Annotated in this window: 60 protein-coding genes and 1 other RNA gene (2 of these 61 running past the window's edge); 38 read left to right on the top strand and 23 right to left on the bottom strand. The window is 69.2% G+C overall.

The window, feature by feature from the left end; all coding sequences use genetic code 11:
* Positions 1-949: the 5' portion of a M48 family metalloprotease gene (locus AB0M48_RS08390; RefSeq protein ID WP_363837227.1), read on the bottom strand. 557 nt of this gene lie to the left of the window's left edge; the window shows 949 of its 1506 coding nt (coding positions 1-949); its start codon is at positions 947-949; its stop codon lies beyond the left edge, outside the window.
* Between the two features lie 122 nt (positions 950-1071).
* Positions 1072-1239, bottom strand: coding sequence for a hypothetical protein (locus tag AB0M48_RS08385; RefSeq protein WP_363837224.1), 168 nt, complete (start codon positions 1237-1239; stop codon positions 1072-1074).
* Here AB0M48_RS08385 and AB0M48_RS08380 point away from each other — a divergent pair.
* The gene (locus AB0M48_RS08380; RefSeq protein ID WP_363837220.1) at positions 1223-1453 is read left to right on the top strand and encodes a hypothetical protein; all 231 of its coding nucleotides are present in this window, start codon (positions 1223-1225) and stop codon (positions 1451-1453) included. The genes AB0M48_RS08385 and AB0M48_RS08380 overlap by 17 nt on opposite strands.
* Positions 1454-1647: 194 nt before the next feature.
* On the opposite strand, the gene AB0M48_RS08375 is transcribed toward AB0M48_RS08380, so the two are convergent.
* Both AB0M48_RS08375 and AB0M48_RS08370 read right to left on the bottom strand, forming a co-directional pair.
* A complete protein-coding gene (locus AB0M48_RS08375; RefSeq protein WP_363837216.1) occupies positions 1648-3186 on the bottom strand; it encodes an alkaline phosphatase D family protein in 1539 nt (512 codons plus the stop codon).
* On the bottom strand, positions 3186-3692 hold the full coding sequence (locus tag AB0M48_RS08370) for a hypothetical protein (protein WP_363837213.1): 507 nt from the start codon (positions 3690-3692) through the stop codon (positions 3186-3188). The genes AB0M48_RS08375 and AB0M48_RS08370 overlap by 1 nt, the downstream gene beginning before the upstream one ends.
* 282 nt (positions 3693-3974) lie before the next feature.
* Here AB0M48_RS08370 and AB0M48_RS08365 point away from each other — a divergent pair, with 282 nt between their 5' ends.
* The gene (locus AB0M48_RS08365; RefSeq protein WP_090073948.1) at positions 3975-4370 is read left to right on the top strand and encodes a DUF3040 domain-containing protein; all 396 of its coding nucleotides are present in this window, start codon (positions 3975-3977) and stop codon (positions 4368-4370) included.
* Between the two features lie 69 nt (positions 4371-4439).
* Here AB0M48_RS08365 and AB0M48_RS08360 read toward each other — a convergent pair whose 3' ends face one another.
* From AB0M48_RS08360 to AB0M48_RS08350, 3 genes are read right to left on the bottom strand one after another with little or no spacing between them, the layout of a single operon-like run.
* Entirely contained in the window at positions 4440-6914 is a 2475-nt protein-coding gene (locus AB0M48_RS08360) for a DUF3488 and transglutaminase-like domain-containing protein (protein ID WP_363837209.1), read from the bottom strand.
* On the bottom strand, positions 6914-8188 hold the full coding sequence (locus AB0M48_RS08355) for a DUF58 domain-containing protein (RefSeq protein WP_363837205.1): 1275 nt from the start codon (positions 8186-8188) through the stop codon (positions 6914-6916). The genes AB0M48_RS08360 and AB0M48_RS08355 overlap by 1 nt, the downstream gene beginning before the upstream one ends.
* 2 nt (positions 8189-8190) lie before the next feature.
* On the bottom strand, positions 8191-9192 hold the full coding sequence (locus tag AB0M48_RS08350) for a MoxR family ATPase (RefSeq protein WP_319982546.1): 1002 nt from the start codon (positions 9190-9192) through the stop codon (positions 8191-8193).
* 456 nt (positions 9193-9648) lie between these two features.
* Here AB0M48_RS08350 and mraZ point away from each other — a divergent pair, with 456 nt between their 5' ends.
* From mraZ to AB0M48_RS08325, 5 genes are all read left to right on the top strand, one after another.
* Entirely contained in the window at positions 9649-10080 is a 432-nt protein-coding gene (mraZ, locus tag AB0M48_RS08345; RefSeq protein WP_030479478.1) for a division/cell wall cluster transcriptional repressor MraZ, read from the top strand.
* A 167-nt stretch (positions 10081-10247) separates the two neighbouring features.
* A complete protein-coding gene (gene rsmH, locus AB0M48_RS08340; protein WP_363837201.1) occupies positions 10248-11201 on the top strand; it encodes a 16S rRNA (cytosine(1402)-N(4))-methyltransferase RsmH in 954 nt (317 codons plus the stop codon).
* Positions 11198-11761, top strand: a complete 564-nt coding sequence (locus tag AB0M48_RS08335) for a hypothetical protein (RefSeq protein WP_363837198.1) — start codon at positions 11198-11200, stop codon at positions 11759-11761. Before rsmH ends, AB0M48_RS08335 begins: the two co-directional genes overlap by 4 nt.
* Positions 11761-13671 carry a penicillin-binding protein 2 gene (locus AB0M48_RS08330; RefSeq protein WP_363837195.1) on the top strand — a complete coding sequence of 637 codons (1911 nt, stop codon included), beginning with the start codon at positions 11761-11763 and terminating at the stop codon, positions 13669-13671. The genes AB0M48_RS08335 and AB0M48_RS08330 overlap by 1 nt, the downstream gene beginning before the upstream one ends.
* Positions 13672-13985: 314 nt before the next feature.
* Positions 13986-15038 carry a putative glycoside hydrolase gene (locus tag AB0M48_RS08325; protein ID WP_363837191.1) on the top strand — a complete coding sequence of 351 codons (1053 nt, stop codon included), beginning with the start codon at positions 13986-13988 and terminating at the stop codon, positions 15036-15038.
* On the opposite strand, the gene AB0M48_RS08320 is transcribed toward AB0M48_RS08325, so the two are convergent.
* Positions 15035-15784, bottom strand: coding sequence for a universal stress protein (locus AB0M48_RS08320; RefSeq protein ID WP_363837188.1), 750 nt, complete (start codon positions 15782-15784; stop codon positions 15035-15037). The two genes, AB0M48_RS08325 and AB0M48_RS08320, sit on opposite strands and share 4 nt — an antisense overlap.
* Before the next feature lie 276 nt (positions 15785-16060).
* Here AB0M48_RS08320 and AB0M48_RS08315 point away from each other — a divergent pair, with 276 nt between their 5' ends.
* The 8 genes from AB0M48_RS08315 (at position 16061) to AB0M48_RS08280 (ending at position 26309) form a co-directional block, all read left to right on the top strand.
* Positions 16061-17587 carry a UDP-N-acetylmuramoyl-L-alanyl-D-glutamate--2,6-diaminopimelate ligase gene (locus tag AB0M48_RS08315; RefSeq protein WP_363837184.1) on the top strand — a complete coding sequence of 509 codons (1527 nt, stop codon included), beginning with the start codon at positions 16061-16063 and terminating at the stop codon, positions 17585-17587.
* Entirely contained in the window at positions 17584-19044 is a 1461-nt protein-coding gene (gene murF, locus AB0M48_RS08310; protein WP_363837182.1) for a UDP-N-acetylmuramoyl-tripeptide--D-alanyl-D-alanine ligase, read from the top strand. Before AB0M48_RS08315 ends, murF begins: the two co-directional genes overlap by 4 nt.
* Positions 19041-20126, top strand: coding sequence for a phospho-N-acetylmuramoyl-pentapeptide-transferase (gene mraY, locus AB0M48_RS08305; protein ID WP_266043350.1), 1086 nt, complete (start codon positions 19041-19043; stop codon positions 20124-20126). Before murF ends, mraY begins: the two co-directional genes overlap by 4 nt.
* 4 nt (positions 20127-20130) lie before the next feature.
* A complete protein-coding gene (gene murD, locus AB0M48_RS08300) occupies positions 20131-21504 on the top strand; it encodes a UDP-N-acetylmuramoyl-L-alanine--D-glutamate ligase (RefSeq protein WP_363837177.1) in 1374 nt (457 codons plus the stop codon).
* A gap of 166 nt (positions 21505-21670) precedes the next feature.
* Positions 21671-23059 (top strand): putative lipid II flippase FtsW, encoded by a 1389-nt coding sequence (gene ftsW / locus AB0M48_RS08295; protein WP_363838315.1) that lies wholly within the window; start codon positions 21671-21673, stop codon positions 23057-23059.
* Between the two features lie 36 nt (positions 23060-23095).
* Positions 23096-24199 (top strand): undecaprenyldiphospho-muramoylpentapeptide beta-N-acetylglucosaminyltransferase, encoded by a 1104-nt coding sequence (murG, locus tag AB0M48_RS08290; RefSeq protein ID WP_363837174.1) that lies wholly within the window; start codon positions 23096-23098, stop codon positions 24197-24199.
* On the top strand, positions 24196-25563 hold the full coding sequence (gene murC, locus AB0M48_RS08285) for a UDP-N-acetylmuramate--L-alanine ligase (protein ID WP_363837172.1): 1368 nt from the start codon (positions 24196-24198) through the stop codon (positions 25561-25563). The genes murG and murC overlap by 4 nt, the downstream gene beginning before the upstream one ends.
* Positions 25560-26309 (top strand): FtsQ-type POTRA domain-containing protein, encoded by a 750-nt coding sequence (locus AB0M48_RS08280; RefSeq protein WP_363837168.1) that lies wholly within the window; start codon positions 25560-25562, stop codon positions 26307-26309. Before murC ends, AB0M48_RS08280 begins: the two co-directional genes overlap by 4 nt.
* 30 nt (positions 26310-26339) lie before the next feature.
* Here AB0M48_RS08280 and AB0M48_RS08275 read toward each other — a convergent pair whose 3' ends face one another.
* From AB0M48_RS08275 to AB0M48_RS08265, 3 genes are all read right to left on the bottom strand, one after another.
* Positions 26340-26828: a hypothetical protein gene (locus AB0M48_RS08275; RefSeq protein WP_363837165.1), complete on the bottom strand. Its 489-nt coding sequence runs from the start codon at positions 26826-26828 to the stop codon at positions 26340-26342.
* A 138-nt stretch (positions 26829-26966) separates the two neighbouring features.
* Positions 26967-27092 carry a hypothetical protein gene (locus AB0M48_RS08270; RefSeq protein ID WP_363837162.1) on the bottom strand — a complete coding sequence of 42 codons (126 nt, stop codon included), beginning with the start codon at positions 27090-27092 and terminating at the stop codon, positions 26967-26969.
* Between the two features lie 154 nt (positions 27093-27246).
* Positions 27247-27438: a hypothetical protein gene (locus AB0M48_RS08265; protein WP_363837159.1), complete on the bottom strand. Its 192-nt coding sequence runs from the start codon at positions 27436-27438 to the stop codon at positions 27247-27249.
* 347 nt (positions 27439-27785) lie between these two features.
* On the opposite strand from AB0M48_RS08265, the gene ftsZ reads away from it, so the two are divergent.
* Positions 27786-29123, top strand: a complete 1338-nt coding sequence (gene ftsZ, locus AB0M48_RS08260) for a cell division protein FtsZ (protein ID WP_363837156.1) — start codon at positions 27786-27788, stop codon at positions 29121-29123.
* 651 nt (positions 29124-29774) lie between these two features.
* On the opposite strand, the gene AB0M48_RS08255 is transcribed toward ftsZ, so the two are convergent.
* The 5 genes from AB0M48_RS08255 to AB0M48_RS08235 all read right to left on the bottom strand — a co-directional run bounded on the left by AB0M48_RS08255 (position 29775) and on the right by AB0M48_RS08235 (position 34064).
* The gene (locus AB0M48_RS08255; protein WP_363837153.1) at positions 29775-31823 is read right to left on the bottom strand and encodes a DNA polymerase III subunit gamma and tau; all 2049 of its coding nucleotides are present in this window, start codon (positions 31821-31823) and stop codon (positions 29775-29777) included.
* Between the two features lie 30 nt (positions 31824-31853).
* Positions 31854-31950, bottom strand: an RNA gene (ffs, locus tag AB0M48_RS08250) — signal recognition particle sRNA small type.
* A 17-nt stretch (positions 31951-31967) separates the two neighbouring features.
* Complete coding sequence (locus AB0M48_RS08245) at positions 31968-32540, bottom strand: maleylpyruvate isomerase family mycothiol-dependent enzyme (RefSeq protein ID WP_363837150.1); 573 nt, start codon at positions 32538-32540, stop codon at positions 31968-31970.
* A complete protein-coding gene (locus AB0M48_RS08240; RefSeq protein WP_363837147.1) occupies positions 32537-33715 on the bottom strand; it encodes a DUF6596 domain-containing protein in 1179 nt (392 codons plus the stop codon). Before AB0M48_RS08240 ends, AB0M48_RS08245 begins: the two co-directional genes overlap by 4 nt.
* 10 nt (positions 33716-33725) lie before the next feature.
* Positions 33726-34064 carry a YciI family protein gene (locus AB0M48_RS08235; protein WP_363837144.1) on the bottom strand — a complete coding sequence of 113 codons (339 nt, stop codon included), beginning with the start codon at positions 34062-34064 and terminating at the stop codon, positions 33726-33728.
* A gap of 1109 nt (positions 34065-35173) precedes the next feature.
* On the opposite strand from AB0M48_RS08235, the gene AB0M48_RS08230 reads away from it, so the two are divergent.
* From AB0M48_RS08230 to AB0M48_RS08200, 7 genes are all read left to right on the top strand, one after another.
* Positions 35174-35413 (top strand): helix-turn-helix domain-containing protein, encoded by a 240-nt coding sequence (locus tag AB0M48_RS08230; protein WP_363837141.1) that lies wholly within the window; start codon positions 35174-35176, stop codon positions 35411-35413.
* Positions 35410-36300, top strand: a complete 891-nt coding sequence (locus AB0M48_RS08225; protein WP_363837138.1) for a lambda-exonuclease family protein — start codon at positions 35410-35412, stop codon at positions 36298-36300. The genes AB0M48_RS08230 and AB0M48_RS08225 overlap by 4 nt, the downstream gene beginning before the upstream one ends.
* 22 nt (positions 36301-36322) lie before the next feature.
* The gene (locus AB0M48_RS08220; protein WP_363837135.1) at positions 36323-36547 is read left to right on the top strand and encodes a hypothetical protein; all 225 of its coding nucleotides are present in this window, start codon (positions 36323-36325) and stop codon (positions 36545-36547) included.
* Entirely contained in the window at positions 36540-36878 is a 339-nt protein-coding gene (locus AB0M48_RS08215; RefSeq protein WP_363837132.1) for a hypothetical protein, read from the top strand. Before AB0M48_RS08220 ends, AB0M48_RS08215 begins: the two co-directional genes overlap by 8 nt.
* Before the next feature lie 93 nt (positions 36879-36971).
* Positions 36972-37196 carry a hypothetical protein gene (locus tag AB0M48_RS08210; protein ID WP_363837129.1) on the top strand — a complete coding sequence of 75 codons (225 nt, stop codon included), beginning with the start codon at positions 36972-36974 and terminating at the stop codon, positions 37194-37196.
* Positions 37193-38239: a hypothetical protein gene (locus tag AB0M48_RS08205; protein ID WP_363837126.1), complete on the top strand. Its 1047-nt coding sequence runs from the start codon at positions 37193-37195 to the stop codon at positions 38237-38239. Before AB0M48_RS08210 ends, AB0M48_RS08205 begins: the two co-directional genes overlap by 4 nt.
* Entirely contained in the window at positions 38236-38763 is a 528-nt protein-coding gene (locus AB0M48_RS08200; RefSeq protein ID WP_363837123.1) for a hypothetical protein, read from the top strand. Before AB0M48_RS08205 ends, AB0M48_RS08200 begins: the two co-directional genes overlap by 4 nt.
* Before the next feature lie 285 nt (positions 38764-39048).
* Here the strand turns inward: AB0M48_RS08200 and AB0M48_RS08195 are convergent, their stop codons facing one another.
* Complete coding sequence (locus AB0M48_RS08195) at positions 39049-39432, bottom strand: hypothetical protein (protein WP_363837120.1); 384 nt, start codon at positions 39430-39432, stop codon at positions 39049-39051.
* Positions 39433-39483: 51 nt separating this feature from the next.
* Between AB0M48_RS08195 and dcm the strand changes: the two genes are divergently transcribed.
* From dcm to AB0M48_RS08180, 3 genes are read left to right on the top strand one after another with little or no spacing between them, the layout of a single operon-like run.
* Positions 39484-40485 (top strand): DNA (cytosine-5-)-methyltransferase, encoded by a 1002-nt coding sequence (gene dcm, locus AB0M48_RS08190; RefSeq protein WP_363837117.1) that lies wholly within the window; start codon positions 39484-39486, stop codon positions 40483-40485.
* On the top strand, positions 40485-40682 hold the full coding sequence (locus AB0M48_RS08185) for a hypothetical protein (protein ID WP_363837114.1): 198 nt from the start codon (positions 40485-40487) through the stop codon (positions 40680-40682). Before dcm ends, AB0M48_RS08185 begins: the two co-directional genes overlap by 1 nt.
* Positions 40663-41097: a WhiB family transcriptional regulator gene (locus tag AB0M48_RS08180; protein WP_363837110.1), complete on the top strand. Its 435-nt coding sequence runs from the start codon at positions 40663-40665 to the stop codon at positions 41095-41097. Before AB0M48_RS08185 ends, AB0M48_RS08180 begins: the two co-directional genes overlap by 20 nt.
* Here AB0M48_RS08180 and AB0M48_RS08175 read toward each other — a convergent pair.
* The 3 genes from AB0M48_RS08175 to AB0M48_RS08165 all read right to left on the bottom strand — a co-directional run bounded on the left by AB0M48_RS08175 (position 41094) and on the right by AB0M48_RS08165 (position 43993).
* Positions 41094-41501, bottom strand: a complete 408-nt coding sequence (locus AB0M48_RS08175; RefSeq protein ID WP_363838311.1) for a very short patch repair endonuclease — start codon at positions 41499-41501, stop codon at positions 41094-41096. The two genes, AB0M48_RS08180 and AB0M48_RS08175, sit on opposite strands and share 4 nt — an antisense overlap.
* A 394-nt stretch (positions 41502-41895) precedes the next feature.
* Positions 41896-43158, bottom strand: a complete 1263-nt coding sequence (locus tag AB0M48_RS08170; RefSeq protein WP_363837107.1) for a DNA cytosine methyltransferase — start codon at positions 43156-43158, stop codon at positions 41896-41898.
* A gap of 82 nt (positions 43159-43240) precedes the next feature.
* A complete protein-coding gene (locus AB0M48_RS08165) occupies positions 43241-43993 on the bottom strand; it encodes an Eco29kI family restriction endonuclease (protein ID WP_363837104.1) in 753 nt (250 codons plus the stop codon).
* A gap of 96 nt (positions 43994-44089) precedes the next feature.
* Here AB0M48_RS08165 and AB0M48_RS08160 point away from each other — a divergent pair, with 96 nt between their 5' ends.
* The 6 genes from AB0M48_RS08160 to AB0M48_RS08135 all read left to right on the top strand — a co-directional run bounded on the left by AB0M48_RS08160 (position 44090) and on the right by AB0M48_RS08135 (position 50467).
* Complete coding sequence (locus AB0M48_RS08160; protein ID WP_363837101.1) at positions 44090-44935, top strand: hypothetical protein; 846 nt, start codon at positions 44090-44092, stop codon at positions 44933-44935.
* Positions 44936-45044: 109 nt separating this feature from the next.
* Positions 45045-45539, top strand: a complete 495-nt coding sequence (locus AB0M48_RS08155) for a hypothetical protein (RefSeq protein ID WP_363837098.1) — start codon at positions 45045-45047, stop codon at positions 45537-45539.
* Positions 45532-46788, top strand: a complete 1257-nt coding sequence (locus tag AB0M48_RS08150) for a PBSX family phage terminase large subunit (protein WP_363837095.1) — start codon at positions 45532-45534, stop codon at positions 46786-46788. Before AB0M48_RS08155 ends, AB0M48_RS08150 begins: the two co-directional genes overlap by 8 nt.
* Before the next feature lie 22 nt (positions 46789-46810).
* Positions 46811-48361, top strand: a complete 1551-nt coding sequence (locus tag AB0M48_RS08145) for a phage portal protein (RefSeq protein ID WP_363837093.1) — start codon at positions 46811-46813, stop codon at positions 48359-48361.
* Entirely contained in the window at positions 48339-50279 is a 1941-nt protein-coding gene (locus AB0M48_RS08140) for a phage minor capsid protein (RefSeq protein WP_363837090.1), read from the top strand. Before AB0M48_RS08145 ends, AB0M48_RS08140 begins: the two co-directional genes overlap by 23 nt.
* Positions 50276-50467, top strand: a complete 192-nt coding sequence (locus tag AB0M48_RS08135) for a hypothetical protein (RefSeq protein WP_363837087.1) — start codon at positions 50276-50278, stop codon at positions 50465-50467. The genes AB0M48_RS08140 and AB0M48_RS08135 overlap by 4 nt, the downstream gene beginning before the upstream one ends.
* Here AB0M48_RS08135 and AB0M48_RS08130 read toward each other — a convergent pair.
* Positions 50455-50724, bottom strand: coding sequence for a hypothetical protein (locus AB0M48_RS08130; protein ID WP_363837084.1), 270 nt, complete (start codon positions 50722-50724; stop codon positions 50455-50457). The two genes, AB0M48_RS08135 and AB0M48_RS08130, sit on opposite strands and share 13 nt — an antisense overlap.
* A gap of 10 nt (positions 50725-50734) precedes the next feature.
* On the bottom strand, positions 50735-51190 hold the full coding sequence (locus AB0M48_RS08125) for a hypothetical protein (protein WP_363837082.1): 456 nt from the start codon (positions 51188-51190) through the stop codon (positions 50735-50737).
* 144 nt (positions 51191-51334) lie between these two features.
* Between AB0M48_RS08125 and AB0M48_RS08120 the strand changes: the two genes are divergently transcribed.
* Genes AB0M48_RS08120 through AB0M48_RS08100 form a run of 5 tightly spaced genes read left to right on the top strand, consistent with a single transcriptional unit; the run spans position 51335 to position 53889 of the window.
* A complete protein-coding gene (locus tag AB0M48_RS08120) occupies positions 51335-51973 on the top strand; it encodes a hypothetical protein (RefSeq protein ID WP_363837079.1) in 639 nt (212 codons plus the stop codon).
* Between the two features lie 23 nt (positions 51974-51996).
* Positions 51997-52854, top strand: a complete 858-nt coding sequence (locus tag AB0M48_RS08115; RefSeq protein ID WP_363837076.1) for a P22 phage major capsid protein family protein — start codon at positions 51997-51999, stop codon at positions 52852-52854.
* On the top strand, positions 52854-53123 hold the full coding sequence (locus AB0M48_RS08110; protein WP_363837074.1) for a hypothetical protein: 270 nt from the start codon (positions 52854-52856) through the stop codon (positions 53121-53123). Before AB0M48_RS08115 ends, AB0M48_RS08110 begins: the two co-directional genes overlap by 1 nt.
* Positions 53124-53134: 11 nt before the next feature.
* A complete protein-coding gene (locus tag AB0M48_RS08105) occupies positions 53135-53542 on the top strand; it encodes a hypothetical protein (RefSeq protein ID WP_363837071.1) in 408 nt (135 codons plus the stop codon).
* A 29-nt stretch (positions 53543-53571) separates the two neighbouring features.
* Entirely contained in the window at positions 53572-53889 is a 318-nt protein-coding gene (locus tag AB0M48_RS08100) for a hypothetical protein (RefSeq protein ID WP_363837068.1), read from the top strand.
* Between the two features lie 16 nt (positions 53890-53905).
* On the opposite strand, the gene AB0M48_RS08095 is transcribed toward AB0M48_RS08100, so the two are convergent.
* Positions 53906-54820, bottom strand: coding sequence for a hypothetical protein (locus AB0M48_RS08095; RefSeq protein WP_363837066.1), 915 nt, complete (start codon positions 54818-54820; stop codon positions 53906-53908).
* A 62-nt stretch (positions 54821-54882) separates the two neighbouring features.
* On the opposite strand from AB0M48_RS08095, the gene AB0M48_RS08090 reads away from it, so the two are divergent.
* Positions 54883-55015, top strand: the start of a protein-coding gene (locus AB0M48_RS08090; protein ID WP_363837064.1) for a hypothetical protein. 236 nt of this gene lie beyond the right edge of the window; only the first 133 of its 369 coding nucleotides appear in the window; the start codon lies at positions 54883-54885; its stop codon lies off the right edge, out of view.

Raw genomic sequence — 55015 nt, 5'->3', positions numbered from 1 at the left:
GTTCGAGGGCTAAGGCCTCGATCGCAGCGATCCGATCCTGCAGCGGCGGGTGGGAGTCGTACGGGCCGCGGTCCGGGTCGTGCGGGTTCTGGCGGATCTCCTCCAGCTCCCCGTGGAGCTCGGGGGAGGTGCGCAGGCGGGCGAAGCCGTCGAAGAACGTCGTGGGGAGGTAGCCGAGTTCCCACGCGACGGTCAGGTGACGGTTGGTGAAGAGGTCCCACGCGGCGTCGATCACCGGCAGTTCGCGCCAGGCGGACGCGGCGGCGGACGAGCCGGCCAGCGTGGCGGCGACGCGGTCGGCGGCGAACTCCTGCCGGCGGCTGATCGCCTGGGAGACACGGAGGTACAGCTTCGCGTAGCCGCGGAACAGCTTGGCGATCATGCGCTGGAACCAGTGCTCGGCGTTCATGTGCGAACCGGCGCGCAGCATGGCCTCACGGCCGGAGACCACGACGCCGGCGAGGCGCGTGTCCTTGTTGGCGTAGTGCCCGAGTTCGTGGGCGAGCACGGCGATGAGTTGCTTCTCGGTCAAGGAGGTGAGCAGAGGTGCACCGATGAACATCCTGCGCTTGAGGACGCGCAGCCCCAGCAAGCGGGTGTCCTCGGCGACTCCGGCGTTCACCGCGGCGAGGATCCGGACCTCGTCCGGCGGGCGGGTGCCGACGTCGGCGGCCAGGCGGCGGACGAGGTCCCAGAGCGCGGGCTGCTGCTCGGGCGTGACGAGGGTGCCCGGCACCTCGTCCCGCGCGCGGCGTTCCAGCGAGATCAGGCCCTTGACCAGCGCGTACACCACCGGCACGACGAACAGTGCCAGCTTCACGCCGACGAACGGGCGCTCGATCAGGGCGTAGGTCTCCAGCGCGAGGAGGCAGCCGATCAACCCGAAGGCGAGGACGTAGAAGCCGACGAGCATCGACACCGAAATGGCAGCACGCAACGAAACACGCATGAGTAGAGCGACCTTCCCCCAAAGCCCCCAGCGCCGCCCCCAGATGACGACAGCACGAAGTGTGCACGAGAACCCGGTCTCGACTCAATCCCGAAAGACGGCTGGCCCGAAGGGCGCAAGAATCACTCGCAGACGTTCGGCGCCGCGATCCCCGGCCCGTCCGTTCCGCTCTTCACCGACAGCAACGGCGGCGAGGGCAGGATCAACGCCGGAACGGCGAAGACCTCGTTGTCCCACAACGGCACCAATCTCGGCGAGTCGGACTGCCCCAGCGTGATCTTCGACGTCACGGCCGACGAAGGCACCTACCGGGCTGAGATGGAACACAGCCGCGGCGCGGAGCTCTCGAAGAAGGTGAGCGGCGCCTGGACTTTCAAGGCCAAGCACACCCACCGAGATCACGCACTTCCCGCTCACGGTGGTCCGCTTCGCGCCAAGACGACGGACGCGGCGGGCAACACCGGCGAGGTGACGATCATCAGCGCCTACAAGATCGCAAGCTGACCGGCTGCAAGTGACGGCCAGCCCTGCCGGTCAGAACTGACTGCCGAAGCTGAGCGGTCCGGACCGACGGCCGAAACCGACCGGCCAGAAACTGTCAGACCGGCTGAGTAGCATCGGATTCGGGGGCTCCACCCTCCGCCCAGCAGAGGCCCGGGACCCCCCGAATCCGAGCGTACTCAGCGGGTCTGACAAGTTCAGGGCCTCCGGTACTGCGCAGGCGACCCGGCCGTGACCGGATCCTCGTAACTCCCCGCCTTCCCCCGATCAACGTGGAAAGTGGTCAGCGTCGACACCGGCGACGAGGCGTCCCGCCGGTCCCCGATCACCCTCATGTGCGTGGTGAACCGCTGGGGCGTCACCTCGTACACGTCATACCCGTACCTGTTGCCCTCGAAGTACTTCAGGTGCGGGTTCGCCGCTCCCATCACCGGCCCGTTCGCCGCGTTCCACTCCGGCGAGTACGCGCCCGACGTGACCGAGTGCGCGGTGAACTCCGTGCCGATGACCGGGGACGAGACGTCGTCGAAGTCCGGCCGGATGTCGTCCACGAACGCCGAGTGCCAGTCGCCGGTCAGCACGACGAGGTCTTTCATGCCCTCGGCGGCGACGTGGCCGAGCACCTCGCGGCGTTCGGCCAGGAAACCGTCCCACTGGTCGGTGAAGTAGTAGCCGCCGCCGGTGCGGGCGAGTTGCGACAGCATGATCGAGTTGATCCACACCTGCCACGCCTCGCGGGCGCCGGAGATGCCGTCCAGGAGCCATTTCTTCTGTTCTGCGCCCAGGATCGTGCCGCCGGGCAGGTTCTGGGCGGACCGGTACTGGCGCAGGTCCAGCACGGTCAGGTCTACGAGGGAACCCCACTGGCGGCGTCGGTAGATCTGGGGTTCGAGAGCGCTCCCAGAGCGGATCGGCAGGTGCTCGTACCAGGCCTGGTAGGCGGCGGCCCGGCGCTTCACGAACGGTGCCGCGCCCTCGGTGCCGCTGTAGTCGTTGACGACCTCGTGGTCGTCCCAGGTGAGGTAGAAGGGGTGAGCGGCGTGGGCGTCGCGCAGTGACGGGTCGCCCTTGTACAAGGCGTGGCGGCGCCGGTAGTCCGCAAGGGACAGCACGGCGGGGCCTTCGTGATCACGCACGTGTGCGCCCCCGACCTGGCCGTGTTCGTAGATGTAGTCGCCCAGGTGCACGACGAAGTCCAGGTTCTCGGCGGCGATGCCGCGGTGGGCGGCGTAGAAGCCGTCGTGGAACGCCTGGCAGTTCGCCGTCGCGAACCTGACACGAGACACCGGGCCGACGGGGGCCGTGCGCGTGCGGCCGACACGGGAACGCTTGCCCAAAGCCGAGAACTGGTAGTAGTAGGTGCGACCGGGGCGGAGACCGTGCACGGGCACGTGCACGCTGTGCCCCAACAGGTTCGAGGCAGAAACGCTTCCGCCCGCGACCCGCGAACGCATGGTGCGGTCCAGTGCGATCGTCCACTCGACCTCGACGATCTCGGGCAGCGGTTGCTCGAACGCGAGCGGCTCGGGGGCCAGGCGCGTCCACAGGATCACGCTGTCCGGCAACGGATCCCCGGATCCGACGCCCAGCGTGAACGGCGCGGGCTCCCACGACGCGCCGAGGTCGAGGGCGGCCGCGTGGGCCTCGGCGGGGGACAGGCCTGCCGACAGCGGCCACACGGTGCCGAGAGCGCCGGCGGCGGCCGCGGCGCGCAGGAGATCACGTCGGTTCAGCATCAGCGGCCTCCGACCGTGAACGAGATGTTGTCGGCGTAGCCGTCGTTCGACGTGCCACCACCGGATCGGGTCATCTGAAGCGTCACCACGGCGGTGCGGCTGCCCGGCGGCACGGTGCCGCGAGCGGACCGTTCGAGCAGACCGGTGCGGCCGGAGCGCTCCTCCGCCGTCACCGGGCCGAGCACCACCAGGCCGCGCGGGGTGCCGCCGGCGTCGAGGAACTCCACCGACAGCCGGGCGCCGTCCTGCTGCGAGGCGTAGCCGCCGAGCCACGCCGACACCGCGAACTGAGACGGCCGGCGGGGCAGTGTCACGCTCTGTCGCAGCGTGCTCAGTGGCGTGTCGCCGCCGCCGAAGAACGACGCGCCGCGCTGCGCCGGACCTGGATCACCGGGCCCCGGATACCCCTGGCCCGTGTCGTACCGCAGCACGACGGGGGCGCCCGCGACGACGAGCCAGCCGGTCAGGCCCTGCTCGGCGGCGCCGTTGACGATGAGTTCGGTCATGCGACTGATCCGAGCAAGCGGGGCTGTCGCGGACGGAGCGCACGGCCGAACCAGGTGTGAACGGAAGGCCACAAGGGGCTGGATCGAGCCTCACGAAGGCCTCACCACTGCCCCAGGAGGATGATGGTGACAGAACAGACCGTATGAGAAGGCTGACTGGCTAGTCGCCGGGGCGCGCGGATCGTATCCTGGAAGGTGACGTCCCCAGGGTGGGTCGTCCGCCGGGTTCGGCGGAAACCGAAAACACCCGGCGCCCGCGACCGCTGTGCCGGAGGAGGAACGATGCCACTCTCCGAGCACGAGCAGCGACTGCTCGACCAGATCGAGCGCGCGCTCTACGCCGAGGACCCGAAGTTCGCATCTACCGTACGGGGCGCCAAGTTGCGGCGGCCGTCCAAGCGACGCCGCGTGCAGGGCATCGTGTTGTTCGTGGTCGGCGTGGCCGCGCTCATCACCGGCGTGATGCTCCCGCAGCTCTCGATCGCCAGCATCCCCGTGGTGAGTGTCTTCGGCTTCCTGCTCATGTTCTTCGGTGCTCTCATCACCCTGACGACGCTGCGTCGCGGTGACCAGGTCGCCGAAGGAGCGCAGGAGGACGGCAAGCCAGCGCGCAGCCGCAGCTCGTTCTCCGAACGGATGGAAGAGCGCTTCCGCCGTCGCTTCGACGAAGAGCAGTAACCCGATCAGAGCCTTGAAGCGAAAGGGCCCGCCACCCGATGGGAGCGGGCCCTTCGCCTTGTCCGGGACCTACACCCCGACCGGCTCCCGTTCCGGCGTGCCGGCCACCGGCGCGGGCGACGGCTTGAGCACCGACTTCGGGAACAGCTTCGCCTTCACCGACAGCGGCGCGTTCTGTCGCAACGACTGTCGCACCGCGGCCACCGCGCCGGGCAACGACGGGTCGGCGGCCGGGTTCGGGCTGTACCAGGACCGCTCGATCGCCCCGATCACCGCCCGCAGGCCGTCCCTGCCCGCGTCGTCCAGGTCGTGCTCGCGCGCCAACCGGCGGGCGGCGATCCGGATCGTCTCGGCGGCCGGTACGGGCGCACCGCGGTCGATCGACTCCGCCATGAGTTCCTTCCAGGCGGCCGAGGCCGCGCCGGGACCGAGTGCCGTCACCGCGTGCAGGTTGTTGCGCCGTCGCACGGCACGCACCAGCATCGGCGTGAGCACCACCCCGGCGATCACCAGCAGCGCCGCGAGCCACCACGACAGCAACGCCGCCGCGAGCCCCACGCCCATGAGCCACAGCCCGGCCGCGGCCGGTATCAGCAGCTTGCGCGCCCACGACACGCCCAGCAGGCCCGCACCGATCACCCCGAGCAACGCCAGCACGAGCAGGATCGACAGCAACGCGGCGAGCAGCAGCACGATGCCCAACGCCCACAGGTGCCACGACGGAGGCCCCTGAGAACTCGCCGCCGGCAACCCCTGGTCGCCGTCCGTGCCGTCGGCCGACGTGGAGGCCTGGGCCGACCCGGTCGTGGAGGGCGAGGTCGACTCGGTCTGCGTGTTCGCGGTCGGCACCTCCTCCTGGCCCGGCGCGGTCTCGCGCAGGTACGGCGGCACGATGCCGCGGCCGTCGTTGACCGGGGTCGGGTCGAACGTCATCCAGCCGTAGTTCGGGAAGAAGATCTCGACCCACGCGTGGGCGTCCTCGGTGCTGATCACGCGGTAGGAGCCGTCCCCGGACGGAACGCCGGCGGTGAAGCCGATCGCCACGCGCGACGGCAGGCCGACCACGCGGGCCATCACGGCCATCGCGGACGCGAACTGCTCGCAGTAGCCGACCTTGCCCCGCAGCACGAAGTCGGTCAGCGCGTCCGTGGTGACGTCGCCGCCGGTCTTGAGGTCGTAGGTGAACCCGCTGGTGGGGCCGTTGAAGAAGGCCGTGAGCGCGGCCGCCTTGTCGAAGTCGTTGGTGGCGCCCTCGACGGCCTTCCTGGCGAGGTCCACGATCGGCTGCTCGACCCCGTCGAACTTGTAGTACTCGCGATCGACCGCGTTCGCCTGGGTGGGTGCCAGCCGCAGCGCCTGCTTCGACGGCGTCGCCATCACCGTGTCGATCTCGTAGGCCTCCGGCTCGCGCTCCCGCTGGGTGTAGATCACACCCTTCTTCGGGTCGAACTGGTAGTCCTGGTCCGGGGTGTCGATGCGGCGGACGGCGCCGTAGGTCGGCAGCCAGAAGCTCCGCCAGTCGCGCGGCTCGATGTTGATCCGGGTGGTCTTGCCCTCGCCGCGGTCGCCCGGCTGGGGCGGAAGCTCACCGCGCGCCGGCTGGCCGCCGGGAGGGGTGCCGCGTTCCCAGCCCTTGTTCGGCACGTACTGCGCGAGCGTGGACGCCCGCATGTACGTCGGATCGGTCATGCCGCGCACGTAGAACACCTCGGCGCTGCGGCCGCGGTTGAGCATGCCGCGCAACGACGTCATCTCGCTCAGGCCGATGCCGCCCTTGCCGCCACCACCGCCGCCGCTGCCGGGCAGCCTGCCGACCGTGCCGACGAGCGTGAAGCCCGCGCCGACGACCAGCGCGATCACCATCGCGATCGCCGCCACCGAGGTCGCGGACCCGCCGGACCCGCTGGCCGACCCGGAACCGAGCCGGCCGCGCCACGCCTCGTGCCGGTGCTGGCCGTCAACCGCGAGCAGCATCGCGAACGCCGCCGCGCCCAGGACGAACGTCCAGAACGGCAGCATCTCGTCGGCCAGCGACGCGGGCACCGCGAACACGCACAGCAGCACCAGGCCGGACGCCGCCGGAGCCGCCGCGGCCACGGCCAGCGTGTCCACCAGCACCGCGACGAGGCCGATCGCCAGCACCACGAGCGCCTGGATCGCCGGTGACGCGTGCACCGGCGGTACCCCGGTCTGCACCTGCGTCACGGAGTCCGCGAGCACGTCGCCGAGTTCGCTCAGCGCGTCGGGACCGGGGAGGAACAGGAAGATGCCCGACCGCGTGTGCAGGGCCGTGAGCAGGCACAACAGCACGAAGACCTGGGCGATCGCGACCAGCGGCGGGGTCAGCCGGGTCGCCCGCAGGAACGCGCCGGTCACGGTGATCGCGACGATCACCACGCCGATCCGCACCAGCCACAGGTCGCCCTCGATCACGCCGGACAGCGCAGTGGACGCGCAGAGCACGGCCAGCGCGGCGATCCACGGCGTCGCCGAGGTGAACCACTCGGGCTCGGTGCCCTTAGAAGCAGCGGAACGGGATCCCATCAGCCCACCTCCGAGCGAAACGACGGGCCCCGGGTTCCGGCCGAGGCGCACAGCTCCTGCCACACCTGCTGCATCGAGGCGGACGGCTTCGCGATCGCCACGCCCCAGCCCGCGCCGCTCAGCAACCGCCGGGCGTCCTCGGGTTCCGGAGCGGAGGCGGCTGAGTTGCTGCTGCCACCGTCCCAGGCGTTCACGTCCAGCAACACGGCCAGGCTGCGGGTGCCGCGCGGCCGGTACCGGACCAGTTCCTCCGCCGACGCCGGCGAGAGACCGCCGAGCACCGCGATGACCTCCTGACCCGCACCGGGGTCCATGCCGCCGCTGAGCTCACGGCGGTGCGAGCCCTGCAGGGCCGCGAGCGAGTCCAGCACCACGTGGTCGCTGTGCCCGCCGTCGGACGACCCGCCCGCGAGCACCCGCCCGTCCTCGGAGACCAGGCGCACCTGGTGGCCGAAGTGGTGCAGGTGCAGGCAGATGGACGCCGCGAACGAGATCGCCCACTCCAGTGACGCCGTGGGCCCGCTGCCGCGGTGCGCGTGCACCCGGTGGTCCAGCAGGATCGTCGTGCCACCGCGCCACGGACGCTCCTCGACGCGCACCATCAGCTCGTCACGCCGGGCCGTCGACCGCCAGTGGACCTTCCGCAGGTCGTCGCCCTGGCGGTACGGCCGCACCACCGCGTCGTCCTCGCCCTGACCGGCCCGCAGCCGCACCGAGCCGTCGTCGCCCGCGCCCATGCCGGACCCGCCGGGCAGACCGGACAGCCGCACCACCCGAGGCACCACGACCAGCCGGGAACGGCCCGCGAGCTCGCGGTCGAACTCGGCGAGGCCGAACGGGTCGGTGATCCGCGCCATCAGCGGGCCGACCTGCTGGATGCCGCGCATCACCGGCTTGAGCGGGTAGCGCAACGACGTCGGCGTGTTGCGGGGCAACCGCTCCACGAGGAACCGCGGCCGCGCGCCCAGGGCGTACGGCACGGTGTCCTCCAGCATCAGCCCGCCCGTGGGCAGCCGGCCGGTGCTGCGCAGGTCGAGCTTCACCTCGGACGCCGCACCCACCGGCACCCGGCTCGGGGCGAGGAACCGGGCGGCGTGCAACCCCACCCGGGCCCTCGTCGCGAGCCACGCGGCCAGCAGGGGCAGCGCGATCACGAAGGCGGCGACCCTCAGCAGGTCGCGTTCGTTCAGCACCGCGGCGCACACTCCGGCGGCGAACCCCGCGGCCAGCAAGCATCTTCCGCGTGTGGTCAGACCGGAGAGTGCGGTGCGCATCGTTAGCGTGGCGTCCCTGCGTTGTTGTTGTTCATGCTGCGGACGAACGCCGCGCTCGGGTCGAGTGCCGCCGTCGGCACCGGCACCCGCTGCAGCAGCGCCCTGATCAGCTCGGCGGGGGACCGGCGAGCGGCCTGCGCCTCGGCGGTCATCACCAGCCGGTGCGCCAGCACCGGGATCGCCACCGCGTGGATGTCGTCCGGCACCACGAAGTCACGGCCGGCCAGCGCGGCCTGCGCGCGTGCGGCGCGGACGAGGTGCAGCGTGGAACGCGGCGAGGCACCGAGCCGCAGCTCCGGCAGGCGGCGCGTCGCCGAGACCAGCTCGACGGCGTACCTGCGGACCTCGGGCGACAGGTGCACCCGGCGCACGGCCTCGACCAGTCGCAGGATCTGCGCGGCGTCCGAGACGGGCCGCAGGTCGTCGAGCGGGTTGTGGCCCGCGTGCTCGTCGACCATCGCCAGCTCGGCCTGCGGGTCCGGGTACCCGATCGACACGCGCGCGGTGAACCTGTCGCGCTGTGCCTCCGGAAGGGCGTAGGTGCCCTCCATCTCGATCGGGTTCTGCGTCGCGATCACCATGAACGGCGAACCCAGCGGGTACGTGTTCCCGTCGACCGTGACCTGGTGCTCCTCCATGCACTCCAGCAGCGCGGACTGCGTCTTGGGGGAGGCGCGGTTGATCTCGTCGCCGACGACGATGTTCGCGAAGATCGGTCCTGGCCGGAACTCGAAGTCGTTCTCCTGCCGGTTGTAGATCGACGAGCCGGTGATGTCGCTGGGCAACAGGTCCGGCGTGAACTGCACGCGGCTCACGGTGCAGTCGATCGAGCGGGCAAGCGCTTTCGCCAGCGAGGTCTTGCCGACACCCGGCACGTCCTCGACCAGCAGGTGCCCTTCGGCGAGCAGCGTCACGAGGGCAAGGCGGACCACGTCGGGTTTGCCGACGAGCACGCGCTCGACGTTCGCGGCGATCCGCTGGACGGCGCCGTGCAACTCACCCAGAACCTGATCGACCGGCGCGTGACTGTTCGCGCTTGGGCTTCCCGGCGTCACTAAACCTCCAGCAGCCGTGTCCGGAACACGGACGTGTGAGCGTTTCACGCAGTGTGTCAAACCACGGCTAAGTGCCCTACACCTGCGGGCTACATCGGGTTCGCTCCACCAGTTTCCACCTTCCCCCACCATCTCGCCGCCACGCGCTGTTTTCGCCGAATTTTCTAGGCCGTTCGAGTGCTTATTCGGGCCTGAACTCTCACCCGCGAAGGTGGTGACGCACCAGCTCCCCCACCGTCCCCCCACGCTGTCACACGGCGTCTACCTGGGCAAACAGATCACGACATGCTGCGCGGACACCTGTTTCAACGTTGACTGTGGTGAAAAGTGGGGTACTGTGGCGGCCGGTGGGGCAGACGGGGGCTCCACTGCCGGTCGCGTCGTCCGGCAAGGGAGGTGGTTGCCGTGTTCCTGGGCACTCACTACCCGCGCCTCGACGACAAAGGCCGGCTGACACTGCCTGCGAAGTTCCGGGACGAACTGGCGGGAGGTCTCATGGTCACCAAGGGCCAGGACCACTGCCTGTACGTGTTTCCCCGGGCGGAGTTCGAGCAGATGGCGAAGAAGGTCGCCGAGGCGCCGTTCACCAACGACGCCGTACGCGCCTATCAGCGTTATCTGTTCGCAGGAACGGACGAGCAGCGTCCGGACGGTCAGGGCCGCGTCCTGATCGCACCGGAACTGCGCCGGTATGCCGGGCTGACCAAGGAGTGCGTGGTCGTCGGCGCGTTCACCAGGATGGAGATCTGGGACGCGGCGGCCTGGCAGACCTATCTCGACGAGCACGAGGACGGCTACGCCACCGCTCGCGAGGAGGTCATTCCGGGCGTCTTCTGATGGCGGTCAGCCGAGCAACAGGCCGGATGTTCCACACGCGATTCGGGTGCCGTGAGGCCTCGGTCCGCTCGACTATCGGCCCTGGCGCACCTTCCCCGGCGCCAGGTTCGACGGGCGGGCGGGGACCTGACGTCACCCGAAACGCGCATCAGGGGAGTAGAGGGACGATGGATCAGCCGCGGCACGTTCCGGTGCTGCTGGACCGCGTCCTGGAACTCTTCGCTCCAGCGCTCTCCGGCAAGCCCGCCGTCGTCGTCGACACGACGCTCGGCATGGGCGGCCATTCCGACGCGCTGTTGAGCGCCCACCCCGAGCTCACGCTCATCGGGCTCGACCGCGACCCGCAGGCCATCGAGATGGCCGGCAAGCGGCTCGCGCGCCACGGCGACCGCGTTCATCTCGTCAACGTCACCTACGACCACATCGACGAAGCCGTGGAAGACCTCGGCTACTCGCACGTGGACGGTGTGCTGATGGACCTCGGCGTGTCCTCGTTGCAGCTCGACGAGGCGGAGCGCGGGTTCGCGTACTCGAAGGACGCGCCGCTCGACATGCGGATGTCCAAGGGCACCGGCATGACGGCGGCGGACGTGCTGAACACGTACTCGCACGGCGACCTCGCGCGGGTCCTCTCCACCTACGGCGAGGAGCGGTTCGCGGGCAAGATCGCCTCCGCGGTGCTGCGGGAGCGCGAGAAGGAGCCGTTCACCAACAGCGGCCGTCTCGTCGAGCTGCTCTACGCCGTCGTGCCCGCGGCTTCGCGGCGCACCGGCGGACATCCGGCGAAGCGCACGTTCCAGGCGTTGCGGATCGAGGTCAACGGAGAGCTGGAGTCGTTGCGTCTCGCGCTGCCGGCCGCCCTGGGCGTGCTGGCCGTCGGCGGGCGGATCGTCGTGGAGTCGTACCAGTCCCTGGAGGACCGGATGGTGAAGCAGGCGCTCGCGGAGCTGGCGAAGTCCAAGACGCCGCCGGGCCTGCCGGTCGAGCTGCCGGGCCACGGGCCTGAGATCAAGTTGCTCACGAGGGGCGCGGAAGTAGCGAACGAGCAGGAGATCGAGGAAAACCCGCGTGCGGCGCCGGTGCGCCTGCGCGCGGCGGAGCGGATCGGAGCACCGAGATGACCGCACCCGCACGGGTCGGCGGGCCGTCGCCCCGCGATCCCTCGAAGGACAAGGCAGCGCAGAAGGACAAGGCCCGGCGGCGGACCGCCGGTGCCGAGCGTGCCTACGCGCGGCGGGCCCAGCGCGCCTCGAACCTGCGGGGCGGCACCGCCAACCCGCAGCAGAAGGCCGCCTCCAAGGCGCCGTTCGTCGTGCTCGTGATGCTCGTGCTGGGCGCGGGCGTCGCCGCGATCATGTACTTCTCCACCCAGGCCGCCGCCGACACCTACCGGCTGCAGGAGGCGCGGGCGGAGGCCGAGAAGCTGACGTTGCAGATGGAGCAGCTGCGCCGTGAGGTGGCGCTGCTCGAGTCGCCGACCGACCTCGCGCGCCGCGCCACCGAGATGGGCCTGGTCCAGCCGTCGAACCCGGCACGGCTGCGGCAGAACCCGGACGGCTCGATCGAGGAGTTCGGCAAGCCGAGCGCACCGACCAAGTCGACGTCACCGCCTCCTCCGTCGTCCGAGCCGCCCGCGTCCGGTCAGCCTCCCGCCGGCACCACTCCTCCGGCGGGTGGCTGATGCCCGGTCCGCAGCAGAGGGGGTCGCGACGCCCGCTGTCGGTCCGCGGCTCCCGCCCGGCCGCGCGTCTGGGCGGCAACAGCAGGCTGCGGATCGGAGTCGGCCGCGTCCTGCTGATCGGCGCCCTGGTGATCGCGGGCGTCAAGCTCGTGCAGGTGCAGGGACTGCAGGCGCAGGAGCTCTCGCTGCAGGCGCAGAAGCAGCGCACTACGCCCATCGACATCCCCGCCGAGCGCGGTTCGATCCTCGACCGCAACGGCAACCAGCTCGCGTTCTCGATCGAGGTGCGCGCGCTCTACATTCTTCCGCAGCGCGCGCGGAAGAACTGGGACGACGCCCACAAGAAGGACGAGAAGAAGTACCCAGGCACATATGAGGACCGTGCGCGCGAGATGGCGAAGTTCATCTCGTCGACGCTGGGACCCCAGGTCAACGGGGAGAAGACCGACGAGGAGACCGTCTACCAGCAGCTGGTGAAGGACATCTCCTACGAGGTCCTGGTCAGCGAGGCCGAACCGGCCAAGGCCGCGAAGATCGTCGCCAAGTACCCGGCGGAGATCGGTTCGGAGTACCGCTCCAAGCGCATCTACCCCAACGGCGACCTGGCGTCGAACATCATCGGCGCGGCGAACTGGCGCCAGGAGGAGAAGCCCCCGACCGTCCAGGGCATCCTCGGCCTGGAGAACGCCCAGGACAACGTGCTCGCGGGCCGGATGGGCCGCCGCGTGGTCGACACGATGTCGGGCGACGACACCCTCGTCATCCCGAACACCGAGCGCGAGCTCGTGAAGCCGCAGCCCGGCAAGAGCCTCGAGCTGACGATCGACATCGACACGCAGTACGCGGTCCAGCAGATGGTCAGCGACTACACCAAGAAGTCCGGCGCCAAGAACGGCTCCGCCGTCGTGCTGGACAGCCGCACCGGCGAGATCGTCGCGATGGCCAACGACAAGACGTACGACCCGACGGACTTCGGCCAGGCCTCCGAGGACCAGAAGCGCAACACCGCGGTCGCCTACAGCTTCGAGCCCGGCTCCGTGAACAAGATCGTCACGGCCGCCTCGGCCGTCGAGTACGGCCTGTTCAAACCGGACGACGTCCTGTCTGTGCCGGGGTCGATCAAGGTCGCCGACCGGACGATCAAGGACGCGTGGAACCACGGGACCGTGCCGATGTCGTTCACCGGCGTCTTCGCGAAGTCCTCCAACGTCGGCACGCTGATCGCCGCCCAGGAGGTCGGCAAGGAGCGCTACGCCGAGATGCTCCAGAAGTTCGGTCTCGGCCGCCGCACCAACTCCGGCGTCCCCGCCGAGGAGGCGGGTCAGGTCCCGCCGCTGGGCCAGTGGTCCGGCTCGACGTTCGGCAACCTGCCGATCGGCCAGGGCCTCTCCATGACGCTGCTGCAGATGACCGGCATGTACCAGGCCATCGCCAACGACGGTGTGCGCATCCCGCCGCGGCTGATCCGCGCCGAGATCGGTGAGGAGGGCGCGCGGTCGGAGAAGCAGCGTCCCGAAGGCGTGCGCGTGGTGTCGCCGGAGACCGCGAAGACCGTCCGCGACATGTTCCGCTCGGTCACGCAGTCCGACCCGCGCGACGCGAACCAGAACGGCACCGGCAAGCAGGCCGCTCTGCCCGGCTACCAGATCGCCGGCAAGACCGGCACGGCGCAGCAGATCGACCAGAACTGCAAGTGCTACTCCCAGTCCCAGTACTGGATCACGTTCGCGGGCATCCTCCCCGCCGACAACCCGCGCTACGTCGTCGGCATCATGCTCGACGCGCCGACGGGCACCCCGTTCAGCGGGTCGGCCGCGCCGCTGTTCCACGACATCGCGACCTATCTCACCCAGCGGTTCCAGGTGCCGATGTCGGCCGAGCAGACACCGTTCGTCCAGCTGCAGATGTAGCTCGTCGCGGCGGGCGCGCATTCTTATTCGGACGCGCCCGTCGTGCAAGTGATCTGAACCACGCCCAGGCGTGACGACAGAACAATTCTTTTTGACAGTGAAAAACTTTTCGCAATGAGACGCAATCCATCACGTCTAATACTCCGAAACCGGAGTGGCAAGGCGAGATGGGGTTCGGCGTGCGTTCATTCAGTATTTCGATCTTGGCGGGCGTCCTGGCGGTGACCATGGTTCCCGCAGGTCAAGCAGGTGAGGACGAATCGACGACCGAGTCGTTCTGGCTTCACATGAACAGCACCCCCATCAATGATCAAATGATCGAGACCGAGGCGCAGCGCCGTTCGCACGTGGTGCTCAACGCCTGGGAAAGCGATCTTGCCGCGAAGTTCAAGAGGGCCAATCCGAAGATCCAGACCTTCGTCTACAAGGACCTCTCGTCGACGCGCAGCTATGCGTGCTCGAACGGTGTCGACGATTCCGATCTGCCGACCGGCGTCGGGTACTGCGCGGCCGACCCGTCGTGGTTCCTGCGCGACTCCGCCGGCCACCGCCTCGAGTACGGCGGCTACGAGGGCCACTGGCAGATGGACGTCGGCAACACCGCGTACCAGAACGCCTGGGCGGACAACGTGATCGCGTCCTCGGCCCAGGTCTTCGACGGCGTCTTCATGGACAACGCGCTGTTCGCCTGCGACACCTACCACGAAGGCGTCTGCCCGGTCGCCTACCCGACCGACGAGTCGATGCGCGAGGCCTACGTCTCGATGCTCGCCGGCACCAGGCAGAAGTTCGTGGACGCGGGGCTCAAGACCGTCGCGAACATGTCCAACGCCCGCCTGCGCGACGGCGCCTGGGACTCCTACGTCGAGCACCTCGACGGCGGCTTCGACGAGTGGTGGCTGACCTTCGGCGACAAGGACCTGCTGTCCGAGTACCCGCAGGGCTGGAGCCGGCAGATCGCCGAGATCACCGCCAACGAGGCCAAGGGCAAGATCACCTGGGTCCAGCCGCACCACAGCGGCGCCGAGCAGCCGTTCCGCTACGCCTTCGCGAGCTACCTGCTGGCCAAGGGCGAGCACGCGGCGATCTCGGAGATCGAGCAGACCGACCGCTACGACAACCCCTCGCAGTGGCGCGCGGAGTACGACTGGGACCTCGGCACCCCGCTCGGCGCCCACCGCGAGGTCGCGAAGAACGTGCACCAGCGCGACTTCGAGTGCGGCACCGTGATCGTCAACGCGAACAGGACCGGTAGCGCGCCCGTCACGGTCAGGCTCGACGAGACCCAGATCGACGAGACGGGCGCCCCGGTCACCTTCGTGGCCCTGCCCGGCACGACGGGAACCGTGCTGCGCAAGGCTTGTTAAAGCGCCGCGCGGTCGTTCTGCAACGGTTCCGGCCGGGCCACCAGCACGGGACAGGACGAGTGGTAGAGCGCGGCCCGGGTGATCAGCCCGACGCCGTCGTTCTGCCCGCCGCGTCCCACGACCACCAGGTCGGAGTCCAGCTCCGCCAAGGCCTCGTGCGGATGCCGTGACTCCACCAGCACCTCGGGCGTCAGCTCGGGAGCGGTGGTGCGCAAGAACAGCACCGCCCGGCGGACCGCTGCCTCGTCACGAGGCACGGTCGCGCCGTGCTGAGCCGGCGGGTGGATGTGCAGCAGACGCAACCGTGCTCGGCGGGTGCGACAGAGCTCGACCGCGCGCCGCAGCACGACCGGGTCCTCGCACCCGCCGACGGCAGCGGTGATCCAGCCGTGTTCGCCGCGGATCGCCTTGGGACGGCCGCGCACCACCACGACTCCGCACCGCGCGCGGCGCAACACCGGGAGGACGAGGGAGCCCAGCCCCAGGCTGCGGTGCTGTTCGCCTTTGCACCCCAAGACCAAGGTCGCGCTGGAGTCCGACGCCCTCACCAGTGCGGCCACCGGGTCGTCTCCGCTCGGGCGGAAGTGGGCGGTGAGCATGGGGAGCCGTTCCAGGACTCGCTGGACCGTCGTGTCGCCGGGGTCCGCGAGGAACACCTGCAGATCCGTCCTGAGCGACCACGCGTGTCGCGCGGCCCACTCGAACGCGTGATAAGCGGTTTCGGAAGTGTCCACTCCCACCGTCACGGAACGACTGAAATCCGGTGCCCAGAACGAGAATCTCCTGGCTTCCACCGCCGAGCTGGTTCTCATCGCCGCCTCCTGCCGCTCCCTACCTCACCGCAGCCGCACCAGTGCTCACAGGGCACTAAGTCACGAAGCGGGCAGGAACTTGTTCCGCCGGACGGGCTCGCCCGCCAAGACCAGCGCGGCGGGCCACCCGAACGGCCCAGATCCTCCGATCATCACCCGAACGCCAACGCGCCGCTCGGCCACTCTGTGTACGCCGGTAGCCTCTTGCCCGTGCCTGCCAAGCTCGAGGGCAAGGTCGCGACCGCCCCGCCCCGCCCCAACGCCATTCGCCCTGCTTCCGTGGCTGCTCTCGCCGCGGTCGCCGACGTGCACCTGACCAGGCCAGCACATGCCGACGTCCAGGTGACGGGGGTGACTCTGCGTGCACAGCACGTGGTCCCCGGAGACCTGTACGCCGCGCTGCCGGGTGCCCGCGTCCACGGTGCCGACTTCGCCGAGACGGCGATCGCGAACGGTGCCGTCGCCGTGCTGACGGACGAGGCCGGAGCCGCGCGCGACTCCCTCAAAGACGTGCCCGTGCTGATCCACCCGCGCCCCCGTGAGGTCGTGGGCCTGCTCGCCGCGCACGTCTACGGACGGCCGTCGACGAAGATCAAGCTGTGGGGGGTCACCGGCACGTCCGGCAAGACCACCACCACGTACATGATCGAGTCGGTGCTGCGCGCCGCCGGGAAGAACACCGGCCTGATCGGCACGGTCGGCACCCGCATCGGCACCGAGCAGCTCGGCAGCTCGCACACCACGCCCGAGGCGCCGGACCTGCAGGCGTTGTTCGCGGTCATGGCCGAGCGCGGTGTCACCGACGTGGCGATGGAGGTGTCGAGCCACGCGCTGCACATGGGCCGCGTCGCCGCCACCGAGTTCGAGATCGGCGCGTTCACGAACCTGAGCCAGGACCACCTCGACTTCCACGCCGACATGGAGGAGTACTTCCAGGTCAAGGCGCAGCTGTTCGACGGCCGCGCGCGCAAGGAGGTCGTCTGCGTCGACGGCGACTGGGGCGAGCGGCTGGTCAAGCCCGGCACCACCACCGTCGCCACGACCAGGCCCGCCACCTGGACCGCGAGCGACGTCGAGGTGAGCCCGACCGGTGAGCAGACGTTCACCGCGCACGGCCCCGACGGCGACATCCGCATCCACCTCCCGCTCGCGGGCAGCTTCAACATCGCGAACGCCCTGCTGGCCATCGCCTGCCTGCACCTGGAGGGCATCGGCCCGGAGGCGATCGCCGAGGGCCTGAGGACCGTGCAGGTGCCCGGCCGCATGCAGCGCGTAGACGAGGGCCAGGCCTTCACGGCCGTCGTGGACTACTCGCACAAGCCCGCCGCCGTCGCGCTCGCGCTCGACGCCGTGCGCGCCAAGACCGACGGCCGGGTGATCGTCGTGCTCGGCTGCGGTGGTGACCGCGACCGGGCCAAGCGCCCGCTGATGGGCGAGGCCGCCGCCGAACGGGCCGAGGTGTTGATCATCACCGATGACAACCCCAGGACCGAAGACGCGTCCTCCATTCGGGCCGCCATGCTCGAAGGGGCCCTCGCCACCGCGAACCGGGGCGAGGTGCTCGAGATCGGCGACCGGAAGCTCGCGATCTTCAAGGCCGTGGAGCTGGCCCGTCCGGGTGACGTCGTCGTCGTGGCGGGCAAGGGACACGAGACGGGACAAGAGATCGCCGGCGTGATCCATCCGTTCTCGGACGTCGAGACGCTGACCGCCGCGATCAGAGAGGCGCACCGTTGATCGCACTCACGCTCGCCGAGATCGCTGAGATCGTCGGCGGACGCCTGCACGCGACCGATGGCAGTCCGGTGGTCACCGGCACCATCGAGTTCGACACCCGCAAGGTCACCGAGGGGGGTCTCTTCCTGGCACTGCCCGGCGAACGCGTGGACGGCCACGACTTCGCCGCGCAGGCCGTGGCGTCGGGCGCGGCCGGTGTGCTGGCGGGCCGCGAGGTCGACGCCCCGTCGGTCGTCGCGCCGCCCGTGGAGACCAAGCACGCCAACGCCTACGTGCTCGCGGGAGACCGCGGCGGCGAGGGCGCGGCGGTGCTCGCGGCGCTGGCCAAGCTCGCCCGCCACGTCACGGACCGCCTGAAGGACCTGACGATCATCGGCATCACCGGCTCGGCGGGCAAGACGTCCACCAAGGACCTGATCGCCCAGGTGCTGGCACCGGCCGGCGAGACCATCGCGCCACCCGGCTCGTTCAACAACGAGCTGGGCCACCCGTGGACCGCGCTCCGGGCCACCGAGGACACGAAGTTCCTGGTGCTGGAACTGTCCGCACGCGGCGTCGGCCACATCGCGCACCTCTGCGAGATCGCGCCGCCGCGCTTCGGTGCCGTGCTGAACGTCGGCACCGCGCACCTCAGCGAGTTCGGTTCGCGCGAGGGCATCGCACAGGGCAAGGGCGAGCTCGTCGAGTCGCTGCCGGAAGACGGCGTCGCGATCCTCAACGCCGACGACCCGCTGGTCGCGGGCATGGCGAGCCGCACGAAGGCCAAGGTCGTCCTGGTCGGCGAGAACCCGAAGGCCGACGTCCGCGCCGAGAACATCGAGCTGGACGAGCAGGCCCGTGCGAGCTTCACGCTGAAGACCGCGCAGGGCGACGCACACGTCAAGCTCGCGCTCAACGGCACGCACCAGGTGGGCAACGCACTGGTCGCCGCCGCGATCGCCCTCGAACTGGGCGCCACGCCCGCCGAGGTCGCGCAGCGACTCGGTGCGGCGGAACGGGTCTCCGCACACCGCATGGTCATCACCGACCGCGCGGACGGCGTGACCGTCATCGACGACGCCTACAACGCGAACCCCGACTCGGTGCGGGCGGCACTGAAGGCACTCGCGTCGATCTCGCGCGCCACCACGCCCGCGCGCCGCAGCTGGGCCGTCCTCGGCCCGATGGCGGAACTGGGCGACGACGCGGTGCGCGAGCACGACGAGATCGGCCGCCTGGTGGTGCGCCTCGACATCAGCAAGCTGGTCGTCGTGGGTGAGGCGGCCCGCGCGATGCACCAGGGCGCGCACCTGGAAGGATCTTGGGGAGACGAATCCGTCAGGGTGCCGGACGCGGACGCGGCGATCGAGTTGCTGCAGGGGGAAGTCCGGCCCGGTGACGTAGTGCTGGTCAAGGCATCCAACGCCTATCGCCTGTGGCGCATTGCCGAGGCCCTGCTGGAGGCAGGAACCAAGTGAAGAGCATCCTGATCGCCGCAGCGATCGCACTGGCAGTGTCGATCCTGCTGACGCCCTACCTGATCAAGATCTTCTCTCGCCAGGGCTTCGGCCAGGAGATTCGCGAGGACGGTCCGCAGCACCACAAGACCAAGCGCGGTACGCCGACCATGGGTGGCCTCGCCATCCTGGTCGCGATGTGGGCCGGTTACCTCGGCACGCACCTCGTGAACTCGATGTCGGCATCGGCGTCGGGGCAGACCCCGTCGGCGTCCGGCCTGCTCGTGCTGATGCTGACGACGTCGCTCGGCGTCGTCGGCTTCCTCGACGACTTCATCAAGATCCGCAAGGCCCGCAACCTGGGCCTGAACAAGACGGCGAAGCTGGTCGGCCAGTTCATCGCGACGATCACGTTCGCGATCCTGGTGCTGCAGTTCCCGAACAAGGACGGCCTGACGCCCGCGTCGGTCAACCTGTCGTTCGTCCGCGACATCACCGTGGTCTCGTTCGGCGTCGTCGGGTTCATCGTCTTCTGCTACGGCATGGTCGCCGCGTGGTCGAACGCCGTGAACCTCACCGACGGCCTCGACGGCCTGGCCGGCGGCTCGTCGGCGATGGTGTTCGGCACCTACGTGGTGATCTCGTTCTGGCAGTTCCGCTACAACTGCTCCAGCTACGCCGTCGCGGGCTGCTACGACGTGCGCGACCCGCTGGACCTGGCGGTGATCGCCGCGGCCGCGATGGCGGGCTGCATCGGCTTCCTCTGGTGGAACGCGGCTCCGGCCAAGATCTTCATGGGTGACACCGGCTCGCTCGCGCTCGGCGGCCTCGTCGCCGGTCTCGCGATCGCGACCCGCACCGAGCTGCTGATGATCGTCATCGGTGGTCTGTTCGTGGTCGAGGCCCTGTCGGTGGCGTTGCAGGTCGCGGTCTTCCGCACCTCACGACGGCGCCTGTTCCGCATGGCCCCCTTCCACCACCACTTCGAGCTCGCGGGCTGGGCAGAAACCACTGTCATCATCCGGTTCTGGTTGATGGCGGGCATCTGCTGCATGTTCGGGCTCGGCGTGTTCTACAGCGAGTGGCTGACGGGCGGTTTCTAGAGTTATGACCAAGCTGGCCGGGACGAAGGTGCTGGTGGCCGGTGCTGGAGTGACCGGCCGGTCCGCCGCCGAGGCGTTGCTCGCGGCGGGCGCCGAGGTCGTGGTGACGGACTCGTCGCCGGAACGACTGGCGGCGTTGGAGACCCTGCTCGAAGGCGTGGAACTGGTGCCCGGACTGACGGAACCGCCGGCCGGCACCTCCCTCGTGGTCACTAGCCCCGGCTGGCAGCCGTCGAGCCCGTTGCTCGCGGCCGCCGCCGGGGCCGGCATCGAGGTGATCGGCGAGGTCGAACTGGCCTGGCGGATGGGCACCGAGCTCGCCGACCCGCCGGTGTGGCTCGCGGTGACGGGCACGAACGGCAAGACCACGACGGTCGGCATGCTGGAGTCGATCCTGCAGGCCGCCGGCGCGGACGCCGTGGCCTGCGGGAACGTCGGCCTGCCGGTCGTGGACGCGTTGCTGGCCGGGCGCCGGGTGCTCGCGGTGGAGCTGTCGAGCTTCCAGCTGTACTGGGCGCCTTCGGTGCGGCCTCAGGCGGGCGCGCTGCTCAACCTCGCCGAGGACCACCTCGACTGGCACGGCGGCATGGACGCCTACGCCGCGGCCAAGGCCCGGATCCTCACCGGTGACGTGGCGATCGGCTGGCTCGACGACGAGCTCGTCGGCGACCTGCTGGAGGCGTCGACCGCACGGGACCGGATCGGCTTCACGCTCGACGAACCCGAGGACGGCCAGCTCGGCGTGCGCGACGGCTGGCTGGTCGACCGCGCGTTCGCCGACGACGAGGCACTGGTCGAGGTCGCGAAGATCCGTCCGGCGGGCCCTCCCGGCATCGCGGACGCACTGGCCGCCACGGCCCTGGCGCGCGCGTACGGCGTGCCGTCCGAGGCCGTGCGCGAGGGCCTGGAGGCGTTCGAACCGGCCGCGCACCGCGCCGTGCTCGTCACCGTCGACGCCACGAACATCAGGTACGTCAACGACTCGAAGGCGACGAACCCGCACGCGGCCGTGGCGTCCCTGCGGGCGTTCGACAGCGTCGTCTGGATCGCCGGTGGGCTGCTCAAGGGCGCCTCGGTCGAGGAGATGGTGCGGACCGAGGCCCGCCGGCTGCGGGGCGCGGTGCTGATCGGCGCGGACCGGCAGGTCATCGCGGACGCGCTGGCGAAGCACGCGCCGGACGTGCCGGTGCGCTCGCTCGACCTCGCCGACGCCGACGATCCGATGCTCGACGTCGTGCGCGCCGCGCAGCAGCTCGCGCAGTCCGGTGACACGGTGCTGCTCGCGCCCGCGGCGGCGTCGATGGACATGTTCAGCGACTACGCGCACCGGGGGCAGGCGTTCACGGACGCCGTGAAGCGCCTCACGGGTGGCCGGTAGGGTTCGAAAGGACGGCCCGCTCCAGCGGAAGGGGCGACACGCCCCAGGAATCCCCGTTCGAGCGCTTGACACAGGAGACGATGCCCCGGTGACCGTCGTCGCCGACAAGCCGAGGAGCAAGCGGAAGGTTCGTCCCGCGGGCCGTGTCGCCTCGTTGCGCACCGGTATGACCTCGTGGCTCAGCCGCCCGCTCGCCGACTTCCACCTGTTGCTCGCGATCTTCGGCATGCTCACCGTGCTCGGCCTGGTGATGGTGCTGTCCGCGTCAGCGCCGGGACAGGTCGCGTCGGGCGTGTCCGCGTACAGCGTGTTCCAGAAGCAGCTGATCTACGTCTGCATCGGCGCGGTGCTGTTCTGGGTGATGCTGCGCTTCCCGTTGCGCAGGCTGCGGCACATCTCGACGGCCGCGATGGGCATCGGCGTGGTGTTGCTGGCGCTGGTGCTGACGCCGCTCGGTGACGTCCGCGGTGGCGCGCGCTCGTGGTTCACGCTCGGGCCCGTCTCCTTCCAGCCGATCGAGGCCGTGAAGCTCGCACTGGCGCTGTGGGGTGCGCACGTCCTGGTCACCAAGCGGGCGCTGCTGTCGCAGTACCGGCACCTGCTGGTGCCCGTCGTGCCGGTCGCGATGCTGGTGTTCGCGCTGGTCATGCTCCAGCCCGACCTCGGCGGCACGATCACGCTCGGCGTGGTGCTGATCAGCCTGCTGTGGTTCGTGGGCGCGCCGATGCGGTTGTTCGGCGTGATCGCCGCCGGCGCGGTGGCGGGCGCCGTCGTGCTCGCGATCGGTGCCACGTACCGGCTGCAGCGCGTGACGTCGTTCCTCAACCCCGACGCCGATCCCGACGGCGCCGGTCACCAGGCGCGGCAGGCGATGTTCGCGCTCGCCGACGGTGGCCTGTTCGGCAAGGGACTCGCACGGGGCAGCTCGCAGTGGCGGTACCTGCCCAATGTCGAGTCGGACTTCATCTTCGCCGTCATCGGCGAGGAGCTCGGGTTCGTCGGGTGCGGGCTGGTGCTGGTGCTGTTCGGCGGACTCGCGTGGGTCGGCCTGCGGATCGCGTCGCGCAACACCGACCCGTGGATCCGGATCGTGTCCGCGACCCTGACGGTGTGGCTCGTCGCGCAGGCCGCGATCAACATCGGCTACGTCGTGCAGCTGCTGCCCGTCACGGGCCTCACGCTGCCGATGATCTCCTCCGGCGGCACCTCGATCGTGACGACCATGATCGTGTTCGGCATCCTGGCGAACTGCGCCCGGCACGAGCCCGAGGCCGTGTCGGCGCTGCGGTCGCTCGGTCCCGGCCGCGTCGGCGGACTGCTCAGGCTGCCCGCTCCCGAGGCGTACCGGCCACCGGCCAAGCGCAAGCCGGTCCGTCCGTCCACGCCTCCCCGCGCACCAGGCCGTTCACGCACGCAGCAACTTCCGGTCATGGACGAACGTCGTATGGCTGGACGCTCCGCTCCACCTTCGGAGTACCGTCGCCGCGAATCGCGGCGCGCACAGGGCCGTTCTGAGCTTGGCCGGTCGACCCGCGGTCGCGGGCGATCCAACTGAATTGATCTTCAGCCAACACTATCTTCGGGAGAAGTCTTGACCGGGCACCCTGCCCCCAGTGGTCCGTGCGTCGTGGTAGCCGGCGGTGGTACCGCCGGACACATCGAGCCGGCACTGGCGCTGGCCGACGCGGTCATGCGGCTGCGGCCGGACGCGCGTGTCGTCGCGCTCGGCACCGAACGCGGCCTGGAGAACAAGATCGTGCCGGCTCGCGGGTACCCGCTGGAGCTGATCCCGCCGGTGCCGATGCCGCGCAAGCCCACCCTGGACCTGCTGAAGCTGCCGCTGAACGTGCGCAGCGCCGTGAAGCAGACGCGCGAGGTGCTGGAGCGCGTCGGCGCGGACGTCGTCGTCGGGTTCGGCGGCTACGTGGCGCTGCCCGCCTACCTGGCCGCGCGTGGCCGCATCCCGATCGTGGTGCACGAGGCGAACGCCAAGGCCGGTCTCGCGAACAAGGTCGGCGCCAAGTTCGCCGCGCACGTCGCCGCGGCGGTGCCGGACTCCGGGCTGATGGACGCTCAGATCATCGGCATCCCGCTGCGCCAGTCGATCACGTCGCTGGACCGCGCCGCGTTGCGCGACGAGGCCCGCCGGTTCTTCGGCCTGGACCCGCACGCGCCGGTGCTGCTGGTGTTCGGCGGTTCGCAGGGCGCGCGTTCGATCAACGAGGCCGTGGCGCCGGTCGCGGCGGAGTTCGCCCGTGCCGGCGTGGGTGTGCTGCACGCGTACGGGCCGAAGAACTCCGTTCAGGTGCAACAGTTCCCAGGCGCCCCGGCGTACGTGCCGGTGCCGTACCTGGAGCGCATGGACCTGGCGTACGCCGCCGCGGACGCCGTGCTGTGCCGTTCGGGCGCGATGACCGTCGCCGAGGTGTCGGCCGTCGGCCTGCCCGCGGTGTTCGTGCCGCTGCCCATCGGCAACGGTGAGCAGGCGCTGAACGCCGGCCCGGTCGTCTCCGCGGGCGGCGGCCTGCTGGTGCCGGACGCCGAGCTCACCCCGGAGAAGGTCGCCTCGCTGGTGGTGCCGCTGATGGCGGACCGCAACCGGCTCGCGCAGATGTCCCGCGCGACGCTCGGCACCGGCCGTCGTGAGGCGGACGAGATCCTGGCCCGCTCCGTTCTGGATGTGATCAAGAAATGACCCTCGAACGCGTTCACCTCGTCGGCATCGGTGGTGCCGGCATGAGCGGTATCGCCCGCATCCTGCTGGCGCGCGGCGTGCAGGTGTCCGGATCGGACGCCAAGGACTCGCGGACCGTGCTGGCCCTGCGCGCACAGGGGGCGCGGATCGCCGTCGGTCACGCCGCCTCGAACCTCGACCAGCTCGTCGGCGGTCCGACCGAGGTCGTGGTGTCGACCGCGATCAAGGACACGAACCCCGAGTACGCGTCGGCCCGTGAACGCGGCATCACCGTGCTGCGCCGTGCCGAGGCGCTCGCGGCGTTGATGGAAGACCACCGCGTCGTGTGCGTTGCCGGTACGCACGGCAAGACGTCGACCACGTCGATGCTCACCGTCGCGTTGCAGCACTGCCGGGTCGACCCGTCGTTCGCGATCGGTGGTGACCTGAACGAGTCCGGTGCCAACGCCCACCAGGGCACCGGTGGCGTGTTCGTGGCCGAGGCGGACGAGTCCGACGGCTCGTTCCTGTTCTTCTCGCCGTCCGTCGCCGTCGTGACGAACGTGGAGGCCGACCACCTCGACCACCACGGCACCGTCGAGGCCTACACGGCCGTGTTCGACTCGTTCCTGGAGCGGATCGTGCCGGGCGGCGTGCTGGTGTCCTGTGTGGACGATCCTGGAGCCGCTCGCCTGATCACCGAGGCTCGGTCGCGCGGGATCCGGGTGCGCGAGTACGGCCGTTCCGCGTCCGACGCGCGCCTCGTCGACTACAAGCCGCTGGAGTCCGGTGGCCTGGCGTCCGTCGAGATCGACGGCGTGGCCGTCGAGGTCCGGGTCGCGGTGCCGGGCGAGCACATGGCGTTGAACGCGATCGCCGCTCTGCTGGCCGGCCTGGAGCTCGGCGCGGACCAGGCCGGGCTGCTCGAAGGCCTCGCGGCGTTCGGTGGCGTGCGCCGGCGGTTCGAGTTCAAGGGCCGTGGCAAGGGCGTGTCGGTGTACGACGACTACGCGCACCACCCGACCGAGGTCGACGCACAGCTGCGTGCCGCGCGTCCGGTCGCCGGTGCGGGCCGAGTGATCGTGGTGTTCCAGCCGCACCTGTATTCGAGGACGCGTACGTTCGCCACGGAGTTCGCCGCCGCGTTGTCGCTGGCGGACGAGGTCGTCGTGCTGGACGTCTACGGTGCCCGCGAGGAGCCGGAACCCGGCGTGACCGGCGGCCTGATCGCCGAGCAGGTCACGGCTTCCGTGCACTACGAGCCGTCGTTCGACCGCGTTCCCCGGCTGGTGGCCTCGCTGGCGCGGGAGGGTGACCTGGTGGTGACCATGGGCGCCGGTGACGTGACGATGCTCGGCCCCGAGATCGTCAGCGCGCTGTCATGAGCGCACCGGTTCGTGGCAGGTCCACGCGAGCTCGCTCCGCGAACCGGAGACCGAAGAGCGCTGAGTACCGGGCGCGGCGCAGGGTGATCCTGCGCCGCCGCCTGGTGGCGCTGCTGACACTGCTTTCCGTGCTGGCACTGGCCTACTGCGTCTTCTTCACCCCGTTGCTCGGCGTCCGCCAGGTCGACGTCCGCGGCAACGGCGCGCTGACCGAGGACGAGGTCCGCGCCGTCGCGGCGATCGAGGCAGGCTCCCCGCTGGTCCGCCTGGACCTCAAGGAGATCCACGACCGCGTGGCCGGCATCCCGCGCGTCGCGGCCGTGGAGGTGGAACGCCTGCTCCCGGGCACGGTCCGGCTGCTGATCACCGAGCGCGCCCCGATCGGTTCGGTGAAGCTGCCCGACGGCTTCCACCTCGTCGACTCGACCGGCAAGGACTACGCGGTCCTCCCGGCCGCCGCGCCGGGCGTCCCGGAACTGGTGCTGACGCTGCCGTCGTCCTCGGACCCGGCCACTCGCGCCGTGGTCGGGGTCGTGAACGGGTTGCCGGAGAAGCTGCGGGCCGACGTGGTGTCGGTGGCGGCGACGACCGGTGCCGACGTGAAGCTGACGCTGTCGGGGAACCGCGTGGTGAAGTGGGGCAACTCCGACGACACGGCACGCAAGGCGGCCGTGCTGCTCGTGCTGCTCTCGCGGCCAGGCACGACCTACGACGTGTCGTCGCCGGACCTGGCCACGGTTTCCTAGCGCTCAGCTCTGGCGCTCAGCTCTTGGCGCTCAGCCGAGTGTCAGGTGGAAGCCCTGGTGCTTCGCGTCCTGCTCGGAGTGCCAGATGACGCCGCGGTTCGCGTTGCCGATCTTCGCGCCGTAGAGCCGTTGCCCTTCGGGGATGCCGCTGACGGTGAACCTGAAGGAGCACGAGCCGGTGCCGCCCAGCAGCGTGCCGACGCCGAGCACCTCGTTGTCCTGGTTCACGATCTCGACCTGCCCGCCGAGCGTGACGTCGGTGTAGCCACCGGCACCGCACTGGCCGTTGACGGTCATCGACCCGCTGATCGTGAACACGTTCGGCGAGGACGAGGTGGACGGCGAGGCCGGGCTCGCGCCGGCGGAGCGCAGCAGGTCGGGACCGGTGGCCCTGCCGAGTCCGAAGCCGAGCCCGCCCGCTGTCAGCGCCACCAGGGTGAAACCGACCGCGAGCCACGGTGGCCGGCGCTTCGGCGGTGATTCCGGTCCGATGGTCACTACCGGTGGAAGAGTTTCCACTGAGGTCCTTCAGTTCGAGGTCGTGCTCGTCATCGTCGTGGTGCCGGTGGTCGTGACGGCGTCGGGAAACGGCGGGGCCGCCGGTGCGAGGACCGGTGAATCGGTTGGGAGCACAAAGGATTCTCCTGATGTTTCGCGTCAGCCGTTCGGCCTCAGCCGCGCCATCGCGACCCGTGCGACGAGGCTGCCCAGCCTGCTCGTGACGAGTTCCAGGACGATCGCTTCGACGACGAGCGAACGCACGGACGCGGGTGCGGGTGCCAAGACATGCCTCCTGGTGATGAACGACTACCGTGCTCATCGGACTGCCACTCGCGGTATTAGCCGGATCGGTCGTTGTCACCCGAAGGAAGTACTTCAGGTTCGCCTGATCGTCCACAAGAGACGATCGGTGTCGGATAAGTGCGATGCGGGGGCCTCACGCGCCACGATCGAACTGAAGGTCGAGGGCCTCGGATGCCGACGCGACGCGGGCGGTGCCGCCCTCGAAGCTGGCGACCGCGGCCGGCGAGGTGAAGCGCACCCCGTCGACGAGACCGCCCGCCAAGCCGGCCATCTGGACGTGGCCCGGGAGTTGCTGGACGGCACCGTCGGGGCCTAGACCGCTCATGCCATGAGCACGGGGGTGTCCCCAGGAGGGCGAGCCGGCGGGCGGCGCCGACGGAAAATCGTCGATAGGGCGGGCGAGACGATCTCCGATTCGAGGTCCGACTAGGCTTGGGGTGCGTCGTACTCAGGACCGTGCGCGCTACTTGACGGCACGACCGGGGAGTAGTAGCGCACAGTGTTGGGACCCTACGGCGTGGCTGCTGGACCGACGCACCGCTGGTGCTTACCGTCCAACAGGAACATATGGGGTTGACATAACTCTGGGCCTCGATGAGAGGTCGAGAGTTGCAATCCGGGTGCATCACACCCTGCACCACAGCGCGGACCACGATCAGGAAGGCGGATCCGATGACGCCCCCGCACAACTACCTCGCGGTGATCAAGGTCGTCGGCATCGGTGGTGGCGGTGTCAACGCCGTCAACCGCATGATCGAGGTCGGGCTGAAGGGCGTCGAGTTCATCGCGGTGAACACCGACGCCCAGGCCTTGCTGATGTCTGATGCCGACGTGAAGCTCGACATCGGCCGCGAGTTGACCCGCGGCCTCGGTGCCGGCGCGAACCCCGAGGTCGGGCACAGGGCCGCCGAAGACCACCGCGAGGAGATCGAGGAGGTCCTCAAGGGGGCCGACATGGTCTTCGTCACCGCAGGTGAGGGCGGTGGCACGGGCACCGGCGGTGCGCCGGTGGTGGCCTCGATCGCCCGCAAGCTCGGCGCACTGACCATCGGTGTCGTGACGCGCCCGTTCTCCTTCGAGGGCAAGCGCCGCGCCAAGCAGGCCGAAGACGGCATCCAGGCGCTGCGCAACGAGTGCGACACGCTCATCGTCATCCCGAACGACCGGCTGCTGCAGCTCGGCGACATCGGCGTGAGCCTGATGGACGCCTTCCGCTCCGCGGACGAGGTGCTCCTGTCCGGCGTCCAGGGCATCACCGACCTGATCACGACCCCCGGTCTGATCAACCTGGACTTCGCCGACGTCAAGTCGGTCATGTCCGGCGCGGGCTCGGCGTTGATGGGCATCGGCTCGGCAAGAGGAGAGGGCCGAGCGGTGCAAGCCGCGCAGAAGGCCATCAACTCGCCCCTGCTGGAAGCCTCGATGGAGGGCGCGCACGGCGTCCTGCTGTCCATCGCCGGCGGCTCCGACCTGGGGTTGTTCGAGATCAACGAGTCGGCCTCGCTGGTCCAGGAGGCCGCGCACCCCGACGCGAACATCATCTTCGGTACGGTCATCGACGACTCCCTGGGCGACGAGGTCCGGGTCACGGTGATCGCGGCCGGCTTCGACAGCGGAGGCCCGACCCACAAGAAGCTGGAGCCGACGGCGTTGTCCTCGCCGCCTCGGACGGCTACCGGGCCGATTGCTTCCGCCACGGCCACGCCTACCCACGTGCAGCAGCCGGTGGCTCAGACTCCGCCGCCCGTTCAGGCTCCTGTTCAGCCTCCGGTCCAGCCTCAGGTCCAGCCGCCGGTTCAGCCTCAGGTTCAGGCCGAGGTTCGGCAGGCTCCGCCTGTGCAGCAGCCTCCTGCAACGGTGCCGCCTCAGCCTTCGCCGGCTCAGGGGAACGGGTACGCGTCCTCGGTGCCTCGGTCCTTGTCCCCTAACGGGTCGCTGCCTTCTCGGCCGGTGCCGGTTACCGAGGACCCCGACGATGAGGTGGATGTGCCGCCGTTCATGCGGCGGTGAAGTGCTGATCTTGTCGGACCCCCTGAGTAGCGTTTGGGCTCAGGGGGTCCTTCTTTTGGGGGGCGCCTGCGTCAGCTTGGGTTGGTGTGGGTGGCGCCTTGCGGGTGGTCGGCCTTGCGATCCGCGACTGAGTGGGTGGTCACCTTGCGGGCGGCAACTTGCGTTGCGTGCTTCCCCTGGGGCTCTGCCCCAGACCCCGGCAATCTGATCAGGGGGTCCACGCCACGCGCGGGTTGATGGCACGCCTGTCGCGTTGGGCGGCCGCCGGTTGCTTAGAGGGTTGCGGTGGCGGTGGGGTCCCACCACGAGCCGAGCCAAGAGCGGGCCACAAGCAGGTAGGGGTGTCAACTCGACGAAAAGCGTGTCGAGTTGACACCCCTACTCACATGCAGCAAGAGCTGTGGCACGACTCGTGACGAAGCCACCCCACCCAGACCTCTTGGTAAAGACGGCTCGCCTTCGGCGTCGCTTGAGTGTCAGACCCCGTCGCTATGTTGGGTCGCGGGGGATCCAAATCCGAAGGGGACCCCTGCGTGAGCGTGCGTTGGGCGTCGCTCTTGGGTGCGGCTAGGCCTTCCACCGGGCGGCTAGGCCTTCTTCGGAGGGTGGCTAGGCCCCTTTCACCGGCTTCTAGGCCCCTTTCACGGGCTGCTAGGCCTTTTTCAGGGGGCGGGCGCCTAGTTCGTCTGCCAGTAGTTGGAGCATTACCGACTCCGGGTCCTTGGCCTGGACCTCGTTCACCGTGCCTGGGTCTGCCGGGCGGGCGGCCTCGGCCAGCATTGCTTCTTCGTCGTCCGGTTCCGGCGGGAGCGGGTCGTCGGGCTCCGGGGGCTCCGGCGGGGGTGGGACGTCGTCCACCGGTGGGCGCGGGGCCTGGGTTTGTTGTGGTTCTGGCTGGGGGCGGGCCTGTTGGTTCTGCGCCTGGCTGGGGCGGGTCGGGGCCGGGCGGGCCGCCTTTGTCTGGGTTGCCTGTTGCGGGGTGGCGCCTGGGGTGCCGTGGGTGCAGCGGACCTGCCAGGTGCCGCCCAGCACTGTGGACAGGGCTGCGGCGATCGCCTCGGTGTTGCGGGGCTCGGCCAGGCGGCGGGCCAGCGGGGGCGAGGTGTGGGTGATCGTCACCACGTTGCCGTCGACCTCGCCGACTGTGGCGTTGGTCAGCATCGCCTCGGTGCTGCGGCTGGACGCGCGGACCGCGGCCAGCAGTTCCGACCAGATTCGGCGCACCGCCGTGGCGTCCATGCCACCGGAAGCCGAGGACGAAGGGGAAGGAACAGAAGGAGCTGCGGCTGCGGGCTGCGGGGGTGCGGCGGCGGCTGGTGCGGCTGCCGGGGGTGGGGTCGCGGGAGCCGGAGTGGGCGCTGCTGCCGGTGCCGGGGTGGCGGCCGGTGCGGGCTGGGCCGCGACTGGGGTCGGGGCTGCTCGCTGGGGTTCCGGCTGGGGCGGGGCCTGGTCTGCCGGTTGCTGGGACCTGCGGGTGAAGACCGGGCCGCCGGCCGGTGCCGCGGCGGCCGAGGGGTCGCCCGAGGTGGCCCCGATGGCTGCCGGTGGGCGGCGTTCCAGCTGTTCGAGGCGTTGGAGCAGGGCTGCTTCGGACTGGCTCACCGACGGCAGGAGCATTCGGGAGACGAGTAGTTCCAGCAGCAGGCGGGGGGCGGTGGCGCCCCGCATGTCGACCAGGCCCTGGTGGACGATCTCGGCGTAGCGGGTCAGGGCTGCCGGGCCGATTCGTTCTGCCTGGGCCGACATCGTGGCCAGTTCGTCCTCCGGGGCGCTGACCAGGTTGCGGTCCGCTGCGTCGGGGACCGCGCAGAGCAGGACCAGGTCGCGGAGGCGGTCCAGCAGGTCTGAGGCGAAGCGGCGGGGGTCGTGGCCGGCGTCGACCAGGCGGTCGATGGTGCCGTAGACCGCGGCGCCGTCGCCTGCGGAGAGGCCGTCGACCACGTCGTTGATCAGGGCCGAGTCGGTGACGCCCAGGAGCGAGATGGCTCGCTCGTACTTCACGCCGTCGGGGCCCGCGCCGGAGAGGAGCTGGTCCATGACGGACTGGGTGTCTCGGGCCGAGCCGCCGCCCGCGCGGATCACCAGCGGGAAGACGGAGGGTTCCACCGCCACGCCTTCCGCGGCGCAGTTGCGTTCCAGCAGGGAGCGCATGACGCCGGGCGGGATCAGGCGGAACGGGTAGTGGTGCGTGCGCGAGCGGATGGTCGGGAGGACCTTGTCCGGCTCGGTCGTGGCGAAGATGAAGATCAGGTGCTCCGGCGGCTCCTCCACGATCTTCAGCAGGGCGTTGAAGCCCTGCGTGGTGACCATGTGCGCCTCGTCGATGATGAAGACGCGGTACTTGGACTCGGCCGGGGCGTAGAAGGCCTTGTCACGCAGGTCGCGGGCGTCTTCCACACCACCGTGCGAGGCCGCGTCGAGTTCGACGACGTCGACGCTGCCGGTGCCGTTCGGGGCGAGGCCGATGCAGCTGTTGCACTCGCCGCACGGATCGGGCGTCGGGCCCTTCACGCAGTTGAGCGAGCGGGCCAGGATGCGGGCCGAAGACGTCTTGCCGCAGCCGCGCGGGCCCGAGAACAGGTAGGCGTGGTTCACCCGGCCTGCCGACAGGGCGACGCGCAGCGGGTCGGTCACGTGCTCCTGGCCAACGACCTCGGAGAACGTGGCCGGACGGTACTTGCGATACAGAGCGAGCGCCACGCCGCAGACAGTACCGGTGGACCCCGACACAAAAAGGGGACCCCGTGCACCCACCAGAGCCCGCTTATCCTTGCTGCCTTCCGGCCCTGGGGAGGTTCGCGAGATGTGTGCCGCACGAGGTCCGACGCAAGTGTAGCGAACCCCTTAGATCGAACGTGTGTTCGAGTTGCCCACAGTGTTGTCCCCAGGTGTGGACAACTTCCTGCCCGTGGCGATCATCAGCAGGTCAGGGGCAGGAAGATCAGGGATTCCGGAATCCCGGAATCGCTTGCGGGCGCCCCAAAATGGGCTCTTCAACACATGTCCGAGGGCGGCCCGAGCCGGTTCGAGCGGCATCTCGCGGACGCGGCCCAGCGGGCGGGCGATGTCCTGGCCGTGGACGAGGAAGTCGACCAGCGGGTCGATCGGGGCGGCCATCGGCGCGCGCTTCGGCGAGGCGGCGGTCACGCGGATCTGCGCGATCAACTCCGACCGGGTGAATCGTGCGGCGATCGCACGAGCCCTCTCGTTCTCCATGCGCTCCCAGCCGAAGCGCGCCTTCACGACGCCGGTGAGCACGTCGCGCCAACCCGTGCGGGTGGACGTGGTCAGGTGGGCGGCCATCGTCTGCATGGTCCAGCCCTCGCAGAGGGTGCCGCGCTGCCACTCGTCGTCGGTGAGGTCTTCGAGGAGGTCGGCGACGCCCAGGCGTTCGGCCTCCAGCCATTTCATGATCATGATTGCCCCTCGATGGCGGTCAGTCTGCGGCGCAGGAAGTCCTGTTCGGATTCGGTGCCCGCGAGCGCGATGGCCTCGCGGTAGGCCTCGGCCGCCTCGGCGTCGCGACCCAGGCGGTGCAGCAGGTCCGCACGGGCGGCCCGGTACGGGTGGTAGTCGCGCAGCCTGGGTTCGCCGGCGAGCGCGTCCAGCAGCGCGAGGCCGGTTTCGGCACCGTCGCGCATGGCGATCGCGGCAGCCCGGTTCAGGGCGACGACAGGCGACGGCGCGAGCTTGTTCAGCACGTCGTAGAGCGCCACGATCTGCGGCCAGTCGGTGCTGTCGAAGTCCGGCGCCTCGTCGTGCAACGCGTTGATCGCCGCCTGCACGCCGTACGGTCCGTACCCGCCCGTCAGCGCCCGTTCGGCCAGCGCGCTGCCCTCGTTGACCATGTCGCGGTCCCACAGCGCGCGGTCCTGGTCCTCCAGCAGCTCGGCGCGGGCGTCGCGGCGGGCGTGGACCAGCAGCATCAGCGCCAGCAGCCCGGTGACCTCGCGGTCGGGCAGCAGGCCCTGCAGGATCCGCGCCAGCCGGATGGCCTCGCCGGCCAGGTCGTCCCGCTGGGCCGCGTAGCCCTCGGTGAAGATCGAGTAGACGGCCTGCAGCACGCCGGGCAGGCGTTCCGGGAGCTCGTGCGGGTCCGGCACGCGGAACGGGATGCGCGCTTCCTTGATCTTCTTCTTCGCGCGCACGATCCGCTGCTGCATGGTCGTGACCGGCACCAGGTAGGCCCGCGCGACCTCGGGCGTCGTGAAGCCGGCCAGGCACCGCAAGGTCAGCGCGCCGCGGTCCTCCTCCGCCAGCGCCGGGTGCGCGCACGTGAAGAACAGCTCCAGCCGCTCGTCCGGCAGCCCGTCCCCGGCCGGCGGATCCGCCCGGTCGACCTCCACCTGCAACAACGCCAGCCGGGCCGCGTGGACCTGATCGCGCCGCAACCGGTCGACGGCCTTGCGGCGCGCGGTCGTGAGCAACCACGCGCCAGGCCGGTTCGGCACCCCGTCCACCGGCCAGTGCTTCAGCGCCGCCTCGATGGCGTCGGAGGTGACCTCCTCGGCCAGGTCGAGGTCGCCGAAGCGCTTGACCAGCGTCGCGAGCAGCCTGCCGCGTTCCTCCCGGAACACCTGCCCGACGTTCATCGCGCCGGACTCAGAAGTCGAACTCGGCGATGGGCCGCACGACGACCGCCCCGCCGTCGCGCGAGCCGGGACACTTCGCCGCCCACTCCAGCGCCGCGTCGAGGTCGGGCACGTCGATGACGTTGTAACCGCCCAGCACTTCCCGCGTCTCGGCGAACGGCCCGTCGGTGACCGTGCGCTTCCCGTCCGGTCCGACCTGGACGGTGGTCGCGGTGACCAGGTCGGCCAGCGAGTGCCCGGAGACCAGGACGCCCGCGTCCCTCATCTCCTTCTCGTAGGCGATCCAGTCCTCGACCGTGCAGCTCGCCTGCTGGTCAGCGGCCGCGTAGATCATCAGCATGTACTTCACGGTTGCCCTCCTCGGTTCGGTGTTACGGGATCACGACGAGCGGGCTGCCGCCAGATCGACACGGGTCGTCAAGATTTTTCCGGCGTCGCGTCGGACCCGGACTCGGCGGGAGGTCGCGCCGAGCCGAAGTCGTTGAGGACATCGAGAACGGCGAGCACGTTGGAGCCTCCGGTTTGAGCGCATGGCAGCTGAACCGGAGGTCTCCCCTGCCAGCGGAACGAACTCGCTGGCGAACGGGGCCTGCGTCCACGCGGGTGACGGCAGCCGGACCGGAGGCTCACCCCCGTTTTGGGACCCGGAACACCCGTCCGGTAAGGTTCTCCACGGAGGATTCGCATAGCGGCCTAGTGCGCACGACTGGAAATCGTAAGTCGCACAGCGCTGTTGTAGCTTCCCAAACTCCCAGGTCGAGCGCAATAACGAAACGCTCAATCGTACGCACTTGGATCACCCCCAACTTGCAGCCTGCCCCGTCCATTGTGGACGGGGCAGCGTCGTCTCCGCGCCACCCTTGGCGCCTCCCCCAACATCTTGCAAGCTAGTCGCCGAAGTGTTGCACGCGGCCGTTTCTTAGGTTAAACAAGTATCTGCATGTACTCATTTGATTGCAATGCAACGCCAATGCATTGACCGAAATTCGGCCCGACCCAAACGGTCATGCACGCTGCGCAGGTTGTATCAATGTATTCTCGATCACCAAATCTGCGCGCAGGATTCCCTCTAATCTATTCCGGAACACACTTAGGGTTGACAAACCGTTCCGCCTACGCAAGTAAACGCAATGTAGTCATTCGCACGCAGACGATTTGCCTTACACCGCCTCGGATGGCGATCTTTCGCTTGCGTCACATGATCTTTGACTGTTCAACCATGTGCCTCGACGCCGGTCACGCTGCGACTACAGACCGCCTGGCGTCGCTGGATCAGCGCAGAGAGTGCTGTCAGTGCTTCTACCCATTCGGCGTAGTCGTCGACGCCAGTACGTGTGTCGACGGTCTGTTTCGTCAGGTGCTTCCGTTAACGCAATCGTTGAGCCCTGTCCAGATGCGCACGTAGGGTCGTGATCGTGAACGGGAACGTTCCGTGCACGAATCGACCTGGGGGGTTGAATGTCTGCACATGTGCGTATCCGCACGGGTGCCCTTGAGAGAATCGGGAACGCGCAAGGCCTGCGATCCAGGTACGCGCTCGCCAAGCACCTCGGTGTCGCTCAGTCGACCATCGGCCGCGTGCTGGACGGCGACCAGTTGCCGGGTAACACCATAATCGCCGCAACCTTGAGCAAGCTGCATGTCTCGTTTGAGGACGTGTTCGAGGTTGGCGGGACGGACAGCGGAGCCGCCGCGTGAAGGCTTCTGCTGTCCGTGTCGGCTCGTTCGAGCCTGGTTCTCGTGAATGGAATGCGGTTCGATCAATGGGCCTGGGGGGCTCGGAGATCGCTGCGGTTATGAATATCTCGCCGTATGAATCGGCTTTCTCTCTGTGGAATAGGAAACGGGGCCTCATCGCCCCGGCATCGAGCAACGATGCGATGCGCCGTGGTCACCGGCTTGAGTCCGTCGTCGCCGAGTGGTTCGCCGAGCAGCATCCCAAGTACCGCGTGCGCCGCACCGGCATGTGGGCGAACCGCCAACGGCCGTGGCAGCTCGCGACGCCCGACCGGATGCTGACCGGGCTCGGCGAGCGTTCACTGCTGAAGATCAAGACCGTTGCCGACCTGTTCGAGTGGGGCAGGCGCGGCACCGACGAGGTGCCGAACTACGTCCGGTGTCAGGTCATGTGGCAGCTCGACGCGCTCGGCCTGAACCGTGCACACGTCGCGGTGCTGACCACGAACCTTGAGTTCCGCTCGTACCTCGTCGAGTGGAACCTCACCGAGGCCGAGGCGCTGCGGGCCGCCGCGCGCAAGTTCCTCGACTCGGTCGACCGTGGTGTGCGCCCGGAGATCGACGAGCACGTCGCGACGTATCGGGCGGTGCGTGAGCTGCACCCGGAAATCGACGACACCGAGGTCGAGATCGAGCCGGGGCTCGCCGAGCAGTACCGGGCTGCGGTCGCCGACCACAAGCGCGCCGAGGCCGTGAAGCTGCGAGCGACGTCCGAGGTGCTCGACGCGCTTGGACGGCACCGGCGAGCACTGGTCGACGGTGAGTCGGTGGCGATCCGGGTTCCTGGTCGCAACGGCGCGGCGCCGTCGCTGCGCCCGTCGTCGGTTCGTGCGGGAGCCGCCGCGTGACCGCCGTCTCGTTGCTGCGGGGGTGGTCGTTGCGTGTTGCGGCGACCACCTCCCCGGCGGCTGCTGTGCGGCCGTCGACTGTGTGCCCTGCTGCCCCGAGTGCCCGGCCTGCCCGGTGCTCGCCGGGCTCGATCCCGCCGAGCGGGCCGTCGAGGTCGCTCGACATCGCCGCCTGCTCGCCGATCTCGGCGAGTGGGCTCGCTTCCTGGACGACAACCCGCCGCGATGGGAGGCACCTCGTGACTGATCAGCTCCAGCTCGGCCTCGCCGACCGCGCACGCGGGCAAGAGGCCAACCTCGCCGCCGCCGTTGCTGCGCACCGTCTCTACCGCGAGGCCGCCGAGGTCGTGCTCGACGAGTTGGTCGCCTCGGGTCAGCCGTTCACCGCCGAGGACATCCGGCGTGGTGTCCCGGCGGGGATCGAGCCGCACTCGCCCAACGTGTTGCCGAGCCTGATCGGCACCTGGGCCGCCCGGCGCCGGATCGTGCCGTGCGGCGAGTACCGCAGCCGACGACGTAGTCGGCGAGCGAGCCGTAACCGCGTCTGGGTCGCGAACCCGGCCGCCTCGGCGGCGTAGCCGCCCACACCCCACATCACCGAAGTCCGTCGCCATCTTGCGGCGGGCGCGATGGCGCACGCCCGCGCTCGCCGCTCCTCTGGGGGATTCACCGTGACCGTCAGCTCTACCGGCGTGCCCGCCGGGCCGAGGCTGCTCGACGCGCTCGCCGTCGAGGCCGCTCTCGTCGGCCGCCGTCCGCTCGACCAGTTGCCGCCCGCCGAGGCCGCTGAGGTGACACGCATCCTGCGCCGCCGATCAGCCAAAACCCACCCGATCTCCACCGTGCCCGCCGGCCCAACGGCGTTCGAGCGGCACCTGCGAGGTGCGTCTGCATGAGCCGCGAACACGCACGTATCCTCACCGCGATCTGGCGTGACGACGACTTTCGCGCCCTCTCGCCCGAGGCACAGCGGCTGTACTTCCTGCTGCTCTCGCAGCCGACGATCAACCAGGCCGGGGTCTTGCCGCTCACGGTGAGCAGGTGGGCGCGCGGTTGCTCGGCGACCGACGTCGCCGACATCGAGGCCGCGCTCGCCGAGCTGGACCGCGCTCGGTTCGCCCTGGTGGACGCCGACACCGACGAGGTGCTCGTGCGGGCGTTCATGCGCAAGGACGGCGTAGCGAAACAACCCAACGTGCTCAAGGCCGCGTTCCGGTTCGCCCTCGCGGTCGAGTCGCCGAGGCTGCGCGCCGTTCTCGCCGCCGAGCTGCGGCGCCTCGACCACGTGCACGCCGACGCGGTCGCCGACACCCTCGACGGCACATCTACCTACCACCAGACGAAACCCACGAGCTCACGTTCGAACCTGTCCTCGCCTACCCCTGATGAACACCCGGCGGAAGGGTTCGCCGAACCCTTCGCCGAAGGGTTCCTGTCAAACGCGGGGGTAGGGGGTAAGGGGAGTAGTCACCCAGACTTACTGCCAACTCAAGAAAAGCGTCACGCGCGCACACGCACGCGAGGCGCCGGGGTCACCGCGGTCATGCTTGCCGCGACCGCCGTTCGGCCCGACGCCTACCGGCTCACCGCCGGGTGGCACCGTGCCGTCGGCGCCCCGTACCCGACGAACACCGTGCGAGCACTCGGCAAACAGGTCGACGGACTGCTCGCCGACCGCGCCGACCCGGACACCGTTACGGCCGCGCTCGACCTGTGGCACGGCCGCCCCGGCGCCGCGCCCGGTCTGCTGCCGCATCTCTACGCCGACGCCGTCCGGGTCCGGCACGCCGAGACCACACCCGCGCCCGCCGGACTGTCCAAGCGGGACGCCAAAGCCGCCGGGTGGTTCGCGCTCGCCGCCGAGTTCGAGCACGAGGGCCAGGGCGACGGGCACGTCGTCGACGGCGAGCTGCTCATGCTCGACGGGCCGCGCCGATGAACGCCGCCGAGGTCGCCCGACTGCTCGGCATCGCCTCAGGGCTCGACGCCAAGATCAGCGCCGGGAGCACGTTGCAGGTGCGGACGTGGGCGCGCGTGCTCGACGACGTGCCGTACTCCGCCGCCGAGGATGCGCTGCGCGAGCACTACCGACGCAGCACCGACACCGTGATGCCTGCCGACATCGTGGCGTCGTGGCGCGCTGCCCGGCGCGAGATCGCCGAGCGCGAGCACAACGCCGCGTTGCGCGCCCGTACGGTCGAGCAACGGCCCGAGGACGTCGTGCGCTCGATCCGCTCCGGCGTCGCTCGCGTCACCGCCGCGCTCGCCCTCGCCCGTGGCGCCGACCCCGAGCACGTCGAGGCCGAGGCCGAGGCCCGTCGCGTGTACCTCGCCGTGGCCTGCCCGTGGTGCAAGGCCCAACCGGGCGCCCGCTGCACCGGGCCGGGCGGCAAGCCGCTCACCAAGCAATCCGCGCACGACGCCCGGCTCGCCGAGGCGTTCGCGGCGCCGCGCGATGACTGACCACCTGGGGGACGAGATGGACACGCACAAGGATTTTGGGGCGGCGGCGACCGGTCGCGGGCCGCTCCGCGCGCACGCGAGGCCGGTCTCATCGAACCTGGCATCGCCGCAGCGCGACAGCGACGGCTCGCCAGGTTCGGTGAGACGACGTGCGCCTGCGCCGGTTTCGCCGCGTCCGGCGCCAACTTCGGTGAGACAGGACGACCTCGGCAACGCTGCTCGGCGCGAGGCCTGGCCGCCGCTAAGCCTCATTTATCGAGGGTCAGAACGGCGAGCAAGGGACGGCTACAGACGGGGAGATGGGACGTGCACCTCTCCGTCGAGCTGGTCGCAGATCACGACGAAGTGCGGTGGAATCCGGGACTCGGACATGCCCCTGATCATGAACCGCGTTGCCTCGTTGATGCCTAGGGTCACGCCATCGGGACGCTTCTCGATCTTGGCCCTGTTTTCGGCCTGCAACAGCGTGACGCCGGTCGCGACGGCGGTCCCGTTGTTTCGAAGGTCGAAAAACGTGAGGTCGACTCGCTCAACTACGAAGCTCGGCGCCTTCTCTGCTTCGAGCTGCTTGGCTTCCTGTCGCGTGTCGAGGCGCTTAGACCACCTACCGAGGAAAAACGTGATCGTGGCGGGACCCACGATCTTGGCTACCTCGATCCATGTCGACATGCCGAGATCCTCCCTTGCCACATCCGGTGGCCAGACGGCTGGGGGTGTGGCATGAGGATCGGTTCGCTGTTCTCTGGTTTCGGTGGGCTCGACCTCGGTGTGCAGGCCGTGCTCGGCGGCACGGTCGCGTGGCACGTCGAGAACGACTCGGACGCCTCGGCGGTGCTCGCGCACCACTGGCCCGACACACGCAACCTCGGTGACATCACTCGCGTGGACTGGTCGCAGGTCGACCGCGTCGACGTGCTCACCGGCGGGTTTCCCTGCCAGGACTTGAGCACGGCAGGCCAGCGGGCCGGCCTGCGCCCGGACACCCGTTCGGGGCTGTGGTCCCAGATGGCCTACGCCGTGAGCGTCCTGCGTCCTCGGCTGGTCATCGCCGAGAACGTGCGAGGTCTGCTGAGTGCACGAGCCGATTGCCAGGTGGAACCGTGCCCGTGGTGCCTGGGAGACGACACAGGCTCAGCTATGCGGGCACTCGGCGTTATTCTCGCGGACCTGGCCGACCTCGGGTACGACGCGGCGTGGTGTGGCCTACGCGCTGCCGACGTGGGCGCCCCACACGGACGCTTCCGGGTCTTCGTCGTTGCTGCCGACGCCGACAGCGTCGGACCGCTTCGGGCCAGGGCACCACGGGGACGGGAGTCCGAACCTGCGCACGACGGTTCAGCTACTCCCGACCGCGAGCGCCACGCCCTACGGCAGCAACCAGTCGCCGACGGCGGGCGCGGCGGTGCGCCCGTCACTGGAGACGATTGCACGCGAGTTGGCGACTTCGGTAGCTACGAGCCAGCCGTGCGGCGATGGGAAAGCCTCCTTGATCGAAACGCGCCTGTGCCCACTGTGGACGGACGACGAGCCGATCGGGTCCTGAACCCGGCGTTCGTCGAGTGGATGCAGGGTGTTGAACCGGGCTGGGTGACCGACGTACCCAACATCTCGCGCGGTGCCGCGTTGCGGATTCTCGGCAACGGTGTTGTACCGCAACAGGTTTCGGCCGCACTGCCGTGGCTGCTGACCACACTCGCCGCGCCGATGAGCGAGGCTCCGTGATGACCGACGGAACCCGCGACGAGCTGACCGCCGTGGCCGAGGTGCTCAACCGAGCGCTGACTCACCACCAGGCGGGCGACCGCTACGACGCCGAGGTCGGGCACGTGCGCCTGGTGGCCTACTCCCCAATCACGCTCGCGCTCGACGACGCCCTCGACACCGTGCGGAGGTTGATCGATGCTGCCCCGTCTGCCTGAGTGGCGTACCAGAGCGGCGTGCCAGGGCCGGGTGGATCTCGACTTCATCGAGCCGAAGTCACCCGCAGAGGACGCCGAGTGTCGCGCGATGTGCGCGGGTTGCCCTGTGCGCGAGCAGTGCCTTACCGACTCGCTCGCTAACGGCGAGGCATGGGGACTGTGGGGAGGGTTCGACAGCGACGAACGGGAGCAGCTTGCCGGCGAACGTGGATATCCAGCGCCTGTTGCGAAGCCTGCGCACGGTACGAATTCTCGGTACGCCAAACACGGATGCAGGTGCGACATCTGCCGAGAGGCACACACAGCCTACGACCGGCAACGTCGTGCCAGAGTCCGCGCACGTCGAGTGCAACTCGACGAACCTGCGGCGACCTCCTCCGGTCAATACCTGCTGACGTTCGACCGCGCTGGTTAGGTTGGCCTATTGACCGGCGCGTTCGCTGCTCGCCGACGAGTGACCGCCGCGGCGACCTCAGTCGCTGCGGCGGTCAGATCCTCGTGCTCCCAGATACGCACTACTTCCCAGCCAGCCGCACGCAAGCGTTGGTCAGTGTCGCGATCTCGTTGTCGATTGCCCTCGATCTTCTCGCGCCAGAAGTCGGCGGTCGCGCCCTTGGCCGGGCGGTAGTGGTCAGGGCATCCGTGCCAGAAGCAACCGTCAAGGAACACCGCCAGTCGAACGCGGGTGAACACCAGGTCCGCCGATCGGCGGACCCCTTTGATCGGCCGAACGCCCACGCGATAGCGGAGACCGAGCGCGTGGACCGCCGATCGTAAGGCTCGTTCCGGGCGAGTATCGCGCCCGCGATTTCCACGCATCACCGCACGGGAAGCGGGTGTCGTAGCCCAAGACTCGGTCATCAGGGCGCCTCGTCTTGGGCTTGGCTCGACCTCAGGAGACCAGCCTCCAACGCGAATCGCCAACCGTCAGCGAGGTTGTCGGCTCGATTCCGGTTGTCGACCTCGCCCAGATAGCGTTCTTTCGTGGTGCCATCGACGGGCCACCGCAGGTAGGCATAGATTCGCCGACCGCGGAAAACCCGCAGGTAGACCGACGCTAGCGCACATCGTCCAGTGGGCAGGGTGATCTCGCGTGCGTGGCGACCGCCGGCGGCGGCGTCTTGCTCGGCGGCGCGTTCGGCACGGGTCAGCCCTGGGAGAGGGCGCCACCAAGATTCCTCAGGCGGTTGCTCTTTCCACAGCGGGTGACTGATCACTCGTCTGAGGGTACGGCCAGGTGCGGTTGCAATGCCTCCGCCACCGCGTTCGCCATCGCACGCCCCAATTCGACTGGAACCGCGTTCCCCAACTGCCGCATCTGCTCTCCGCGAGGTCCTTCCAGGCGCCAGTCATCTGGAAACGTCATCGCCCTGGCCACTTCGCGGACAGTCATATAGCGGATGGACCCATCCGCTCGACGCAGTACGGTCTCACCACCAGGCACGCCGTGAACGCCGGCCTTGACCGTCTTCGCTGGACGATGCAACTCGTTGGGCGTGTGACCTGCGTATTCACGCGCTCCGGGCCAGCCGAAGTGGTGCAGGTAGTCGGGATGTTCCTTTTTGGCTTCGAGCGGCTGGAGAGGCTCAGGAAGATCATGGATGGCATCCCACAGCGTGCGCCACGGCTTCTTATCTCCTTGTTTTCCGTCATCCAAGGGAAGAACCGTTTGCGCGCTATCGTTGGGGACAGGAAGGCCGTGGTCAGTCCAGTAAGATCCGTCAGCTTGTGCTCGAATCAATGCGTCTTCACTGTACTCACCTTCGGGAATCTGCCAGTCACCGAGACCAAGGTCTTGCCGGAAAGCGATCACAAAAACGCGCCAGCGAACTTGCGGAACTCCGTAGTCAGCCGCGTTTACCAGCTTGTACTTAACGTGATAGCGCTTCGACAGGTCCCTAGGTTTTTTTGCAGACGCGATCCGAAGTCGCTCGTCGTGATCACGCCAGTCCTCGTTGCGCTTTCGCTTCTCGAACGGCATCTCAAGGGAGCGCAGGATGTAATCGTAATAAGGCTTGAACGACGGCCGCAGAAGACCACGGACGTTCTCGGCTATTACCGCGCGTGGCTTCGTCTCACGGATGGCGCGGAAGAATTCCGGCCAAAGATTTCGAGGGTCGTCATACCCCTTGTGAGCCCCGCCCAACGACCACGGCTGACACGGCACGCCACCCGCGACAACGTCGACTTTACCGTGCCACGGCGTGAAGTCGACCTTGTGTACATCGCCCTGAATCAACGGCCACTCGCTATCGAGTTCACTCGGTTCAGGAGCATCCTCTTTGTACTCAACGGCACGATTCTTCAGCAGCGTGTCGCACGCTCGCTTGTCGTACTCGACCGCCAGCAGATGCTTGAACCCGCTCAGGTGCATAGCCTCGGCGAGACCGCCGCCACCGGTGAACAACTCGATGCTGGTTCCAACCTCGCGTCGACTCTCTACGGGACGCGGGTTCAGTACGGCTTCCGTGGTCACACAGGGACTATACCGCGGAGTTGAGCGAAAGCAAGAATCGGACACGCCGGGCGTGTCCGATCTCAACAAGTGGTCCCGCTCGTCACAGTTCGAGCATCAGGTGCTCGGCATTCGCCTCGTCAGGCCCTTCGCCGTCCAAGTTGACGTCGTACTCAACGTCAGCTCCTTCGAAGAACGCTGTGACGCGCCTGACGGACTGCTCCTGCGAGTATTTGCTCGGCGTGTTCATGTAATACGGGTGCGACCACCAACGTCCAGGGTGCAACTCGTCCCACGGGGGGCGAGCTTGGTTTCGACGGCCAGCGCCGGGATCGTGATTTCCGAAGCCATCTACGACCAGGTTCCACACCGGCCGCAGTTGTTGAATCATTACGCGCTCCGCCAGTGGGACGAAGACCTCAACCGCCACGAGGAACCGCACACTGAAGTCGTCAGGGTCCAGGTCGCCGGCTTCTTCAATAGAGTGCTTATGCTCCTGAAGTCGATCCCAAAGGGCTGATGTCTCCTTCGAAGGATCTACGATGCCCTTGCGCCCGCCTTGCGGAACGGCTTTGCCGACGTAGATGGGCGACACGACGCCCTTGATCGGCTGATAGAGGTCATGATCGCCTTGATAGTAGATCGCGTAGACACCGGGTCCGATCGTCTTCGGAACAGCGGTCAGTGGAACGGAAGTCTCAAGTAGAAGCCGGCGTTCGACGCTCTCGCCGAGCTGCTCCAAGTCCAGCGGGTTGTAAGGTGCCGGCCTCACCGCATCCTTTGCCCACGTCTTCCATTGGGGCTTGCGCGGCCGCTTCGGCTTGACCGGCTTGTCGAACTCGGGCGGGCTGGTCATGGTCCCCCTTTCGGCCAGACGAGCCTAGCCTCCGCGTGATCTACCTATCCGGTCGACCGCGCCAGTCTGGTGACGGAGCATGACAACGCTGGTGGTGTGATTCCTTGTACAGCGCCGTCCTGCGACAGCCTGACGGACCTCGATGCCTACGTGTGCGGCCTGTGCCTCGGCAGGCTCGACGGCGATCTCGCCGACGTGGCCGACCTCGCCGAGGAACTCGACACCACGATCGCTCGCCAGGCGCGAACCGGGATGCCCGTCGGCTCACGCAGCGCGGAGGTAGGGCTGCCGTACAACGACGGTGCCGCCGAAGTTGGCCGCGACCTGCGGTCGGTGCTGTCGACCTGGGTGCGGGACCTGTGGGAAACGCACGGACCGCGCCGCGTAGCGCGCGCAGCGGGCAAGGCCAACGTTGCAGAGCTGGACCCGCTCGACCTCGACGACACCCTCGCCGAACTGGCCGCCTGGCTGCGGCGCCATCCGTCGTGGATCGAGTGCCACCTGGCGGGCGGTGAGCTGGTAGACGAGATCACCGACGCCGTCGAGCGTGCGCGCCGTGCGGTCGACCTGGCCCCGGCGCGGGTGTACTGCGGACCGTGCCCAGACTGCGGCGCCGACCTGTACGCGCGCCCGGATCGAGCAACGGTCGGATGCCGTGAGTGCGAGGCTCGGCACGAGGTCGAGGCGCTGCGGGCCGCGCTGCTCGACGCCGCGCGCGGACACATCGGCACGGCCGCCGAGATCGCTCGTGCGTTGCCGAGGCTGCTCGGCCGCGAGCTGTCGGCGAACTCGCTGCGCACTTGGGCACGCGCCGGCAAGCTCACCCGGCGCGAGCCTGACCAGCATGGCCGCCCCCGGTACCTGGTCGGGGAGGTGATCGACGTCGCGCTCGCAACCCCCGTGCGTTCGCGTGTCACCCGCGCCGAGTCCCAACCTGCCTAAACTGCGAAACCGCAGCGGGTGATCTATGCCCATCCCCCAGCCAGACAGCCCCGAGACCCCTCCCCCGTCTCGGGGCTGTCGCGTGTCTGGACGCAGGCGAGGTGATTCCTTGCCGCGCAACTTGGTCACCGACGCCGACCGTGACCGCGTGCGCGAGCTGCACGCCGAGGGCAAGAGCCGCAACGAGATCGCACGGGCGACCGGGCGCTCCGCCTCGACGGTGACCGGCCTCGCCCGCGAGTTGGGTCTGTCGTTCGACCGAGCGAAGACGGCCGCCGCGACGCAGGCACGGCAGCTCGACAACCGCGCCCGCCGCACGGAGATCACCAGCAGGCTCTACGGCCGCGCCGAGCAGGTGCTCGCCCGGCTTGAGTCACCCGGCTACAAGTTCACCGCGACCACGGTGCACGGCATCGAAACCAAGACGCTCGACCACGTGCCCGCGCAGGACGAGAAGTCACTCGCGAGCGCGCTGTCGACGCACCTCGGCGCAGCCGCCCGGCTCGAAGCGATCGACGCCGAGAAGGGCAGCGAGGGCGCCAAGAGCATGTTGACCGGGCTCGCCGTCGCGCTCGGCATCCGCACCACGGTCGTCGATGAATGATCTTCCGCTGTCGCCGAGGCAGCTCGAATCGCTGCGCGAGTCGACGACGCGCGTGTCGATCTGGTCCGGGGCGATCCGCAGTGGCAAGACGATCGCGAGCTTGCTGCGCTGGTTGATCTACGTCGCCAACGCGCCCCGTGGCGGTCAGCTCGTTGTCGTCGGTCGCACGCGGGACTCGGTGGCGCGCAACGTGTTCGCGCCGCTGCAAGACCCGTCGCTGTTCGGGCCAATCGCCGATCTCGTGCACTACACGCCGGGTGCGCCTACTGCGCGCATCCTCGACCGCGTCGTGTACGTGCTCGGCGCGAGCGACTCGAAAGCCGAGAAGGTGCTGCGCGGTCTGACCTGCTGCGGTGCCTACGTCGACGAGCTAACCGTTATCGCAGAAGAGTTTTTCGTGCAGTTGCTCGGCCGGATGAGCGTCCCCGGTGCGCAACTTTTTTGCACGACGAACCCTGACTCGCCGGCGCATTGGCTGCGGCGCCGCTACCTCGACCGGCTCGCCGAGCTGCCCGACTGGCGTTCGTTCGCCTTCACGCTCGACGACAACCCGGCGCTAACCGAGTCCTACAAGGACTCGATCCGCCGCGAGTACACCGGCCTGTGGTTCCGGCGGTTCGTCAAGGGCGAGTGGGTCGCCGCTGAGGGCGCCGTGTTCGACATGTGGGACCCCGCCGAGCACGTCGTGCCGTGGGCCGAGCTGCCCGACATGGCGCGGCTGCTCGCCGTCGGGATCGACTATGGCACCACGAACCCGACGTCGGCGATCCTGCTCGGCGAGGGCGTCGACAACCGGCTGTACCTGGTCGACGAATGGCGCCACGACCCCGCGCACGCGCGGACACGGCTCACCGACGCGCAGCTGTCCGCCGGGCTGCGCGACTGGCTCACGGTGCCGCACCTGCCGCGCCCGAACGTGCTGCGTCCGCAGTGGATCGTCGCCGACCCGTCGGCCGCGTCGCTGCGGGTGCAGCTCCATAACGACGGCGTCACCACGGCCGCCGCCGACAACGACGTCGCTTACGGCATCCGCGTCGTGTCGAGCCTGCTCGCTGAGCGGCGGCTCAAGGTCGCCGACCGGTGTACCGGGTTCGTCGCCGAGGCGCCCGGCTACGCGTGGGACGACAAGGCGACCGCCAAGGGCGTGGACCAGCCGGTAAAGGTCGCCGACCACTCGCTCGACGCCGGTCGCTACGCCATCACCACTACAGAAAACCTTTGGCGCACAACGCTTGCGCTCGCCGCGTGACCCATGACAGGAGGTCACGCCGATGCGCGACCAGTGGCCCCCGAAGCCGTTCGACATCGCCGCGAGCAAGATGCGCGAGTGGAACGCCTGGTACGTGGGCAAGGCCGAGGACCTCGCCGCCCACTACGGCAACGGTCCGGTTGTCCACTCGCGCCCGTCGCAGTACCGGGGTGGCCTGGTCGGTGCGGTGAGCCGCTTTTTCTGGGGGCGCCCGGTCTCACCGCGGGGCCAGCAGCGGACCCGCGTGCACATCCCGCTCGCCTCGGACCTGGCAACCATGTCGTCCGACCTACTGTTTGCCGAGCCGCCGCGTGTGCGGGTCGAGAACTCCAGCGCGCAGGCGCGGCTCGATCAGATCATCAACACCCCGGACACGCACAGCGCGCTCCTGGAGGCGGCCGAGGTCGCCGCCGCGCTGGGTGGCGCGTATCTGCGGGTGGTGTGGGACGGCGACGTTCGCCCGCACGCGATGCTCGACGCGGTCGACGCCGATGCCGCTGTGCCCGAGTGGCGTTGGAAGACGCTGCACGCCGTCACGTTCTGGCAGACCGTCGCGCAGTCCGACGGCGCCGAGGTGCTGCGCCACCTCGAACGGCACGAAGCCGGCCGCATCGTGCACGCCCTGCACATGGGCACCGAGGATGAGCTCGGCCGCGCGATCCCTCTCACCGAGCACCCGTCGACGGCGTGGGCCGCCGAGCTGGTCGATTCCGACGGGGCGATCGAGACCGGTACCCGCCGGCTGACCGCGGCGTACTGCCCGAACATCCGGCCGTCGCGCGAGTGGCGGTCGGTGCCGGCGCTGCGTCCGTTGGGGCGCAGCGATTTCGACGGTGTCGAGCCGCTGCTCGACGTGCTCGACGAGGTGTACTCGTCGTGGGTCCGCGACGTCCGGCTCGCTCGCGCGCGGCTGATCGTGCCAGCGGGGTTCCTGCAACCGCTCGGCCCCGGTCAGGGCGCGATGTTCGACGACGACCAAGAGGTGTTCACCGAGCTGAACATGCTCACTGGTCGCAGCGAGTCCAAACCGATCACGGCGACGCAGTTCGAGATCAGGGTCGCCGAGCACAAGGCCACGGCCGAGCAGATCACGCACGACATCTTGCGGGCCGCCGGCTACTCGCCGTCCAGCTTCGGCGAGACCAACGGCCGCGCGACCGGGGTCACCGCGACCGAGGTCGTCGACCGCAGGGAGTTGTCGGAGACCACCCGCGACAAGAAGTCGCGTTACTGGTCGTCCGCACTCGCGCCGATCACTGCGGCCTTGCTCGATGTCGACCGGCACGTGTTCGGCACGCCCGGCGTCGCCCTGGACGAGGACCCGGTCGTGAGCTTCGGCGACCAGGCGCAGGCCGACGTCGGCGACCTCGCGCGCACCGCGCAGGCGTTGCTCGCCGCCGAGGCCGCGTCGACAGACGTGCGGGTGCGGATCGTGCACCCCGACTGGGACGACGACCAGGTCGGCGCCGAGGTCGCCCGGATCTTCTCCGAGACCGGCCGCAGCGTGCCCGACCCCGCCACCTGGCGTGGCCCGCAGGACGGGGGCGCTGATGGCCTGGGAACCGCCGCCTGACGCTGACCCGCGCGACGTCGTCGAGCAGCTCGCCCGCGACATCCTCGCCGTGTTCACCGAGGCCGAGGCGCGGCTGCTCGCCGACATCGCCCGCCGCGCCCGCATTGCCAACGACGTCCCAGAGTGGGCCGCGCAGAAAGCCTCTGCGGTGCGCGAGGTCCGGCTCGCCGTCGAGCGGATGCTCACGCAGCTACGCGCCGAGACCGGCACCGCAGCGGCCGAGGCGGTGCTCGCCGCCTGGCAGGCGGGCGCCGCCGCAGGCCTCGCGCAGCTCGCCGACGCCGGCGCGCTCGACCGCTCCCAACTCGCCGCGCTCCGCGACGTCATCCCCGGCATGGACGCCGCGGCGCTGCTCGCGGCCGACCTGACGTCGCGGCTCGACGCGCTGTATCTGCGGGTGCTGCGGTGGGCTCAGGACGCCTTCCAAGTCGCGGTAGCCGCAGCGGCGCCGTTGCAGCTGCTCGGCATGGCGACGACCCGCTCGGCACAGCGCTCCGCCTGGGATCGCCTTGTCTCCCAAGGAGTGACCGGGTTCGTCGACCGGTCCGGGCGGTCGTGGAACCTGGCGAGCTACGTCGAAATGTCCGTGCGGACAGCGACCGCACGGGCGTGGAACGACGGACACCTCGCGCGCATGGAGCAGCTCGGCGTCGAGCTGGTCACCGTCTCGAACACCACCGACGGCTGTGCACTGTGTTCGGTGTGGCAAGGGCGCATCCTCGCCCGCTCTGGACCGGCCGGTGAACGACGCGTCGAGAACGAGCTGACCGGCGAGCCGATGCTCGTCGAGGTCGCCAGCACCGTCGACGAGGCTCGTGCCGCGGGGTTGATGCACCCGAACTGTCGGCACACGTTCTTGCCGTTCATCCCCGGAGTGACCCGGCTCGCCGAGCCCACCGAACACGACCAGGTCGCCGAGGACGAACGCGAAGACCTGCGCGAGCTGGAACGCCAGGTACGGCGGGAGAAGCGCAAGCAAGCCGGCGCACTCACCCCCGCGGACGAGCAGCGTGCCGCCGCGAAGATCCGCGATCTACAGGCCGAGATCCGCGAGCACGTCAAGGCGACCGGGCTCAACCGCAAGCGCTACCGCGAGCAGCTCAACCTCGGGCACGGCACCACGCAGGGCGCTCGACGCCGGCGCGAGGATCTCGCCGAGCAGCTCGGCGAGGGCACCGTCGAGCAGAACAGGCTCGACGCCGTCGCCGCGGAACAGGCTCGCCGGCGCGAGGCCGAGCGGCTCGCCGCGCAACAGCAGGCCGAGCGCGCCGAGGCCGAGCAGCGCGAGCAGTACGCCGCAGAGTTGCGCGAGCTGTCCGACGAGGCGCTCGCCGACCGGCTCGGCGAGGTCGCCGACGACGAAGCGCTGCTCGACCTGGTGCTCGCCGAGCTGGACCAGCGCGACGCCGAGCAGCGGCGCCGCGACGAGCGACGCGAGCGGGAGCAGGCTCGACGCGAGCAGCAGCAAGCCGAGCAGCTCGCCGAGTACGAACGGCTTGTCGCCGAAGGGATGGACGACGAGCAGGCATGGGCCGAGGCGACCGGCACGACCGTCGAGGCGATACGGCGCACCGAAGCGATTCGACGACTCCGGGCCGACGGCTACACCGGCCGCGGGTTCGACGAGCTTGCGCGTGCCGCGTACCGCGACCACGTGTACGAGCAGTACATCGCCGCCGAGGATGCCACGAACGGGCACATGCTTACCCCGCAAGGGGAATCGGCCGGCATCGACCCGCGCGAACTGTTCACCGGACCGTCGAACCGCGCCCGCAAATGGGCCTCACCTGAGCTGCGGGAATGGTGGGACGCCAACGGTAGGATGACCTTCGACGAGTACGCCGCATGGCTGCTCGACGACGTCGGAGGCGCCCGCAGTTCCGGGTTCCGCACTGGTGGGGAGGACTGGTTGCAATGACCTTGTCCGACCAAGTGCGCGCCGCGCTCGCCGAGGGACGAGTCGCAGCGGAGAACCGACAACCAGCCGCGAACCCCTACCGGACAACAGGAAACCCGCCGAGCCTGGCCGAGCTAGCGCTCGCGAACGCGTGGCGCGCGGGCTACCAGGGCGGTACGGCGTCGTTCCCGGTGGACTACTCCGCCTGATTCCGGCGCCCGCTACCCGGTTTCGACGTTCCGGCCGCCCCTTGCCCAAGGCGCCGCGCGTCCCACTCGCGCCACTCCTGTTCACGACCTGACGCCCACCCGTAGACGAATCCCTTGCCCTGCTGGATTTTCACATCCGGTTCCGGACACGGGTTGTCGGTACCGGCGTAGCGGGCGAGGTACTGCGTCACTGTCGACCCCTCCACGCCCAGCCACGTGCCGACGTAGGAGGTTCCGCGGTACTCGATCGTTGCCACCTGCGCAGTCTCACGCACGGCCACGGCCGATCACGTGGAACCCTGCGACAACGGCGAGTTGAGCGCACCGCAGGCACGCGGGCATCTCGTCGCCGGCAGTGTCGGTGACGTCGAACAGCGCGTGTCGCGTGCAGGTGCCCCACCCGCACCGGTCCGGGCGAGGCCAGCAGACACAGCAAGCCAACCGACGATAACCACGGGCGCCGCACGTCGCAGGGTTGCGGTGCAGCGGCTCGACGGCCTCGGCCTCGGCCGGGCTCGGGATGGTGAAGCCGAACAGCCCACCGTCGGCCGGCTCGCCGCCGAGCGTGATCGAGAACAGCCCGTCGACCGAGTGCTCAACGGCGACGGGCTGCTCGTCGAGCGACTGCTCGGCCGGGGTCTCGACTTTCTCGTCGAGCAGGTCGAGGGAGAACTGCCCACGGTGCGCCGCGCGCAGACCCTCGGCGTCGAACAACGCGTTCATACCCACCCCTAAGTGTTGTCGACATTGCTGACAACACTTTAGCGATCCGCCTCAGAGTGTCGTCAACAACTTTGACGACACTTTTTGTTTTGCCTGCTCATCAGGCACCACCCGCACCCGAGCACGTCTAGGAGGGCTCTCCCCATGTCCGCACCCGTGCCCAACGCACCGGCCGACAGCGGCGCCGCGGATGCACCACCAACCCCCGACCCCGCCTCGTCGGCAGGTTCGAGCAGTCCTGACAGCGAGCCGGGCAGCGGTTCTCAGGCCGGCGCCGAGCAGGGCTCGCCGTCGACCTCACCGGACGTCGAGGCGTTGCGCTCCGAGGTCGCCGAATGGCGCATCAAGGCCGAGGGTGCGCAGCAGGGCATCGTCGACAAGATCGCGCGAGCGCTCGGCATCACCGCCGGCGACCAGGCGCCGACCGTTGAGCAGGTCACCGACCAGCTCACAACGGCGCAGACCGAGGCGCGCGAGCGCGCGGTCGACCTGGCCGTGTTCCGTGCCGCGCCCGCCGCGAACGCCGACCCCGACGCGCTGCTCGACTCGACCGCGTTCCGGCGCCGCGTCGCCGACCTCGACCCCGCCGACGCGAAGTTCGGCGAGCAGGTCGCCGCCGCCATCGCCGACGCTGTGAAGGCAAACTCAAGGCTCGCAGCCACTTCCGCCGCGCCGCAGCGCAGCGGCGGCGAGATTACCGGCGGCTCGCCGACCACATCCGACGACCTCGGCTCGCTGTCGGTCGAGGACTACATCAAGCGCACCCGGAAGAGGGGTAACTGACCTTGCCCAACCAGCTTCTTACCGTGGACGTGATCGCCCGCGAAGCGATTGCGACCCTGTACGAACAGACCGTCATGGCCGGGCTCGTGCACCGCGACTACGAAGGCGATTTCACGGGCAACAGCGGTGACACGATCACGATCCGCAAGCCCGCCGTGTTCCAGGTCAACGAGTTCAACCGGCAGACCGGAATCCAGTTGCAGGAGGCGCGCGAGGGCTCGACCACGCTCACGCTCGACAAGGTCCCCGACGTGTCGTTCGCGGTCACGTCCGAGGACTGGACGATGCGCATCACCGACTTCCGCGAGCAGTTCCTACAGCCCGCGATGGAGGCCATTGCGCAGTACGCCGACCGGCTCGTGCTCGGCCTACGCGCGGACATCACGCAGACCGTCGAGTACAACCCGGCGGCACCGAACCCGTCGGATGTGCTGGTGGACGCCGGGCTCACGCTCAACAGCGCGAACGTGCCGACGGCCGAGCGCCGGGCGGTCGAAAGCCCGACGTTGACGGCACTGTTCCAAAAGGACCCGCTGTTTGTTCAGGCACAGCAGGTCGGCGACGACGGGACCGCGTTGCGCGAAGCCTCTATCGGCCGCAAGCGTGGTTTCGGCAACTACATGAGCCAGAACATCAAGGACGACGTCAGCGTCGCGTTCCGACGCGAGGCGTTCGCGCTGGCAACCCGCACGATGACGCTGCCGCGAGGCATCGGCGCCGGGCAGGGCTCCGTCGTGAACTACAAGGGCCTTGGCCTGCGGGTGATCTACGGCTACGACATGAGCAAAAAGCAGGACGTCGTCAGCATTGACGCGCTCATGGGCGTCAAGACGCTGGACCCCAAGCGCGCCGTCCTGATCAAGCGCAAGGCCGATGCCTGATGCTCGCCTACCGCAACCGCCGCACCGGCGAGGTGCACGCGCCCGAACCGGGCTCGTGGATGGCCGACCGGCTCGACGGGCTCCCCCAGGTCTGGGACCCCGTCGAGTCCGTCGAGGGCACCCTGCCCCCGGCGAAACCGGCTCGCAGCGCCCGTAAGTCCGAATGGGTCGAGTACGCCCTGACGCGCGGCTACAGCCGTGAGGACGCCGAGGGCCTCTCGCGCGACGACCTCGCCCGGCTGCTCGACGACCCCGAGACCGAGGCGTAGACGCGGTGCGCGTGTACGCCACCGTGGACGAACTACGTAACTACGCCGGCGCCCGCGTCGTCACCGACGACTCGCCGCGTCTGCTCGCTCGCGCCTCGGAACTGGTCGACTCCCACCTGCTCGCCGCGGTCTACGAGGTCGACGCGCAGGGCTACCCGACCGGCGCCGAGGAACGCGACGCGCTGCGCCGCGCGACGTGCGCCGTGGTCGAGTGGTGGCACGAGACCGGCGACCCGGTCGGCGCCGCGGGGCAGTTCAGCGAGTCGCAGATCGGCACGGTTCGACTCAAGCGCGCCGACTCCGCGGCGCCGTCGGACATCGCGCCGAACGCGGTCCGCATTCTCACCACCGCAGGACTGCTCTCGCAGTTCCCGCTCTGCCCGGACCGGTGGGTCATTGGCTATGGAAAGCCTCAGTGACACAACGGTTTGCGGGGTGACACGTGCAGATGCCCGCAGTGCTGTTGCCCCACACCGTCACCGTTCGCCCGTACCTCGGCACCGGTCCCTACGGCGACGTGTGGGGCGACGCGGTAGTCGTGCGCGAGGTGTTCGTCGAGGACCGGCGCCGACTCGTCCGCAACCAGTCCGGGGAGGAACTTGTGAGCGAGTCGACGGTGCGCACGCGGCCGAACGTCCGGGTACCGGTCGGCTCGAAAGTCACCGTGTGGCAAGGAACCGCGCTCGAACGCACCGGACGCGTGATCACCACGAGTGTGTTCGACCACCCGTCGACCTGGTCGCACGTCGAGGTCGCGCTGGCGTGAACGCGACCGCACGGCGTTAGTCCTCAGGCAGGTTTTGCATTTTCCAGGTCCTCGCCTCGTCGTCTGCAATAGCGGTACTGCGCGTGTACCCGCAGACAATGCAGGTTCCGGCGCCGATTCCTACGCCGAACATGTCGGCCCCGCGGCATAGCATCGTTTCATTCCAGCAGACCGGGCACTCGTGAAGTGGCTCCTCGGTCGCTCTGTCCTTGGGGTCAAACGACAGATAGTCCTCGGCCAGCTCGACCCGGCGCGCGACTTCCTCCTCGCCCAGAAGCTCTACGTAGTCAGCTGCACTGCCCCGCATCCACTCGTCACGTGCGTGGTCCGTCATCCACTGGTCGTCCATTTCCTCATTGAGGAATCCGCCCAGTGTCGGATGGTCGCCGAGAGCGATCAGGGCCTCAACGTGAGAACCATCGAGTTCGCCGTTAGCGAGTCGACCGTGACGCACCGGGTAGACGATGCCGATCGCAGCACGCAGGGCAACCGTGTCGATCTTCACCACGTCATACGGTGAGTCGTCCTCCTCCCAGTTCGGGATCTGCGACGGTTTCGGCTCATCGCCCGCAGCCCACTGCGACACCGTGAGCGTGATAACGCCCGTCGCGTCTTCAGTAATTCCAACCACTCTCACCCGGTAACGACCGGGTTTTCCGTTCGGGTCGGTCGTTGAACCGTTCTTCGCGTGCCCCGAAAGCACGTCCAGGAGAGCGCCCGCCGCTTTCACCTTTGTTCCGGCGAGTTCATCACCCGGCCAAGCGCTAGCGACAATCACCGCCAAGCCGTTGTTGAGAGCCGTGTCAAACAGTGCCTCGACGCCTGCGACGTCACGGCCTTTACTTACGACGTAGGCGCACCTCGAATACTGATAACTCCGATAGAACTCGACTGAAAGCTGCTGCTGCGGCGGGGTTTGCGGGGTCGACATCGGTCAATGATGAACTTCTGGTGCGCCATCTTCCAGCGAGATTTCATCGGCGGGAGGGGAACGTGCCAGCAGAGGTCACGGGCAGTGGTCAGGTGCGCGTCGAGTGGGGCGGTGCGGCCGTCACCGAGCAGGCCCGCGAGGGTGCCGCGCGTGGCCTGGCGCTCGGCGCCGAGCACGTGCGCGGTGTGTCGGTGG

It is taken from the genome of Lentzea sp. NPDC051208 (assembly GCF_040682435.1).
Lineage (GTDB): Bacteria > Actinomycetota > Actinomycetes > Mycobacteriales > Pseudonocardiaceae > Lentzea > Lentzea kristufekii.
This window is presented reverse-complemented; position numbering and strand designations above follow the sequence as displayed.

Excerpts from the sequence above, each read along its gene's own strand:
- AB0M48_RS08120 (WP_363837079.1), top strand. The coding sequence starts at position 51,335 with ATGTCCGCACCCGTGCCCAACGCACCGGCCGACAGCGGCGCCGCGGAT.
- AB0M48_RS08335 (WP_363837198.1), top strand. The coding sequence starts at position 11,198 with ATGACCGCACCCGCACGGGTCGGCGGGCCGTCGCCCCGCGATCCCTCG.
- AB0M48_RS08280 (WP_363837168.1), top strand. The coding sequence starts at position 25,560 with ATGAGCGCACCGGTTCGTGGCAGGTCCACGCGAGCTCGCTCCGCGAAC.
- AB0M48_RS08175 (WP_363838311.1), bottom strand. The coding sequence starts at position 41,501 with ATGCGTGGAAATCGCGGGCGCGATACTCGCCCGGAACGAGCCTTACGA.
- AB0M48_RS08135 (WP_363837087.1), top strand. The coding sequence starts at position 50,276 with ATGACCTTGTCCGACCAAGTGCGCGCCGCGCTCGCCGAGGGACGAGTC.
- AB0M48_RS08370 (WP_363837213.1), bottom strand. The coding sequence starts at position 3,692 with ATGACCGAACTCATCGTCAACGGCGCCGCCGAGCAGGGCCTGACCGGC.
- AB0M48_RS08100 (WP_363837068.1), top strand. The coding sequence starts at position 53,572 with ATGCCCGCAGTGCTGTTGCCCCACACCGTCACCGTTCGCCCGTACCTC.
- AB0M48_RS08145 (WP_363837093.1), top strand. The coding sequence starts at position 46,811 with ATGCGCGACCAGTGGCCCCCGAAGCCGTTCGACATCGCCGCGAGCAAG.
- AB0M48_RS08195 (WP_363837120.1), bottom strand. The coding sequence starts at position 39,432 with ATGTCGACATGGATCGAGGTAGCCAAGATCGTGGGTCCCGCCACGATC.
- AB0M48_RS08185 (WP_363837114.1), top strand. The coding sequence starts at position 40,485 with ATGACCGACGGAACCCGCGACGAGCTGACCGCCGTGGCCGAGGTGCTC.
- rsmH (WP_363837201.1), top strand. The coding sequence starts at position 10,248 with ATGGATCAGCCGCGGCACGTTCCGGTGCTGCTGGACCGCGTCCTGGAA.
- AB0M48_RS08265 (WP_363837159.1), bottom strand. The coding sequence starts at position 27,438 with ATGAGCGGTCTAGGCCCCGACGGTGCCGTCCAGCAACTCCCGGGCCAC.
- AB0M48_RS08355 (WP_363837205.1), bottom strand. The coding sequence starts at position 8,188 with ATGCGCACCGCACTCTCCGGTCTGACCACACGCGGAAGATGCTTGCTG.
- AB0M48_RS08205 (WP_363837126.1), top strand. The coding sequence starts at position 37,193 with ATGAGCCGCGAACACGCACGTATCCTCACCGCGATCTGGCGTGACGAC.
- AB0M48_RS08140 (WP_363837090.1), top strand. The coding sequence starts at position 48,339 with ATGGCCTGGGAACCGCCGCCTGACGCTGACCCGCGCGACGTCGTCGAG.
- AB0M48_RS08125 (WP_363837082.1), bottom strand. The coding sequence starts at position 51,190 with ATGAACGCGTTGTTCGACGCCGAGGGTCTGCGCGCGGCGCACCGTGGG.
- AB0M48_RS08365 (WP_090073948.1), top strand. The coding sequence starts at position 3,975 with ATGCCACTCTCCGAGCACGAGCAGCGACTGCTCGACCAGATCGAGCGC.
- dcm (WP_363837117.1), top strand. The coding sequence starts at position 39,484 with ATGAGGATCGGTTCGCTGTTCTCTGGTTTCGGTGGGCTCGACCTCGGT.
- AB0M48_RS08375 (WP_363837216.1), bottom strand. The coding sequence starts at position 3,186 with ATGCTGAACCGACGTGATCTCCTGCGCGCCGCGGCCGCCGCCGGCGCT.
- ftsW (WP_363838315.1), top strand. The coding sequence starts at position 21,671 with ATGACCTCGTGGCTCAGCCGCCCGCTCGCCGACTTCCACCTGTTGCTC.
- murC (WP_363837172.1), top strand. The coding sequence starts at position 24,196 with ATGACCCTCGAACGCGTTCACCTCGTCGGCATCGGTGGTGCCGGCATG.
- AB0M48_RS08110 (WP_363837074.1), top strand. The coding sequence starts at position 52,854 with ATGCTCGCCTACCGCAACCGCCGCACCGGCGAGGTGCACGCGCCCGAA.
- AB0M48_RS08180 (WP_363837110.1), top strand. The coding sequence starts at position 40,663 with ATGCTGCCCCGTCTGCCTGAGTGGCGTACCAGAGCGGCGTGCCAGGGC.
- AB0M48_RS08240 (WP_363837147.1), bottom strand. The coding sequence starts at position 33,715 with ATGAACGTCGGGCAGGTGTTCCGGGAGGAACGCGGCAGGCTGCTCGCG.
- AB0M48_RS08325 (WP_363837191.1), top strand. The coding sequence starts at position 13,986 with ATGATCGAGACCGAGGCGCAGCGCCGTTCGCACGTGGTGCTCAACGCC.
- AB0M48_RS08245 (WP_363837150.1), bottom strand. The coding sequence starts at position 32,540 with ATGATCATGAAATGGCTGGAGGCCGAACGCCTGGGCGTCGCCGACCTC.
- AB0M48_RS08165 (WP_363837104.1), bottom strand. The coding sequence starts at position 43,993 with ATGACCAGCCCGCCCGAGTTCGACAAGCCGGTCAAGCCGAAGCGGCCG.
- AB0M48_RS08230 (WP_363837141.1), top strand. The coding sequence starts at position 35,174 with ATGTCTGCACATGTGCGTATCCGCACGGGTGCCCTTGAGAGAATCGGG.
- AB0M48_RS08330 (WP_363837195.1), top strand. The coding sequence starts at position 11,761 with ATGCCCGGTCCGCAGCAGAGGGGGTCGCGACGCCCGCTGTCGGTCCGC.
- AB0M48_RS08095 (WP_363837066.1), bottom strand. The coding sequence starts at position 54,820 with ATGTCGACCCCGCAAACCCCGCCGCAGCAGCAGCTTTCAGTCGAGTTC.
- AB0M48_RS08200 (WP_363837123.1), top strand. The coding sequence starts at position 38,236 with ATGAACGCCGCCGAGGTCGCCCGACTGCTCGGCATCGCCTCAGGGCTC.
- ftsZ (WP_363837156.1), top strand. The coding sequence starts at position 27,786 with ATGACGCCCCCGCACAACTACCTCGCGGTGATCAAGGTCGTCGGCATC.
- murD (WP_363837177.1), top strand. The coding sequence starts at position 20,131 with ATGACCAAGCTGGCCGGGACGAAGGTGCTGGTGGCCGGTGCTGGAGTG.
- AB0M48_RS08360 (WP_363837209.1), bottom strand. The coding sequence starts at position 6,914 with ATGGGATCCCGTTCCGCTGCTTCTAAGGGCACCGAGCCCGAGTGGTTC.
- AB0M48_RS08150 (WP_363837095.1), top strand. The coding sequence starts at position 45,532 with ATGAATGATCTTCCGCTGTCGCCGAGGCAGCTCGAATCGCTGCGCGAG.